Raw genomic sequence first — 54,749 nt, 5'->3', positions numbered from 1 at the left:
CGGGTCAGCACGGAACGGCTTATACGCAACGGTCTGGTTCTTCACGTTCGACAGTGCGCCCGCGTAGGTGCGGATCAGCAGCGTCTTGAAGCCGTCCTGAATCTGCTGCTGCTGCTCGGGCGATGCCTGGTTCCAGAAGCGGCCCATGGCGATTTTCGTGGTGCGCTGGAAGTCGGCGCGCGGCACGATCTTCTGGTCGACCAGTTGGTAAACCTTCGTCATATTGCCGCCGTGCAGGTCCGGGTCACCCTTGATGGTGGTCAGCACATCGTCCACCGCGGTCTTGACAGTGGTTTGTGCGTCGGATTCCTGAGCGTGGACAGGGGCGGCAGCCACGGCAGCAGTCAGCGCCAGGCCGGTGAACAGGGAGCGGAGGAGGTTCTTCAACATATCGCGTCCTTCTAGTGTGATTTATGTGTCGCTTGCAGCTCTCTGGCCACAATCTTATTGGCGATTAGAACAGACCATCGGCGGGCGAGTTCGCCCGAGCCGGCCAGTTTTACGCCTTGTCACCTTTGAGGCGATGCTGTTACGTGTGATGAATCAGCGACGGAACACCGGCCAGTTGGGCGTAAAGCGCTGATAGGGCGACACGGTTGCATCACCGGTATCGGACGACTTATCCGACGATTTCTTGTTGTCTTGATCTTCCGGCAGGTTGCCGTCGTAAATCAGGTAGCGGCGGCGCTGCAGGTACGCGTCGCGCATGAAGGTGTACTTGTCGACGGCGCCCTCTTCCAGCACGTTGCTGATGCCGAGCAGGTTGGCGCGCGCATCGACCACGCGCAGTGCGGCCAGCGAATACGTGATGGTGCTGTCGTGCCAGTACGTCAACGGATCCAGCTGCCAGTCGACCAGGAAGCCCGCGGTGTCACGCACGGTGCTTGGGCCAAGCAGGGGCCACACGAGGTATGGGCCCGCCGGCACGCCCCACACGCCGAGCGTCTGGCCGAAGTCTTCCTTATGTTTGGGCAGGCCGGCATCCGATGCGATGTCGATCAGGCCGCCCAGGCCCAGCACGGTGTTGATCGCCACGCGCATGGTGTCTTCCAGCGCGGCCGTGCCCTTCAACTGCAGCAGGTTGTTGACGGCTGAATAGACGTCACCCGCGTTGGAGAAGAAGTTCGACACCGCCGTGCGCGCCGGAGACGGCACCACGTCGACATACGTTTGCGCAACCGGCTTGAGCACGCCCTTGTCGAGGTCTTCGTTAATACGGAAGACTTCGCGGTTGAACGGCTCGATCGGGTCGGCCGGACTGGCGTTCGGGCCCGTGGCGCAGCCTGCGAGCAGCGAGACGCCTGCCACCAGGGCCAGCGTGAAACCGCGCAATGTGTGGATGGACGTTGTTGTTTTCATCGTTTATTTGCTCCCACTGCCCTCAGCCGGCTTGGCTCCGCCGGCGTTGCTACCGTTGCCACCGGCACCGGCATCTGCAGCCTTGCTGTACAGGAACTGGCTGATCAGGTTCTCCAGCACCACAGCCGACTGCGTCATCGTGATCTTGCTACCGCTGGCCAGCATGGCTGAGTCGCCGCCCGGCTCGAGGCCGATGTACTGCTCGCCCAGCAGGCCCGAGGTCAGGATCTTGGCCGAGCTGTCCTTCGGGAATTGGTAGCGCTGGTCCATGTCGAGCACAACGCTGGCCTGGTAGGTCTTGTCGTCAAACAGGATCTGCGACACACGGCCGACCACCACGCCCGCGCTCTTGACCGGCGCACGCACCTTGAGGCCGCCGATGTTGTCGAAGGCGGCCTTCACCTGGTAGGTCTTGGCAAAGGAGAACGCGCTCATATTGCCGGCCTTGAGCGCCAGGAACAGCAGCGCCACGATGCCCACCAGCACGAACAGTCCGACCCAGAAATCGAGGAGGCTCTTACGCATGATTCTTTCTCGTTGAATGTCCGACGTGTCAGCTGAACATCAGCGCCGTCAGCACAAAGTCCAGCGCCAGCACGGCCAGCGACGCAATCACCACGGTGCGGGTGGTCGCACGCGACACACCCTCGGGCGTCGCCTTGGCCTCGTAGCCTTGATACAGCGCGATGAAGGTCACGGCCACGCCGAACACGACACTCTTGATGACGCCGTTAACCACGTCGTCCATCACGTCCACACCGGCCTGCATTTGCGACCAGAACGCGCCAGGGTCAACGCCGATCAACCCGACACCCACAAAGTATCCACCCAGAATACCCACCGCGCTGAAGATCGCGGCCAGCAACGGCATGGCGATGAAACCTGCCCAGAAGCGCGGCGCCAGCACACGGGCCAACGGGTCGACAGCCATCATTTCCATGGCGATCAGTTGCTCGCCGGCCTTCATCAGGCCGATTTCAGCGGTGAGCGACGTACCAGCCCGGCCGGCAAACAGCAGCGCCGTCACCACCGGGCCCAGCTCACGCACCAGCGACAGCGCCACCAGCAGGCCCAGCGCCTGCTCGGAGCCATAGCGATTGAGCGTGTAGTACCCCTGCAAGCCGAGCACGAAGCCGACAAACAGGCCCGACACGGCGATGATGATGAACGAATCGTTGCCGATGAAGCGCAGTTGCTCGATCACCAGGCGCGGGCGGCGCAGCACGTCGCCCGAGGCGGCGAACAGCGTGAACAGCATGCGCACGGCATAACCAAGCCGGCTGATCAGCCCACGAACGAGGAAGCCGATGGTGGAGATCATCGCCCACCTCCTTTCTTACCCAGACTCGTGCCCAGGCCGAAGTCATCGGCCAGCGGCACACCTGGGTAGTGGAACGGCACGGGGCCGTCCGCCTCGCCGTGCACGAATTGGCGCACGAACGGGTCTGTCGACGCAGTCAACTGCGCCGGCGTGCCCTCGGCGGCAATGCCACCGTTGGCGATGAAGTACACGTAATCGGCAATGTGGAACGTCTCCTGCACATCGTGCGAGACGATGATGCTGGTCGCGCCCAGCGCGTCGTTCAGCTTGCGGATGAGCGAGGCGGTGAGGCCCAGCGAGATCGGATCCAGCCCGGCGAACGGCTCGTCGTAGAGGATCAGCGACGGGTCCAGCGCAATCGCACGGGCGAGCGCCACGCGCCGCGCCATGCCGCCGGAAATCTGCGAGGGCATCAGGTCACGCGCGCCGCGCAGGCCGACCGCATTGAGCTTCATCAGCACGAGATCGCGGATGAGCAGTTCGGGCAGTTCGGTGTGTTCGCGCAGCGGAAATGCCACATTGTCGAACACGGACATATCGGTAAACAGCGCGCCGAACTGGAACAGCATGCCCATCTGGCGGCGCGCGGCGTACAGCGCCGGCTTGTCCATGGCGCCGATGTCCTGACCGTGCACGCGCACGGCACCGGCAGCCGCTCCGACCTGCCCGCCAATCAGGCGCAGGATCGTCGTCTTGCCGCAGCCCGAGCCGCCCATGACGGCCACCACGCTGCCTTTGGGCACGCGCATGCAGAGGCCAGACAGGATGCTCCGCGCGCCTGGCTGGTAGGCGAAATCGACGTGATCAAGCTCGACAACGGCGTTGGAGGACTGGGTAGACACGGTGGAGTTCGGTGCTGAGGGCTCGGCTGGTTTGGCGGCCCTGGGTGACGCCTGAGGCGGGCCGCATCTTGTTATGTTCGCTAGCCGTACCGGCTCGATACGGCCCGCCATTATAGGTGGAAACCCGTGCAGCCCGTCAGTCACTCCATGCTTACCTACAGTTTGTGTGGCTTGAGCGCCGCGCTGCTGGCGCGTGGTCTTGCCGGCCGCTGAAAGTGGTGCGCTAGGCGTGGCGCTCTATCAATCACTCACCGGTATCGACACGCAGATCCACCTGACGGATCAGCGACTGCCAGTGGCTGGCATCGCGGCGCGCAGCCTGGGCGAGGGTGTCGGCGGCATTCCACTCCGGCTCGAAGCCCCCTGCGCGCAATGTGGCGAGAACATCGCTTGATATCAGCGCGCGGCGGAATTCGGCTGCTGCGCGCATCGACAACGGCTTGGGCGTACGCGCCGGCATGAATGCCCCAACCCACGCGCTGTAGTCAAACCCGGCGAGCCCCGCCTCGCGCAAAGTCGGCGTGGCGAGCGCGAACGACGAGCGCGCCGATCCCGTCACACCAAGCAGCCGCAACTGGCCACTGGATACCCCCGTCGACAGGCTCGGATAGCAGGCGAAGCACGCAGCCATGCGTCCAGCCATCACCTGCTGCACGAGGCCCGCCTCCCCCCGGACTGCCACGTGCGGCGCGTGAAAAGCGTAGTCGCGCACAAACTGCTCAGCGACCAGGTGCGACCAGGTACCGATGATGTCCGAACCGCAATTGACGGAAACGGATTCCCCGCGTGCCTGGGCAATCAGCTCGCTCACCGAGGTGATGGGCAAGCGCGCATCGACCGCCAGGAACAGCGGCAGCGTGGCCACCATGGCCACCGCCTGGAAATCGCGCAGCGGATCGTAAGGCGCCGGCTCCAGCGCCGGCTGAACAACAAAGGTGGTTTGCTGGAGCAACAACGTATGGCCGTCGGACGGCGCACGCGCGACCAGATCACCGGCGGCCATGCCGTTGGCGGCTGGGCGATCGTCAACGTCGGCCAGGCGACCGATCTGCTGCTGTAGTTGCACCGCCAGCGCTCGGGCCACGGCGTCGAACGCGCTGCCCTCGGGGGCCGGCACGACCAGGCGCAGCGGCTGTGAGGGGTAGCCCAGCAGTTCCGCGCGCGCCGGCAGCGCCAATGCAGCCGGCAGCGCGCCCAGCCAGGCAATAGCCCGGCGTCGCCGCAAGTCGGTGGCGTCAGGCACTTCGGCGGGCAGGTTACGGGCGCGGGCTCGCATCGTGGCCTGGAGGTTGGGGGGCATTTCATTCTAGAAATCCGCCCCGCCGCGCTGAACCCCGGTAAACCATGTCGATGTAAACCATGAGACATAACGCCACCGTCACAATGGGCGCCGCGCCAAAAGAAAAAGCCCGCCAAGGCGAACCTTGGCGGGCCTGGGTCAGGCGGTCAGTCGCGTGGTCAGCGCGGCAGTTCCGTATGACCCATGAGGAACGCGTCCACCGACCGGGCAGCCTGGCGGCCTTCGCGGATGGCCCACACGACCAGCGACTGGCCGCGGCGCACGTCACCGGCGGCAAACACCTTCGGCACGTTGGTGGCGTAGGCGTTGTCGCCTTCGGTGGATGCACGCGCGTTGTTGCGCGCATCCTTGGTCACACCGAACGCATCCAGCACGCCGCCGACCGGATTGGTAAAGCCCATCGCCAGCAGCACGAGGTCGGCCTTGAGCGTGAACTCGCTGCCTGCGACTTCGGCCATCTTGCCGTCCTTCCATTCCAGGCGGACTGCCTTGAGGCCCGTCACGCGGCCGTTCTCGCCGATGAGTTCCTTGGTGGCGACCGACCAGTCGCGCTCGCAGCCTTCGTCATGCGACGACGACGTGCGCATCTTGATCGGCCAGTACGGCCACACCAGCGGCTTGTTCTCTTCTTCGGGCGGGCGCGGCAGCAGTTCGAATTGCGTGACCGATTCGGCGCCATGGCGGTTGGACGTACCCACGCAGTCCGAGCCCGTGTCGCCGCCACCAATCACGATGACGTGCTTGCCGTCCGCGCGGATCGGGTTGGGCGCGTCGCCGGCCACTTCCTTGTTCTGCGGGATCAGGAATTCGAGCGCGTAGTGCACGCCGTCCAGGTCACGGCCCGGCACGGGCAGATCGCGCGGCACTTCCGAACCGCCCGTCAGCACAACGGCATCGAACTGCTTGAGGATGTCATCCGCAGCGATGGTTTCGCGTGCGTCGTTGACGATGCCGGCGGGCACGGTCTTGTCACCGACCATCACGCCGGTGCGGAACGTCACGCCTTCGGCTTCCATCTGCTGCATGCGGCGGTCGATCTGCGCCTTCTCCAGCTTGAAGTCGGGGATGCCGTAGCGCAGCAGGCCGCCGATGCGATCGTTCTTCTCGAACAGCGTCACGTCATGGCCGGCGCGTGCCAGTTGCTGTGCAGCAGCCATACCAGCGGGGCCCGAGCCAACCACGGCCACGGTCTTGCCGGTCTTGTGCTTCGGCACTTGCGGCGCGACCCAGCCTTCTTCCCAGGCCTTGTCGATGATGGCGTGCTCGATCGACTTGATGCCGACCGGCAGCTCATTGATGCCCAGCGTGCAAGCCGCTTCGCACGGCGCCGGGCAGATGCGGCCCGTGAACTCGGGGAAGTTGTTGGTCGAGTGCAGCACCTCGATCGCGGTCTTCCAGTCCTGGCGATACACCAGGTCGTTGAAGTCCGGGATGATGTTGTTGACCGGGCAGCCGTTGTTGCAGAACGGAATGCCGCAGTCCATGCAGCGTGCGCCCTGGATCTTGGCTTCGTTGTCCGCCAGTGCGAACACGAATTCCTTGTAGTGCTTTACGCGCGCTTCGGGCGCTTCGTATCCCTCGTTCTGGCGGGGAAATTCGAGAAAACCGGTCGCCTTGCCCATGGTGTCCTTCCTGGCCCGATGCTGCCTGCACAGGCGCATCGAGCTGTCTTGTGTGGTTCGTTGTATTCGGTGCGGCGGGTGGCCGATCATTCAATCAGCCACCCGCCAAGTCGCTTGGAATCAGCTCAGGCCGCGATCTGTTCGCGGGCGGCTTCCTGTTCGCGCTCGTACATCTCGGTCAGCGCGCGCTTGTACTCGGTCGGGAAGACCTTGACGAAGCGGCGGCGTGCGTTACTCCAGTCGGCCAGCAGTTCCTTGGCGCGCTCGGAGCCGGTGTAGCGGAAGTGCTTTTCCACCAGCGCCTTGAGCAGTTGCTCGTCGAGCACGCGCTCGCCGTCCACCTTGTGCCAGGTCGATTGCGTGTGCGCCTTCTCCTGATCAGCCGACGACAGCACGGACTCCAGCGCGACCTGCGCGGTGTTGCAGCGCTTGTCGAACAGGCCGTCTTCGTCATAGACGTAGGCCACGCCGCCCGACATGCCTGCCGCAAAGTTGCGGCCGGTGGCGCCCAGCACGACGACGGTGCCGCCGGTCATGTATTCGCAGCCGTGGTCGCCGGTGCCTTCCACCACCGTGGTGGCGCCGGAGTTGCGCACCGCAAAACGCTCGCCGGCCACGCCGTTGAAGAACGCCTCACCGGCCAGCGCACCGTACAGTACGGTGTTGCCGACGATGATGTTGGACGTCGGCTCGCCACGGAACTCATGCGGCGGGCGCACGATCACGCGGCCGCCCGACAGGCCCTTGCCCACGTAGTCGTTGCCATCGCCCACCAAGTCCAGCGTCACGCCGTGCGCCAGGAACGCCGCGAACGACTGACCCGCCGTGCCTTGCATCTGCACGTGGATGGAATCATCCGGCAGACCCTCGTGGCCGTAGCGCTTGGCCACTTCGCCCGAGAGCATCGCGCCCACGGTCCGGTTGACGTTGCGCACCGGCTGGATGAACGAGACACGCTCGCCCTTCTCGATTGCCGCCTTGGCCTTCTCGATGAGCTGATGATCCAGCGCGCGGTCCAGACCGTGGTCTTGCACGTCGACCTGGTAGCACGGCTCGCCTTCCTTCTTGGCCGGCTGGTAGAAGATGCGCGCGAAGTCCAGACCGCGTGCCTTCCAGTGTTCGATGCCTGACTTCGTGTCGAGCAGATCTGCGCGGCCGATCAGCTCGTTGAACGAGCGGATGCCCAGTTGCGCCATGATCTCGCGCACTTCCTCAGCCACGAAGAAGAAGTAGTTCACCACGTGCTCGGGCTTGCCCGAGAACTTCTTGCGCAGCACCGGATCCTGCGTCGCCACGCCCACCGGGCAGGTGTTCAGGTGGCACTTGCGCATCATGATGCAGCCCTCGACCACCAGCGGTGCGGTCGCAAAGCCGAATTCATCCGCGCCCAGCAGCGCGCCGATCACAACGTCGCGGCCGGTCTTCATCTGACCGTCAGCCTGCACGCGGATGCGGTTGCGCAGACCGTTGAGCATCAGCGTCTGCTGCGTCTCGGCCAAGCCCAGTTCCCACGGCGTACCGGCGTGCTTGATCGACGACCACGGCGAAGCACCGGTACCGCCATCGTGACCAGCGATCACCACGTGATCGGCCTTGGCCTTGGCGACACCTGCAGCCACCGTGCCCACGCCCACTTCCGACACCAGCTTGACCGACACGTCCGATGCCGGGTTCACGTTCTTCAGATCGTGGATGAGCTGCGCCAGATCTTCGATCGAATAGATGTCGTGGTGCGGCGGCGGCGAGATCAGGCCCACGCCCGGCACGGCGTAACGCAGCTTGCCGATGTAGTCCGTGACCTTGTGGCCAGGCAGTTGACCGCCTTCGCCAGGCTTGGCGCCCTGGGCCATCTTGATCTGGATCTGATCGGCAGAGGCCAGGTATTCGGCCGTCACGCCAAAGCGGCCCGACGCCACCTGCTTGATCTTCGAGCGCAGTGAATCGCCCTCTTGCAGTTCCAGATCGCGCTCGACCACTTCGCGGCCGATCACGTCCGACAGCTTGGTGCCCTGCTTGATGGGAATGCCGCGCAGTTCGTTGCGATAACGGCGCTCGTCTTCACCGCCTTCACCCGTGTTCGACTTGCCGCCGATGCGGTTCATCGCCACAGCCAGCGTGGTGTGCGCTTCGGTCGAAATCGAACCCAGCGACATTGCACCGGTGGCGAAACGCTTGACGATCTCCTTGGCCGACTCCACTTCTTCCAGCGGAATCGCGCGCACCGGGTCGACCTTGAACTCGAACAGGCCGCGCAGCGTCATGTGGCGCTTGCTCTGGTCGTTGATCAGGTTGGCGTATTCCTTGTACGTCTGATACGAATTCGCGCGCGTGGCGTGCTGCAGCTTGGCGATCGAATCCGGGGTCCACATGTGCTCTTCGCCACGGACGCGGTAGGCATATTCGCCGCCGGCATCCAGCATGTTGGCCAGCACCGGCGCATCGCCAAAGGCGTCGCGGTGCAGACGCAGGGCTTCTTCCGCCACTTCGAAGATGCCGATGCCGCCCACGTTCGATGCGGTGCCGTGGAAGTACTTGTCCACCAGCTCGCGCGACAGGCCGATCGCTTCGAAGATCTGCGCGCCGGTGTACGACATGTACGTCGAGATGCCCATCTTGGACATCACCTTGTGCAGGCCCTTGCCGATCGCCTTGGTGAAGTTGTAGATCGCCTTCTCGGCGGTCAGGCCCAGACCCGGTGCCAGCTCGGCCAGCGTTTCCATCGCCAGGTACGGGTGCACGGCTTCTGCGCCGTAGCCCGCCAGCAGGGCGAAGTGGTGCACTTCACGTGCGGAACCGGTTTCGACCACCAGACCCGTGCTCGTGCGCAGGCCCTTCTCCACCAGGTGATGGTGGATGGCGGACGTGGCCAGCAGCGCCGGAATGGCGGCCTGCTTCTCGTCGACCGCGCGGTCCGACACGATCAGGATGTTGTAGCCCGACTTGACGGCATCCACGGCCTCGGCGCACAGCGAGGCCAGGCGCGCTTCAATACCTTCCTTGCCCCACGCCACCGGGTAGCAGATGTTCAGCTCGTAAGCCATGAACTTGCCGCCGGTGTAGTGCTCAATGTTGCGGATCTTCGCCATGTCCTTGAAGTCCAGCACAGGCTGGCTCACTTCAAGACGCATCGGCGGGTTGATGTTGTTCAGCTCCAGCAGGTTCGGCTTCGGCCCGATGAACGAGACGAGCGACATCACCACGTTTTCGCGGATCGGGTCGATCGGCGGGTTCGTGACCTGCGCGAACAACTGCTTGAAATAGTTGTAGAGCGTCTTGTTCTTGCTCGACAGGACAGCCAGCGGGCTGTCGTTGCCCATCGAACCGGCGGCTTCTTCGCCGTTCGCGGCCATCGGGGTCATCAGGAACTTGACGTCTTCCTGCGTGTAGGCGAAGGCCTGCTGGCGATCCAGCAGCTTGGCGGCCGGCTTCGTTTCAGCGGCCACGTCTTCCGGCTTGGCTTCGAGCTCGTCGAGCTTGATGCGCACGGCGTCGATCCAGCTCTTGTACGGCTTGGCGTTGGCCAGGTTGTCCTTGAGTTCCTTGTCGTCGATGATGCGGCCCTGCTCCATGTCGATCAGGAACATCTTGCCCGGCTGCAGGCGCCACTTCTTGACGATGCGCGACTCGGGGATCGGCAGCACGCCGGCTTCCGAGGCCATCACGACCATGTCGTCGTCGGTCACGTAGTAGCGTGCCGGACGCAGGCCGTTACGGTCGAGCGTTGCGCCGATCTGGCGGCCATCGGTAAAGCAGATGGCGGCGGGGCCGTCCCACGGCTCCATCATCGCGGCGTGGTATTCGTAGAAGGCGCGACGGTTGTCGTCCATCAGCGTGTGTTGCTCCCACGCTTCCGGAATCATCATCATCATCGCCTGGGCCAGCGGGTAGCCCGCCATCGTCAGCAGCTCGAGGCAGTTGTCGAACGATGCCGTATCCGATTGGCCCGGATAGATCAACGGCCAGAGCTTGGGCAGGTCGTCGCCCAGCACCGGCGACGAGATGCCGCCCGTACGGGCGTTGATCCAGTTGACGTTGCCCTTGACGGTGTTGATTTCGCCGTTGTGCGCCACCATGCGGTACGGGTGCGCCAGTTCCCAGGCCGGGAAGGTGTTGGTCGAGAAACGCTGGTGCACCAGCGCCAGCGCCGACACCGTGCGCGGGTCCGCCAAGTCTTGGTAATAGCGACCAACTTGCTCGCACAGCAGCAGGCCCTTGTAGACGATCGTGCGCGCCGACATCGACGGCACGAAGTATTCCTTGCCATGCTTGAGCTTGAGTGCCTGGATGGCGTGGCTGGCGGTCTTGCGGATCACGTACAGCTTCCGCTCCAGCGCGTCGGTGGTCATGATGTCGCGGCCGCGCCCGATGAAGATCTGGCGGATCACCGGCTCGGTCTTCTGCACCGTGGGCGACATCGGCATGGTCTTGTCGACCGGCACATCGCGCCAGCCCAGCACGACCTGGCCTTCCAGGCGCACGGTGCGCTCCAGTTCCTGTTCGCACGCCAGACGCGAAGCGTGTTCCTTCGGCAGGAAGATCATGCCGACGCCGTATTCGCCGGCCGGCGGCAGGTTCACGCCCTGGCGCGCCATCTCTTCACGATAGAACTGGTCGGGAATCTGCAGCAGGATGCCCGCGCCGTCGCCCATCAGCGGGTCAGCGCCGACGGCGCCCCGGTGGTCGAGGTTGTGCAGGATGCGCAGACCCTGCTGGACGATCTCGTGGCTCTTCTTGCCCTTGATGTGTGCGACGAAGCCGACGCCGCAAGCGTCGTGTTCGTTGGTCGGGTCGTACAGACCTTGGGACGACGGCACGCCGGTCGTCGATTCAGCGCTCTGGGGCGCGGTGGGGAAGGAATGTTGTTCCACGGCGATCTTCCGATGTTGTCGGTACAGCACGCCGTAGAAGGCCCTCGCGGTGGGTGCGGATGCGGTGGGCAAACAAGCAATGACGCGCCGCACCATGTATGCGGGTGGAACGAATATAAAAGAGCGGTCCGTAACAGGCAAAAGTTTTTAAATGGGGTCGGAGTAAATTAATAAATGCACGTCATCGGTGCGGGTTTATAAATGGGGACAGATTAAATTGGTGCAGATGAATGCACCTGCGAACGATCGCTTCCACGTTCGACTATTCTGCGGTCGCGGTGCCCTCTGCCCCCACTTCTGCGGTTTTGCGTGGTGGTCGCCCTTTAGGTAGCGGCGCGACCCGACGGCCGCCGGCACGCGCCAGCGTGGCCAGGAAAGCCTCCCCGCCAAGCGGCCAGCCGCTGTGCACATGTTGCCGGATCTGCGTGAGTTGATCGGAGCCAAGCCCCTCGTGCCAAAGCGTCCGATAGCGAGATTGGCGCTCAAATGGCGTGTTTCCAAGCCGCCAATAGCAATAGTGATCACTCACCCACGGAATCGACTGGATACCGACGTGGTGGCGATACGTGCTCCATCGATCATCGTCCGGTGTCGTGACGAGACCGCCTCGAACGGCATTGGACTCGACGTACAGCAACATCGGCAGCACCCATTCAGCCGGATCCAGCACGGTCGAACGAAAGCGCCCCTCCCATAGCGTGCCGCTGCGATCAGCGGCGCCATTGAAGTAGCGCGTATAGCGCCGCCCTACGGCCTGTAGCGTGCGTGACAGGCTGTCTGCCACCTTGGGCGTACCCACCAGATGCACGTGATTGGGCATCAACGAGAAGGCATGGATGGCGAAATCATGCTCGCGCGCCGCCATGCGCAGCGTGTCGAGGTAGAAGGCGTAGTCCTCGTCCGTGCGAAACACGGCCTGGCGGTTGTTGCCGCGCTGCAACACGTGCACAGGAACATCGGTGGGGCTGAGGCGAGGCAGGCGTGCCATGGCGAAAAGTCGGCGGAGAAAGCGCCCATCGTAGCGTGATGGCGCCGAATCTGTCCCCAATTTTTTCGCAGCAAACGGTTGCGCCTCGGCTGTCGCCCAAGTGCAACGAGAATCGGCCACATTCGCGGTCGGATTTGCCCGATGTCAAACCGCAGGGCGCCCGGGGCTTCAGCCCGCCTCCCGAATTGATCCCGCGCAAATCGGCCGGCCCGCATTGCCGCGAGACTGGCTCCCGTCACATTCACAAGACGATATCGAGAGGGAGCGTTTCATGGCTTTTGCACGCCTCGCCACTGCTGCGGCAATCACCGGTGCCCTTGCTGGCATCTTCAGCCCGTCCGCCTTTGCCCAGAGCACGGACCTGCCGCCGGCTACCGGCAACTGGATGGTGCGTCTGCGCGCCGTCAACCTGACGGCTGCCAACAAATCTGATCCGGTTGGCGCGCTGGCCATACCGTCCGACGCCATCCAGATCAACAACAAGGCGTTTCCCGAGCTGGACGTTTCGTACTTCTTCACGCCGCATATCGCGGCCGAGTTGATCCTGACCTACCCGCAGCAGCAGGACGTCACGGTCATGAAGAGTGCGCTGGGCGGCCCGACCAAGATTGGCGACTTCCGCCACCTGCCGCCGATCCTGACGCTGCAATACCACTTCACGCCGGAATCGCGCTTCAAGCCGTACGTGGGCGCCGGCATCAACTACACGCGCATCTCGGATGTGAACCTGCAGGTGCCGGGCATCGGCCCGCTGGACCTCTCCAAGAACAGCTTCGGCCCCGCGCTGCAGGTCGGCTTCGACTACCGCCTGACCGACCGCGTGTACTTCAACATGGACCTGAAAAAGACCTGGATCAGCGCCGACGTGAAGATGGCGGGCCAGACCATCAGCAAGGTCAAGGTCGACCCGTGGCTGCTGGGTATCGGTCTGGGCTACCGCTTTTAACTTTTAGGGAGACGATCAGCGAACAGACGGTCTTCTGATCGACTTTTCCGACGTGCCGCAGGGGTCGTCGACGGCGGGGGCGCTCGTCGACGATGGTTGGCGCGTTCGGCCCGGCATGCGTTGGGGCGGCCGGGCATTTTTTTTGGGCGCTTACTTCTTGGGCGCCGCTGGATCGAACTGGGTAACGACACGTCCCTCCAGCGGCTGGGGCTGGCGGAAGTTGTCAGCATAGAAGCTGCGCAGCGCATCGAGCTGCGCGGGCGATGCCGTGATCGGCTGCTTGAGCACATACCACTCAACATTCTCGGTCAGCGGCGGCGTGGTCAGCGAGCCGAGGTAGTGGTAATAGGCGTCACTCTTGGGCAGCAAGTCCGCCGGGCGGATGGCGGGCACTTCGTGCGCCTCGCCCTTGCGCGCAGCCTTGAGTACGGCGTCAAGCGCGGGGTTGGCAGCGCCCTCTTCCAGCATCACGCCAATCACCGCCATACGGCCATCCTTCGCCACGTGCACGAGATGCACCTCGGCCGGGAACAACTTGGCGTCAATCGTGTGCTCGCTGTGTGCGTGGAAGTGGAACTGGCGCAGTACGAATCGGCGGCCTCGGATCTTCGCATCGCCGCCAGGCACATTCACCTGCAAAGCGTGGCCCGTATCGACAACCATGCCGGCAAGCATCCCGTAGTGCGGCTGAACGGCATCGGGTTCGTCTTCGTCGACGGCAACCGCATCGGCGGTATGAATGTCGATGGGCGATTGGAACGCGTCATGCACTGCATGCCATTCGGACTGATGCTGATAGTCGAAATGATCGGCCGGGCTGGCGGCGTGCGCGCTGAATGTCGAAGCGACAAGCAATGCAAAAACGAGACGTGACATGAAAATTGACCTTGCGATGGAAACACGCCCATCGTAGGCACCACGCATGGCCCCGTCACTCAGATTAATCCGATAACCGACTCACACCATGTCGACCGCGAAGATGCGGCGATGCTCCTTGATGGCGTACCGATCCGTCATGCCGGCAATGTAGTGCGCGATCCAGCGCGGCTGCTCCTCGGGATTGGCCGTGGCCTGGTACTGCGGCGGCAGCAGACGCGGATCGTCGAGGAATGCGCCGAACAGGTCATCGATGATGCGGCGCGCCTTGGCAGCCATGCGCATCACGAGGTAGTGGCGGTAGAGGTTGTCGAACAGGAAGCGTTTGAGCACGCGTGCCTCTTCGCGCATCGGCTCAGAGAACGCCACCAGCGCAGGCGCTGCACGCACGTCGTCGATACTCTGCGGCGCAACCTCGGCGATGCCCGCGCGCGTGGTGGCAATCAGATCGACAATCAGCGCATTGATGATGCGGCGGATCGTCTCGTTGATCAGGCGCCGGCCACCCACCTCAGGGAACGCGGCCTCCGCCTCACGGCGGTGGATCGCCCACAGCGGCACGTCTTCCAACTGCTCCAACGTGATCAGGCCGGAGCGCAAACCGTCGTCGATATCGTGATTGTTGTACGCAACCTCATCCGCCAAGTTGGCGAGCTGCGCTTCCAGCGACGGCTGCTGCCCTTCGAGAAAGCGCCGCCCCAGATCACCCAGTGTGGCCGCGTTGTTGCGAGAGCAATGCTTGAGGATGCCCTCGCGCGTCTCGAACGTGAGGTTCAAACCGTCAAAGCCGCCGTAGCGCTCTTCCAGCCGATCGACCACCAGCAGGCTCTGCAGGTTGTGCTCGAAGCCGCCATACGGCTTCATGCAATCGTTGAGCGCATCCTGCCCGGCGTGGCCAAACGGCGTGTGACCCAGGTCGTGTGCGAGTGAAATCGCTTCGACCAGGTCTTCGTTCAACCGCAGGCTGCGCGCGATCGAGCGGGCGATCTGCGCGACTTCCAGGCTGTGCGTAAGACGCGTGCGGAACAGGTCGCCCTCGTGGTTCACGAAGACCTGCGTCTTGTACTCGAGTCGTCGGAACGCCGTGCTGTGGATGATGCGGTCACGGTCGCGCTGGAACTCGGTGCGCGAGGTGGATGGCGGCTCGGCGTGCACGCGGCCGCGCGTCTGCGCCGCATGCGCGGCGTAGGGAGCGAGATGGCCTTCGAGATCGAACGGCGCGGGTGGCAAATCGAGTCGATCGTTCATCAGGCCATCTCTTCCGGCGTCAGGCGACGGGCGCCTCGGTGGGTGGGCGCAGCACGGCGTGCTGCAGGGTGGTGCGCAAATCGGCGTCGGGCACAGCGGTCACGAAGGCCTGGCCCAGCTTGCGCAGCAGCACGAACTTGATCTCACCGGCCTCGGCCTTCTTGTCGACGCGCATGAGCTCGATGAAACGCTCCAGCCCCAGGTCCGGCGCCACGGTCGGCAGGTTGGCTGCGCGCGTGAGTGCGGTGATGCGGTTGCGCGTATCGATGTCGATAAAGCCCAGGCGATGCGACAGATCGGCCGCCATCACCATGCCGCAGCCGACGGCCTCGCCATGCAGCCATTCACCATAACCCAGGCCAGCCTCGATGGCATGGCCGAAGGTATGGCCGAAATTGAGCGTGGCACGCAGGCCGGTTTCTCGCTCGTCCTGCGCCACCACAGATGCCTTGATGCGCACCGAACCGCGTACGGCTTCGGTCATCAGATCGGCATCGCAGTTGTTCAGGCCGTCGATGTTCTGCTCGATCCAGGCGAAGTAATCGGCATCGGCAATTGCGCCGTGCTTGATGACCTCGGCCATGCCGGCAGCCAGTTCGCGCGCGGGCAGCGTGCGCAGCGTGTCGATATCAGCCAGCACCGCCTGCGGCTGATGGAACGCGCCGATCATGTTCTTGCCCAGCGGGTGATTGATGCCTGTCTTGCCACCCACGGAGGAATCCACCTGCGAGAGCAGCGTCGTCGGCACCTGGATGAATGGCACCCCGCGCATATAGCAGGCGGCAGCAAAGCCGGTCATATCACCGATCACGCCGCCACCCAGGGCGATGAGCGTGGTCTTGCGGTCCGCACCCGCCGTCAGCAGCGCATCAAAAATGCGGTTGAGCGTGTCCCACTTCTTGAACGATTCGCCATCAGGCAGCACAACCGTGTCGACGACCTTGCCGAGCGAACGGACGGCCGCCTCAACCTTGGCGGCATACAGCGGCGCAACGGTCTCGTTGGTGACGATCACGGCACGCGCGCCGCGGATGTGAGGAGCAAACAGTGCTGCCTGGGAGATCAGCCCCGACCCGATATGAATCGGATAGGTGCGCTCGCCGAGGTCGACATCGACGGTAATCATGACTGGGGGGAGACTTGCGAGGAGGTGGAGGGGTCTGCGGGCGGTGCCACGATGCCAGCCACCTCAAGTTGCATCAGCACCATATTAACAAGCTGGGCGACGGTGGGCTTGCCGGTCTCGATGACAAAGTGTGCCACCTCGCGGTACAGCGGATCGCGAATCGCGTGCAGTTCTTCGAGCCTGGCGCGCGGGTTTTCCGTTTGCAACAGCGGCCGATTCTTGTCGTGCCGCGTACGCAGATACAGGTCGTGCGGATTGGCGCGCAGGTAGATGACGGTGCCGCGCGCACGCAGGAAGGCGCGATTCTCGGGCCGCAACACGGCACCACCGCCCGTCGCGACGACCACGCCGCTGCGTGCGGTCAATTCGTCGATCATGTGGGTTTCGCGGTCGCGAAAGCCCATCTCACCCTCGTGCTCGAAGATGATGGGCACGCGTACGCCGCAACGCGCTTCGATCTCGTGGTCGGAGTCGAAGAACGGCAGATCAAGCCGGCGTGCAACCGCCCGGCCGACCGTGGTCTTGCCCGCGCCCATCAGGCCGACGAAAAAAACGTTGGAAACAGACAAAATCGCGTGAAATCAGAAATTTGAGCCTGATTGTAGTGGCATTTGCCCATCATCCAGCGCAAACCCAGTTGCAGAACACAAAAAAGCCCGGCGCTCCGTGAGGAGGCCGGGCTTCGCAGAGAACGACTCCGGGCTGCCGATTACTTCAGTGACAGTTGGTCCGACACCACACGAGGCGTCAGGAACACCAGCAGCTCGGTGCGGTTGTTGATCTTGCCAGTGGTCTTGAACAGGTTGCCCACCACCGGGATATCGCCCAGCAGCGGTACCTTGCTCACGCTGTTGGACTCGTTCTGCGTATAAATGCCACCGATCACGACCGTGCCGCCGTTCTCGATCAGCACTTGCGTCTGCACATGCTTGGTGTCGATGGCAATCCCGCCGGGGGTCGAGAGGCTGGTGTTCGGGCTGTCCTTGGTGACATCGACATCCATGAAGATATTGCCATCCGGCGTAATCTTCGGCGTGACCTCCAGCTTCAGATTGGCCTTCTTGAACGACACCGAAGTCGCCCCGGAAGACGTCGCCGACTGATAGGGGATCTCGGTACCCTGCTCGATCAGCGCCTTGATGTTGTCGGCGGTCACAATGCGCGGACTGGAGATGATCTTGCCTTGGCCATCGGCCTCCAGCGCCGAGAGCTCCAACGCCAAGAAACGGCCAGCACCCGCGTTAAACAGGCTGACAGCCAGGCTGGCAGCGTTCGCGCCGTTAATAGGGGCGGCAGGAAAGCTGATCGCCGGGGTGTTGTCGACCGTGCCGCCCGTGATCGGTGCCGTTACATTGCCATAAGTGTTGCTGACCGAAGCCCCGTTGTTCTTGGCGGTAAAGCCCAGCTTGGCACCCAGGTTACGGCTAAACGAGTCCGTCGCCTCAACAATGCGCGCCTCGATCACCACTTGGCGAACCGGGATATCGATCTTCTGCAGGAATGCCTGAACCTCCTCCAGTTTGCTCGGAATGTCCGACACAAACAGCTGATTGGTACGTCCATCCGAAGTCAGCGAGCCCCGCTTGGAGAGAATCCGAGATGTCGTACCGCCCACCGCGCCAGCACCAGCCCCGGTACCCATCAGCATGTTGCGCACATCATCCGCACGCTGATAGTTCAGGCGGAATACTTGGCTACGCAGCGGCTCCAATTCAGTCACCTGTTGCTGCGACTCCAGTTCAGCCTTTTCCTTCGTTGCCAGCTCACCACGCGGCGCGACCCACAGCACGTTGCCGTTGCGACGCGAGGCCAGGCCCTTGGAATCCAGCACGATCTGTAGCGCCTGATCCCAGGGCACATCCTTCAGACGCAGCGACAGGGTACCCGTCACGCTGTCGCTGGTGACGATGTTCAGGTTGGTGAAGTCCGCAAAGACCTGCAGCAGCGAGCGCACGTCGATGTTCTGGAAGTTCAGCGACAGGCGCTCACCACGGTAGCCGGGGCCGGAAATCAGCTTGTTCGGATCTTCCTTGGTCGGGCGCACCTCCACCACGAACTGCGTGTCGGTCTGGTACGAACTGTACTGCCAGTTGCCGCGCGGCTCGATGATCAGGCGCGCGCCAGTACCGTTATCAGTGGCGCGCATCGCCTGCACCGGCGTACCGAAGTCGCTCACGTCATAGCGACGACGCAGCGATTGCGGCAGCGTCGCGCCCACAAAGTCGACCACCAGGTTCTGGCCTTGCTGGGCAATGTTGATCGCGGAGTTGGCCGTCGACAGGTCCACCACCACGCGACCGGCGAGGTCATCACCGCGGCGGAAATCGACGTTGCGCACCGCGGGGCGCTGGGCGCCCGCGACGGGTGCCGGCGCGGAGAACGTCGGCGCCGCCACGGCAGCAGCAACCGGCGCTGCTTCCAGCGTCAGCACGTACTGGTTGCCACGCACTTCCGACTTGTATTGCGTCTGGCGCGCCAAGTCGAGCACGACACGGGTACGGTCGCCGATCTGCACGACGTTGGCCGAACGCAGCAGCTTGCCGCCATATTGATAATTGACGCGCCCCTGAGCGAAGCTTGCGCCAAAGAAATCGATCGCAATGCGCGCAGGCTGCTGCGTGCTGAACTCCACCGGCTTCTGGGCGGGTGCATCTTTCAAGGTGACGGTCACAACAGTGGACTCACCGGCCGTGGCCTGCTCCACCTTCTCGATAGCGTTGCCGGCGACGGCGGCCTGCTGCGCGAGCGCCTGACCCGCCACCATGAACATGCACAGCGAAAGCCATGCAGCTGCGCCCCCCCGGGCCACTCGAGCAGCCTGCGCCAGGCCGCCCTTCACGAGACGCATCGTCATTGCGCGCCCTCCTGAACTTTCAGGGTAGTCATTTTTTCTTTCCATTCGGTCGTGCCTTCGCGCACCAGCTCACGCAGGGTGAGTTCCTGATCGCCGATGCGGACGATACGACCATAGTTTTGTCCGATGTACTGCCCCACATGCACGTGTTGCGTCTTGTCCCCGACAGACACGACGCCTTCCGTCTCGCCGTTGCGCTTCATCGTCCCAAGCAGCTTGAAGGCTTCCAGCGGATAGTCTTCCAGCGGCTCGCGACGGCGGTTCGGTTCCGGCGATTCGTTCTGCGCACGCGAAAGCTCCGCCACCTTCTGCACACTGAACGGATCGGTCTGCTTGGTGGTCGTGTATTCGCGCGGCGCGTAAGGTTTCGGTTCCGGCAACGGTGCCAGTCTGGTGCTGACGTTGTTGCGCGCCTGCTGCATCCACTGATCCAGTTCGTCATCCGCGTTCGCACCGCACGCGGTCAGCACGACGGCCAGGCATAGCGGCGCAACGCACACGAGCGGAGACATCCGGGCGCGGCTCAAGGTCTGGCCCTTCATTTAGCGCCTCCCTTGCCGGCAGCATTCGCTTTGCGCTGCGCCGCCTGCTCATCCGGGTCGAGCGCACGGTAGGCTTCTGCGCGCGCTTCCATCACCATGCTGCCGTCTTTGTTGCCGGTCAGCGCGATGTTCTGCAGCGTGACGATCCGCGACAGCGCAGCCACGTCAGCAGCGAACAGCGCCATGTCGTGATAGCGGCCGTTTACCTTCACGGCGACAGGAATCTCGGCGTAGTACGGCTTGATCACAGCGGCAGACGGGCGGAACAGATCGAACGTCAGCCCACGCGCGATACCGGCGTGGTTAACGTCAGCCAGCAACGCATCCATCTCGGTCTTGTTGGGCAGTTGCAGTTCGAGCTTGGCGACGCGCTGCTCCACCTCGACCTTCTGCTTACGCAGCGCCTCGAGGTTCACCACCTGGGCAAGCTTGCTCTGATAAGCGGATTTCAACTGCTCTTGCTCGTTGCGCTTGGCGTCACGCTCATCGAACTTGCCACTCCAGTAGAACTGCCAGCCCAGCACGAGCACGAGCACGGCAGCGAGGATCATGAACAGGATGCGTGGAGCGATTGGCCAAGTTTCCGGCTCATTCAGGTTCAGTCCACGGAACTGGCTGACCAGGTCTTCCAGCGAGATATCGGTCGAGAGAGCCATGGTTATTTCCCCGCCACTGCGCTGGCCGCACCAGGCTTGGCCGGCGCTGCTTGCTCGGCCTTCCACTGGAAACGGACGGTGAAATTGAACAGGCGGCGCTGTTCCTTCAGGTTATTCGTCATGGTGGTGGCAACAGACTCACCCAGCTCGGCGTGATCCAGCCAGGGCACTGCGCCCAGGTTGCGTAGCAGGTCAGACACGCGCTCATTCGACTGCGCCACACCGGAAATCGTGAACTTGTCACCATCCTGCTTGAACGAGGTCAGGTAGACGCCTTCCGGCACTTGGCGCACCAGCTCCTCCAGCAACTGCACCGGGCGATTGCGCTCGTTCTGCAGACTCTCGACCGCCTGCTGGCGCTGCAGCAGGTCTTCGATGTCTTTCTTGAGTGTATTCACCTCAACGATCTGTTTGTCCATCGCCGCGTTCTTCTGCGTGAGGATGTCGTTGATGCGCTGCGCCTCTTCGGTCTGGTGATCGATCACCATGCCGCCCAGGAACACCACCAGGGCGCCCGCGACGGCCGCGCCGCCCAGGCCCATGAAGACTTTCTTGCGCTTGTCCGCACGCCGCTCGGCGTGGTACGGCAGCAGGTTGACGCTCGGGAGCGCGTTGACGCTTTCGTTGGCCATCGCCCCTCCTTATTGCAGCCCGCGCAGGGCCAGGCCCGCGCTGACGATGTACGCCGGCAGATCGCGCTGCAGATAACGCGCGTTGACGTTCTTGGCCGCGCCCATGTTGGCAAACGGGTTGGCCAGCGTCGTGTTGATCTGCGTTTGCTGCTGAATGGCGGTCTGCACGCCCAGCAACGATGCGTGGCCGCCCGAGAGCACGATCTCGTCGACCCGGCCGACGCTCGAGGTCGACATGAAGTTCTGGATGGCCTGGCTGATTTCCATCGCCAGCGTTTCCAGCGACGGCTTGAGCAACTGGCTGCGGTATTCGTCGGGCAGCGTGTTCTTACGCTTCTTCACCTCGGCCTTGAGCAGGTCGAGCGAGAACAGGCGCGAGATGCTCTGCGTGAGCTGGTCGCCCGAGCCCGAGAGCGGCTGCTCGTACAGCTCTTTCCAGCCTTGGTAGAACAGGGCGTGCGAGCGGGCGCCGCCCAGATGGAACATCGCCACCACAGGCATGTCGCGCATCTCGGTTTCGGAGGCGTCCTGCTTGACCGCCAGCATGTGCGTCATGGCGCGCTGGATGGCGTTCTCCTCGACGTCCATGACGATCGGCTTCAGACCGGCCATCTCAGCGGCGGTCACGCGTTCGGTCACGCGTTCCGACACGGTGGCCGTCACGCGTACGCCGACCCCGCCCTCGGTTTCGGACGGACCGATCACGACATAGTCGAAATTGACGTTCTGCGAGGGCGGAAACAGCCGGTTGGCCTCGCTCTCGACCTGCACGAAGAGCTCGTCCTCGGTCAGGTTGTCAGGCAGGCTGACAGTTTGCGATTCCGTCAGGCTGGAAGGAATGGCCAGTACGGCATCCTTGCTGCGAATGCCAGCCTTGGCGATGGCGCGCTTGAGCGCGCTGCCCACCGCATCGATGTTGACCAGATTGCCGTCAGCCACGGCACTGCGTTCAATCAGCTCGCTGGCGCATTTCTCGAGACGGAAATCTCCCTGCTTGCCATTGGCGGATAGCTCCACCACTTTGACGCTGGAAGACCCGATATCAATCCCGACGATATTGCGGCGCAGCAGGCCGGACAACAAACCCCGTCGCACAGAGACACCCCACCGTTTATATATTTTTGAACCCTGGCGCCCGCTCCACGTCCAACGTGCGCCATAGCCTGCATGGATTTGCTGCTGGATTCTCACAAAATCCTTTAGAACAGGCAAACGCTCCAGCGGGCCGCGATGCATTTCGCTGGCGCCGATTCGCAAAGCGTTGTCAAAACCCCACGGTCGGGGGATACCCCTTTCGTCTGACTTGCTTTCCGCTTCGTCTACTTCTAACGGCGGATTCTTCACGGCCTTGAATCAGGCTAGTGCGAGCGCACAATTCTCGCGCACGCAGTGCTGGGTACGCCGCACAAGTGCAGCGCGCGCCGCCGGCGTGACAGTCGTTACGCGCTGTTACGCCCTCACCGGCCGGACCCTATCGGTCCCGAAGATATAATCGCCGCCACGCTGACAGACACCCCTTGTAATGGCTACTGCCCAAACCACCCCAGCCTCGCCCAAGCCGCCCAAAGCCCGCCGCCCGCTGTGGGCGCGCCTGCTTCTCTGGATGCTCGGCCTGTTCGTTGCCATGGGGGTCGTCGGGGCGCTGCTGCTGGGCTATGCCCTGCTGGTGGCCGCGCCCAACCTGCCGTCGCTCGACGCCATCACCGATTACCGCCCGAAGATTCCGCTGCGCGTCTATACCGCCGACAACGTCCTCATCGGTGAATTCGGTGAAGAACGCCGCAGCTTCGTGCCGATCACGCAGATGCCCGACGTGATGAAGCGCGCGGTGCTCGCCATTGAAGATGACCGCTTCTACGAGCACGGCGGCGTGGATTTCGTCGGCGTATTGCGCGCAGGCCTGGCCAACCTGCACGGCGGCCTGTCGCAGGGCGCGTCGACCATCACCATGCAGGTGGCGCGCAACTTCTTCCTCTCGAGCGAGAAGACGTATACGCGCAAGCTGTACGAGATGCTGCTGTCGTACAAGATCGAGGCCAGCCTGACGAAGGACCAGATTCTTGAGCTGTACATGAACCAGATCTACCTCGGCCAGCGCGCGTACGGCTTTGCCAGCGCCGAGCAGATCTACTTCGGCAAGAACATCAAGGACATCACCCTGGCCGAGGCCGCCATGCTGGCCGGTCTGCCGAAGGCGCCGTCTGCGTACAACCCGGTGGTGAACCCCAAGCGCGCCAAGGTGCGCCAGGAGTACATCCTGCAGCGCATGCGCGACCTGCACTACATCACGCCGGAGCAATACACCCAAGCCATCAACGAGCAACTGCCGGTGCGCAGCGAGGGCCATGAGTTCGACGTGCACGCCGAGTACGTGGCGGAAATGGTGCGCCAGCTCATGTACGCGCAGTACCGTGAAGAGACCTACACGCGTGGCCTGACCGTCTACACCACGCTGCGCAAGGGCGACCAGGACGTCGCGTATCAATCCGTGCGCCGCGGCATTCTTGATTACGAGCGCCGCCACGGTTACCGCGGCCCCGAGGCCTTCATCGATCTGCCAGCCGACGCGGACGACCGCGAACAGGCCATCGACGACGCCCTGCTGGAACACCCGAGCAGCGACGACCTGCAATCGGCCGTGGTGGTGAGCGTGGCGCCCAAGCTGGTGCGCGCGACCATGCTGTCAGGCGAGACGATCGATCTGGCGGGCGACGGCCTGCGGTTCGCACAGGCCGCGCTGTCGGCCAACGCGCAGCCGAAGATCAAGCTGCGTCCGGGCGCGGTCATTCGCGTGATCCAGGATGCCAAGACGCAGAAGTGGTCGATCACGCAGTTGCCGGAAGTGGCGTCGGGCTTTGTCTCGCTGGACCCGCAAACGGGCGCGATCTATTCGATGGTCGGCGGCTTCGACTTCAACCGCAGCAAGTTCAACCATGTCACGCAGGCGTGGCGCCAGCCGGGTTCGAGCTTCAAGCCGTTCATCTATTCGGCAGCGGTGGACAAGGGCTTTTCGCCGTCCACGGTGATCAACGATGCGCCGCTGTCGATCCCGACCGGCGACACCGGCGGCCAGGTGTGGGAGCCGAAGAACTACGGCGGCGGCTACGACGGCCCGATGACGATGCGCCGCGCGCTGCAGAAGTCGAAGAACCTCGTGTCCGTGCGGATCCTGCGCACCATCGGTACGCAGTACGCGCAGCAATACATCACGCGCTTCGGCTTTGAGGCGGACAAGCACCCCGCCTATCTGCCGATGGCACTGGGCGCGGGCTCGGTGACGATCCTGCAGATGGCCGGCGCGTATTCGGTGTTCGCCAACGGCGGCTACCGCGTCAACCCGTACATCATCGATCGCGTGGTCGATGCGCGCGGCACAGTCATCCAGCAGACGCACCCGATGACGGCCTCCAAGGACGCCGTGCGCGTGATCGATCCGCGCAACGACTTCATCATGGACTCGCTGCTGCGCAGCGTGGTGGCGAACGGCACGGGCTATCAGGCCAAGGTCAAGCTCGGCCGCAACGACATGGCCGGCAAGACGGGTACCACCAACGACTCGTTCGACGCGTGGTTCTGCGGCTACACGCCCAAGCTGGTCGGCGTGGCCTGGATGGGCTACGACAACCCGCGCAGCCTGGGCGACCGCGAAACCGGTGGTGGCCTGGCCCTGCCGATCTGGATCAACTACATGGGCTACGCCCTCAAGGGCGAACCGCAAACGGAACGCCAGCCGCCCGAAGGTGTGGTGCAGATGGCCGGCGACTGGGCGTATGAGGAATACGCCAACGGCCAGGGCATTGCCTCGGTGGGCCTGGGCGATGCAATGCCGGGGGCGTCGGGGCCGGCCTCGGCGCCGGGCGGCGATCAGCCGCAACCAGGCATCAATCTGGCGCCGACGCCGGAACAGGAGAAGCAGAAGATTCTCGACATGTTCCGCGGCAACTAAGCGCCGTCGCCAACAAGAAAGCCGCCCTTCGGGGCGGCTTTTCTTTGGTGCGGCGGATGATGCGTGGCGTCAGTTGGCAGCCAGCGTCACATCCACTTCACACTGCTGGCTGACGTAGCGCGACAGGGCAACGTACAGCTCTTCGCTGCTACGCGTGTCGGTCCAGCGGCCGTCGTTGTGGCGGAAGTGGAAACCGCCGGCACGTGCCGCCACCCACAGTTCCTGCATCGGCGCCTGGCTGTTGATGATGATCTTGGAGCCGTCGTCGAATTCGAGCGTCAGCACGTTGCCGACGCGGCTGACTTCGATGTCGGCATCCACCTCAATGGCAGCCGCCTCGACAATGCTTTCGATGCAGGAAAGCTCCTTGTCGGCCAGGGCCAGGAACTCCGATTCGGTCAGGGGGGGCATGCTACACTCCAAAATCTTGCGCGGGCGCGGCACACCGGCCTTTTTCGACCGTTTTAGCGCCTCGCCCCATGTGACTCTGATTGCCGCAAGGTTGCACCCTTGGGGCTCTTTTCCGCACCACCATCCGATGATACGAATCGCCGCCATTGTAGCCACTGTCGGCCTGACCCTGACGGCCTTGGCCCTCTCCGGCTGCGGGATTCGCGGGCCGCTTTACATGCCGAAGGTGCCGCCGGCTCCGACCGCGCCTGAAGCCACCGACCCTGGCATCGCCGGCCCGAACGCCGTGCCACAGCCGCCGGTGCCGGGCGCCAAACCCGCGGCGAACCCCGCCAGCGCGGTGCCTGCCAACCGCTGATCCGCTTCTCCTCTCAACCGGCGCTGCCTGCCCTACCCACGGCAGCGCCATGATCGCCCCTCACTCATGTCCGAGTCCCTGATCCGCCAGGACGGCGCCCTGATGATCGAAGGCGTCGCGCTCGACGCGATTGCCGCGCAGTTCGGCACGCCCACCTACGTGTATTCGCGCGCTGCGCTCACAGCCAACTATCGCGCCTACGCCGCTGCGTGCGAGGGCCGCAATGCGCACGTGCAGTACGCCGTCAAAGCCAACTCAAACATCGCCGTCCTGCAGGTGTTCGCGCAGTTGGGCGCGGGCTTCGACATCGTCTCGGCCGGGGAACTCAAGCGCGTGCTGGCTGCCGGTGCACCGGCCTCGAAGGTGGTGTTCTCGGGCGTGGGCAAGAGCGCAGATGAAATGCGCTTCGCACTGGAAGTCGGCGTGGCGTGCTTCAACGTGGAGTCGATTCCCGAGCTGCACCGACTGAACGACGTGGCCGCATCGATGGGCAAGACCGCACCGGTGTCGCTGCGCGTCAACCCGGACGTGGACGCCAAGACGCACCCGTATATCTCGACGGGCCTGAAGGGCAACAAGTTCGGCGTGGCCTTCGACGAGGTGCTGCCGACCTATCGCGCCGCTGCCGCGATGCCCAACCTGCGCGTGGTCGGCATCGACTGCCATATCGGCTCGCAGATCACCGAGGTGTCGCCGTACCTGGATGCGCTGGACAAGGTGCTGGATGTGGTGACCAAGCTCGATGCCGAGGGCATCCGCCTGTCGCACATCGACGTGGGTGGCGGCCTGGGCATCACCTACACCGACGAGACGCCGCCGGACATCACCGCCTTCGCGCGCACGCTGCTGGACCGCGTGGAGCAGCGCGGCTTTGGCGATCGCACCGTGCTGTTCGAGCCGGGCCGCTCGCTGGTGGGCAACGCCGGTCTGCTGCTCACGCGCGTCGAATACCTCAAGCCGGGTGCCAGCAAGAACTTCTGCATCGTCGATGCGGCAATGAATGACCTGGCCCGTCCGGCCATGTACGAGGCCTATCACCACATCGTTGCGGTGCGCGAAGGCGAAAGCGCGCCGGTCGTCTACGACGTGGTCGGCCCGGTGTGCGAATCGGGCGACTGGCTCGGCCGTGATCGTTCGCTGGCCGTGCAAGCCGGTGACCTGCTGGCGATCCTGTCGGCCGGTGCGTACGGCTTCACGATGAGCTCGAACTACAACACGCGCAACCGTGCGGCCGAGGTCATCGTTGACGGCGGCAAGGTCCACCTGGCGCGTGAGCGCGAGTGCTTTGAAGACCAGATCCGCGGCGAGCACCTGTTCCCTGCTTAAGCGCGCATCACCGCAAAGAAAAAGCCGACGTTCATACGTCGGCTTTTTTCATGGGCGTGATCGGTGTCAATCGCGCACCGGCACCGGGCCACCGGCCAATGCGCCCTGCCGCGCACCGCGCCACGCCCACCACACGCGCAGCCCCAGCAGCACGGCCATCACCGCTGCATAGATCGACACCTCGGCAAAGTCGTGCTTGCCGGCCTTGTGCCACCAGTAGTGCAGGATGCCGAGCACGCCCGTGACGTACACGAGGCGGTGCAGCCACTGCCAGCGCTTGCCGCCCAGCCTGCGCACCATCGCGTTGGTCGACGTGGCCGCCAGCGGAATCATCAGCACGAAGGCCGCAAAGCCCACGGTGATGAAAGGCCGCTTGACGATGTCCTTCAACATCGATGCCGGATCGAGCCCGCGATCGACCAACAGCCAGATCAGGAAGTGGATCGTGCCGTAAAAGAATGTGTACAGCCCCAGCATGCGGCGGATGCGGATCAGCCAGTTCATGCCCGTGAGCCGACGCAGCGGCGTGACGGCCAGCGTGCAGCACAGCAGCACCAGCGTCCACGTACCGGTCGAGCGCGTAACGAACTCCAGCGGATTCGGCCCGAACTGGTCGGTCGCGCCCAGAACGACGATGCGCAGGAACGGCACGAGCGCCACCAGCCACACCGCGATCTTCAGCACGCGCAGTTGTTTGGGCGACAGCATGGGCGGCAGCAGTTTCATGTCGTCGCGCCCTCAGAAGTTCTTGCGCAGATCCATGCCCGCATACAGCGGCGCGACCTGATCGTAGCCATTGAACATCAACGTCTTGCGCTTGGGCGCGAACAGGCCGCCAAAGCCGCCCTTGTCCTCGCCGATGCGGCGCTCGGTGGCCTGGCTCCAGCGCGGGTGATCCACGGTCGGGTTCACGTTGGAGTAGAAGCCGTATTCGTTGGACGCGGCGATATTCCAGCTCGTCGGCGGTTGCTTGTCGACAAAGCGGATCTTGACGATGGACTTGGCGCTCTTGAAGCCGTACTTCCACGGCAGGACCACGCGCACCGGCGCGCCGTTCTGGTTCGGCAGCACTTGGCCGTAGAGGCCAAACGTCAACAGCGCGAGCGGATGCATCGCTTCGTCCAGGCGCAGGCCCTCGCTATACGGCCACTCCAGCACGGGGCTGGAGACGCCGGGCATCTGCCGCTTATCAGCCAACGAGATGAACTGGATGTACTTGGCGCTGCCCTGCGGTTCCACCCGCTTGATCAGCTCGGCCAGCGGAAAGCCCACCCACGGAATCACCATCGACCAGCCCTCGACGCAGCGCAGGCGGTAGATGCGCTCTTCCATCGGGGCGAGCTTCATCAGGTCGTCCAGGTCGTAGGTCTTGGGCGATTTCACCAGCCCTTCCACGCTGACTTGCCAGGGGTGCGGGCGCAGCGTGCCGGCGTAGCGCGCGGGGTCGGACTTATCGGTGCCGAACTCGTAGAAGTTGTTGTACGTGGTGACCTGATCGTACGGCGTGGCTTTCTCGACAATCGTGTACGCGGGATTGGGCTTGGCGGCCAGTTTGGCCAGTGGCGCATTGGCGGCAAAAGCTTCGCGCGATGCCCACGGTGCCAGCGTCGCACCTGCAGCACCCATGGCAGCGGCAGCAAGGAAGCGGCGGCGCTGCTCAAAGATGTGCTGCGGCGTGATCTCGCCAGCGGGGATGTCTTCGCCGCGCAGCCAGCGGTCGGTCTTGATCAGCATGATCGGTGGTCCTCGTTGTGCGGGAGTCTCGCTCCCATGTGTCTTGGTCGCACCGGCGCCGCCGACCTGACAGCGCACGGCGAAAAAATTTCTGCGGCGCTATTCCTTCTTCCGCGGCGCCCCGGCGGCTTCGGTGAATTCGCTGTACTGCCGGAACACGGTCTGCGCCACTTCCAGCAACTGCGTCCGTGCCAGCGGCCCCGATACAGCAAACCCGAGCCCGTGATCGGCCCAGTAGAACGCCATCGGCTGCGGGTGATCGACCGCCGGATGAATCGCTTGCAGCACCCGGTTGTCTGGCGTCAGCGTTTCCAGGCGGAAGCCGGTGTCGCGGTTGTTCGGCATGCGCCGCAACTGCACGGAGATGCGCGTGCCGTCCGGTCCCTCGTACATCAGCATGGCAGTGGGTGCATCGGCCACCACGGTCTGGCGCCCGCCAATGAGCCGGTAGCCGAGCGGCGTCAGATCAGGGACGTGCAGTTGCGCATCCAGCCGCCGCGACAGCCATGTGACGAGATGGGCCTCTTCGTTGGCCGGCACCTCCACCATATGCTTCGACTCGGGTGAGAAGACGACGTGCGACACGAGTGCGTCGTTGGCAAAGCGCTGCATCGGCACAGTGCCCTCCACGGCACCCCGGCTGAGCCAGCCCGCACCGGCACCGATGGCCAGACATGCCACACCCAGTGCCAGTGCGCTCCAGCCACGCATCGCGCCAAAGCCGCGCGCAGGTTGCGGTTGCTGCGCGGCAGCCAGGACGGCCGCCGGAATGCGTCGCGGCGGCACCGGCTCGTTGAGCAGCGGATCGAGCACGCGATGGAGCTGCGCATCGGTCTTGCGCCAGCCGGCCACCTCAGCGGCCGCACCGGGGTGCGCGGCAAGGTACGCCTCCACGGCAGCGCGGCGCGCGGCGGCCAGGCGGCCATCGGCATAGGCGTGAAGTTCGTCGATGTGGATGGCGGCGTGGGAAAAATCGGCAGACATGGTCGGCCTCACTTCACTCGGTGCAGCGCGGTGCTGCCATCGCCGGAAGATCCCGGCGCGGTGGATGTCCCTTCCAGCGCCGCTCGCATCCGCTCGCGCGCCCGCGACAGGCGTGACATCACCGTGCCCAGTGGCACACCGAGCACGTCGGCGGCTTCCTTGTAGGCGAGCTGCTCCAGCCCGACAAGCAGCAGCACGGCGCGTTGATCCTCCGGCAGCGTGGCCAGCGCACGCAGCAAATCGCGGCGCAGGCCGGGGTCTTCGTCGACAGGGATGTCGGGCGGCGTATCGGTCAACTCAATCCGATCCGGCCGGCGCACGGCGTTCAGGTGCAGACGGTGCATGATGGTCAGCAGCCACGCGAACAGCCCGTCGCTCTCGCCCCTCGCGGCGCCAAATCTCGGGCGCAGTTGGAAACGCCAGCGGAAGCGCCAGGCGCGTTCCAGCGTGTCCTGTACGAGATCATCAGCGCGGGCGGCGTCACCCACCAGGCCGCGGGCGTGACGGCGCAGACGTGGCGTCAGCGCGATCAGGCGGCCGGCGAGATCGGTCATGGGCACGCGAGGGTGACAGGTCGTGCGCTTACGGCTTGGCGACGTGCCACATGTTCAGGAAACCATCGCCGGTCTGGTCGCCGGGCATCTTGTCCTTGCTGAACAGGTAAAGCGGCTTGCCGCGATAGGCCCACTGCTTCTTGCCATCGTCGCGGATGATGATGGCGTAGTCGCCGGAAGCCTTGTCGGCGTCATTGGCTGCCAGCGGCGGCCAGACGTTCGGGCAGTTGCCGTTGCAGGCACTCTTGCCCGCGGTGGTATCGCGATCGAACATGTACAGCGACATGCCGTGCTGATCCGTGAGCGCGCCGTTCGCAACCTTGACAGCCGACGGCGTGGACGACATCCCCATGCCCATGCTGCTGCAACCCGCCAAACCGAGTGCAGCAAGCGCCACGGCACCGGCGAGCGCCAGGCGGGCATTGGACAACAGGGGGGAAGCTGCGGACTGGCTCATCTTGTTCTCCTTGGATGGAGGGGCGCCGAAGAGGGAAAAACGGGCGCCCACACAGAGCAGTAAACACGCTAGGCGCGTCTTTATTCCAGTCCGCTGAGGATTTTTTGTGACTTACAGTTCGCCGTAGCTGTGCAGGCCCGACAGGAACATGTTCACGCCCAGGAAGGCGAAGGTCGTCACCAGCAGGCCGATCAGCGCCCACCACGCGGCCATGCGCCCGCGCAGGCCCTTCATGAGGCGCATGTGCAGCCACGCGGCATAGTTGAGCCAGACGATCAGCGCCCAGGTCTCTTTCGGGTCCCAGCTCCAGTAGCCGCCCCAGGCATCCGCCGCCCACAGCGCACCCAGAATCGTGGCGATGGTGAAGAACGCAAAGCCAACGGTGATGGCCTTGTACATCACGTCGTCCAGCACTTCGAGCGACGGCAGGCGGTCAGCCAGAACGCCATGCTCCTTGAGCAGGTAGGCCGCGCCCACCATCGCAGCCAGCGCGAACGTGCCGTAGCCAATGAAGTTGGCCGGCACGTGAATCTTCATCCACCAGCTCTGCAGCGCCGGCACCAGCGGCTGGATCTCCTGCGCACCGCGCGACACCGTGTACCACAGCAGGAAGCCCACCGCCGCCGACACCACCAGCATCACGAACGGCCCCAGCGCGCGCGTCTTATAGCGCTGCTCGTAGTACAGGTAGAACAGCGACGTGATCAGCGTGAAAAGGATGAAGACTTCGTAGAGGTTCGAGATGGGGATGTGGCCGATGTCCGCACCCACCAAGTACGACTCGTACCAGCGCACCAGCATGCCGGTCAGGCCTAGCACCGCCGCCGCCCAGCACAGCTTGCTGCCAATCGAGCTGCCCGCCTCCCAGCGCAACGCCAGCCCCGCCCAGAAGAACAGCGTGGACAGGAAGATCAGCGCGCTCATCCACAGGATGGCCGACTGGCTGGCAAGGAAGTACTTGAGGAAGAAGGCGTGCTCGGCGCGGGCGAGTTCGGGGCCGTTCGCGCCGCTGTATTGCGAGATGCCGAACAGCGACAGCACGGCAATGCCGATCATCAACACCCGCACGGGCTTCCACGTCCAGCCCAGCCAGGCAAAGGCCGGTACGGCCGCGACGAGGATGCCGCGCTCGTAGCCGTCCATGTAGGCGCCGTAGCGTGAGAAGGCGAAACCAGCGCCAGCCGCCAGCAGCACGGCAAACAGCCAGTCGAACCAGCCCAGGCGGCGGAAGTACGACGGGCGCTGCAGCGCACCCAGATCAGCACTCGCCACGGACGTTTGGGGAGGATTGGTCGCTTCCATCACCTGCTCACTTCATTGGTTTGGGGTCAGCGTCCGCTGCACTGGCGGCGCTGGGTGCGCCCGTCACGGCGCGGATATCGTGCTTGAGGCGCTCGAACTCGCGGTCGAAGTCGAGCGTGCGGCGCATGGTCGACATGGCGGTCAGCACATGTGTGCCGGAGGCGCTTTCGTTGGTCTGACCGGATTGCGGTCGAATCCACAGCCACCAGCGGCGCTCCCGCACATAGAACATCGAGAACACGCCCAGCACCAGCAGCAACGATCCAAGATACACGATGTTCTTGCCCGGCGCACGCGTGAGCTGGAACACGCTGGCTTGCACCTGCTGGAAGTCGGCAAGCTGCAGATACACGGGGGCGCCGTAGAAAGCATTGTCCGACAGCGAGTTGATGGCGATCTGCAGCCACTGGCTGCTGGCGGCATCCACAGTGGGCGCGGGCAGGCCATCCTGCGCGCGGGCCAGCTGCCACAGCTCCCACATCGCGCTGTTGATGATCTTCATCAGCACATCGGCGGCCTTCTCGCGCTCGCCGTCGGGCACCGATTTCTGCAGGAAGGTGGCGATGGCCGCGAAGCCACCCTGCGCTTCGGAAGGGGCGTCCTTCAAATCAGCCGCGGCGCCGGCAAACAGGTCGAGCGCGCGACGGGCGCTGTCGGTCAATTGGCTGCGCAGTGCTGCACGATCAGCGCCAGGCATCGAGAGCAGCGCAAAGCGGCGTGCCGCCTCCGCACGCATCGCCGGATTCTGCAGCGCGGCGCGCAGGCGCATCCAGTCGTTCACCGTGCCTTGCGCATCTGCCGGGATACGCAGATAGCGGAACGGCTCGTCCGGCTGCGTACGCATACCGGCCAGGAACACCGATTGCCCATCAAGCGTGACCGGCAGCATGTAGTTGCTGAACTCGCGCGCCTGGCCATTCGCGTCGCGCAGCTTGTACTGCACCGACGGGCCAACGTTGCGCAGGTCGCGGTCGTGGGTCATCTTGGTGACGTTGCCCAACTCCGCGCGCAAGCCGCTCGCATCGCCGCCCTTCTTGCCGACACCGCGTGCGTCGGGCTTGCCGGAGGCGTCCGTCACCGTCTCAATGTTCATCAGGCGGAAATCGGTAAACTCGACCGTGTAGTCAGCGCCATGGCCGGTCAGCTTGGTGTCCTGGCCAACCACGCCGGACAGCGAGAACGTCTTGGCATCGCCCCCCGCCATCGGGAAACCGGTCAGCTTGAGCTTGGAGCCGCCGTCTTCGAAGCTCGACTGGTAGATCGCCACGCCGTCATACACGAACGGCTTGTTCACCTCGACACGCGCATCGACCTGCTTGCCGGTGCGGCGGTCAGTCACCACGATATCGCTGGCGAACAGCTTGGGCATGCCGGTCGAGTAATGCTCAACGGTGAACTTCTTGAGCGTGATCATGAACGGCAGGTCCTGGATCAACGCGCCATCGGCGATGTTCAGGATCGCCGTGCTGACGCTCGAACCCTCGGGCACAAACGCATTGCCTCGGAAGCCCGGGTTGGCGGTGGTCAACCGATGCTCCGGTCCGATCTCGCTGATGACCGCATTGCCCTTGATCGGCGACTTACCGCCAAACCACATCTGCGCGCGGATCATCATGTCGCCATCGAGCAGCCCGCCAATGCAGATGATGACGATGGCCGCGTGCGCCAGGATGTAGCCGATCCGGTTGCCCGCACCGGCCTTGGCCGTGATGAGCGTGGCACCGCCGTCGCGCGAAAAAGCCTTGATGCGAAAGCCTCGGTTCTGCGCCAGCGCAGCCAGGCGCGCCGTGACGGTGGCCATATCGGCCGGCGTGTCGAACTCGTCCTTGTGATGGAACGCGCGCAGGCTGCCCTCGCGCACGTTCTCGCGCCAGGCGCGCATGTCGGCCAGCATCTTGGGCGCATTGCGCACGATGCACAGCGAGGTCGACACCACCAGGAACGCCAGGATCAGCAGGAACCACCACGCGCTATATACCGTGGGCAGCGTCAGCGAGCGGAACACCTCCGCCCAGAACGGCCCGAACTGGTTCACGTAATTCGGGTACGGCTCGTTCTGCTTGAGCACCGTGCCGATCACGCTGGCGATGGCGATGACCGTCAGCAGACTGATCGCAAAGCGCATCGACGAAAGCAGCTCGACCGCCTCGCGCAGTGCACGGCGGCGGGAGCGGATCTGGACGCCGGAAGTGGAAACCGAAGACATGCGAAGAGAAAGCCTGTTCAGAAACGAAAACAGGGCGGCGATGCCAGGCGCATTGCCACCCTGTTCTTCTTATTGATTGTGCGACCGTCCGCCTGACGGTCAGGTGCGGCAGATTAACGCAGGCCGGCGACGTAGTCGGCCACAGCCTTGATCTGCTCGGTCGTCATACGGTTGGCCAGATCGTGCATCTGCACGCTGTTCTTGCGCGTGCCGTTCTGGAACGCCACCAGTTGTGCCTCGGTGTATTCAGAGAACTGACCTGCAATACGCGGATACTGCGCCGGAATGCCGGCACCGGTCGGGCCGTGGCAGCCTGCGCATGCCGCAATGCCGCGCTTGGCGTCACCGCCGCGATACAGCTTCTGACCCAGCTCGATGGTGTCCTTGCTCTTGGCCGAACCCGGCTTCCAGGCGGCTTGCTTGCCCAGGTACGCGCCGACGTCCTTCATGTCCTGATCGGACAGCGCGCCCGCGTACAGCGACATGACCGCGTGGTTACGCTCGGTCTTGGCCTTGAAATCCTTGAGTTGCTTCTCGATGTATTCAGCGTGCTGACCCGCCAGCTTCGGGTTGACGTTCATTGCGCTGTTGCCACCGGCACCGTGGCAGCTCGTACAGGCCGGCACGCCGTTGGCGGGGACGCCGGTGTTGAAGAGCGTTTCGCCGCGCGCAGCATCGGCTTTGGCAACCTTTTGTTCTTCAGCGTGGGCTACGGAAAAAGCCGATGCCAGGGACAGCGCTGCGACAGCAAAAACGTTCGCGATGCGGTTCATTCGCACACCTTGTTTAGATTGTTTTCGAATGCTGCGTGCGCCGCCCAATGCCGGACCCTGCGGCGCCGGGCATCCCCTTCTCCTCGTACCGGTTCCGTGCATGAAAACGGACCGGCCCGGGCCTCGGGGCGGTCCTGCGACGGATCTGGTGGGGACGTCCGTAAACCGGCGTATTGTACAATAACACCTCTGCAATGCGACCTCGCGGCGCAGCAACCACGCAGTTCTGAACTGCAGTCTACAGGTACTGCCGCGCATGTCGCTCCTGCATCAAGCCCGTTTCTTCATCACCGTCAATCATTTGCGTGATTTACCGGCGACCGCCGTGCCGGAAGTCGCGTTTGCGGGCCGCTCCAACGCAGGCAAATCCACCGCGATCAATATCCTGTGCAACCAGAAACGACTGGCCTTCTCCAGTAAGACGCCCGGCCGCACGCAGCACATCAACTATTTCTCGGTGATGCCGGCCAAGGCGGAAGATCCGCTCGGCTTCCTGGTCGACCTGCCCGGCTACGGCTATGCCGAAGCGCCCGGCGAGACCAAGTCGCACTGGGTCCACCTGCTGGGTGATTACGTCAAAGCGCGCCAGCAGCTGGCCGGCCTGGTCATCATGATGGATGCCCGCCGCCCCTTCACCGACCTCGATTGCCAGATGGTCGAGTGGTTCCTGCCGACGGGCAAGCCGATCCACGTGCTGCTCACCAAGGCCGACAAGCTGACCAACAACGACGCGTCGCGTGCGTTGATGGCGGCACGCAAGGTGCTGGCCGACTACCGCGCGCAGATCGAAGGTGACGTGTCACTCACGGTGCAGTTGTTCTCCAGCCTGAAGCGTCGCGGCATCGAAGAGGCGCAGCGAATTGTCGCAGGCTGGCTGCGCCTGCCCGAAGCCTTGGAGCCATCGCCCCAATCCGCAAAACCCGCCGAGCAGGCAAAAAAAACCCCGTCGCCAAACGCGCAACGGGGGTAACGACCCCATCGAGCCATCGATGGGAACCCGCGTCAGGGAGGAGCCGCGGGGGACGCTGCACCAGCGTCGCGGGCGCATTGTCCGTGCATAGGATGGATAATCGCCACGAAAGTTTTCAAACTTCACAGTGTGTTCTTAGAGTCTGCTGACATGACCGCAAGCTTCCCCGACCATCGCCCGCGCCGCATGCGCCGCGACGACTTCTCCCGCCGCATGATGCGCGAGTCGCGCCTGACGACCGATGACCTGATCTACCCCGTTTTCATTCTGGAAGGCACCAACGTGCGCCAGGCCGTGCCGTCGATGCCCGGCGTCGAGCGCGTCTCGGTCGACGTGCTGCTGGGCGTGGCCGAGCAGTGCGTGCAACTGGGCATTCCGGTACTGGCGCTGTTCCCCGTCATCGAGCCGTCGCTCAAGACGCCGGACGGTATGGAGGCGACCAACCCCGAGGGTCTGATCCCGCGCGCAGTAAAGGCGCTCAAGGCACGCTTCCCCGAACTGGGCATCCTGACGGATGTGGCGCTTGATCCGTACACAAGCCACGGCCAGGACGGCGTGCTCGATGAGAACGGCTACGTGCTCAACGAACAGACAGTGGAAATCCTGACGCAGCAGGCGCTGGTGCAGGCCGCTGCTGGCGTGGATATCGTCGCCCCGTCGGACATGATGGACGGCCGCATCGGCGCGATCCGCCTAGCGCTGGAGAACGACGACCACATCTACACACGCATCATGGCCTACGCGGCCAAGTACGCGTCGGCGTTCTACGGCCCGTTCCGTGACGCTGTGGGCTCGGCGGCCAACCTGGGCAAGAGCAACAAGATGACTTACCAGATGGACCCGGCCAACTCGGATGAAGCGCTGCGAGAAGTCGCGCTCGACATCGCCGAGGGCGCCGACATGGTGATGGTCAAGCCAGGCATGCCGTACCTCGACATCGTGCGTCGCGTGAAGGATGAGTTCCGCTTTCCGACCTACGTCTACCAGGTCAGCGGTGAGTACGCGATGCTCAAGGCAGCCGCGCAGAACGGCTGGCTGGATCACGACAAGGTCGTGCTGGAATCGCTGCTGGCGTTCAAGCGCGCGGGTGCAAATGGCATCCTGACGTACTTCGCACTGGACGCCGCCCGCTTGCTGCGCGGTTGATCAGGTGGAAGTCTTCGCCGTCTGTGCTGCGCCCAATGCGCGGCGCAGGCTGGCGAGGAACGTGTCGGCGCGTTCGAAGCCAACCACACGGGCCTGCACCTCGCGGCCCTGCGTATCAAAGAAGATCGTGCCCGGTGGGCCGAACAAGCCGAAGCGCTTGAGCAGCGCCTGGTCATCAGCGTTATTGGCCGTCACATCGGCCTGCAGCAGCACCACATCCGCAAGCGCCGCGCGCACCCGCGCATCCGTGAAAGTCAGGCGCTCCATTTCCTTGCAGCTCACGCACCAGTCGGCATAGAAGTCGAGCATCACTGCGCGGCCCGACGCGCTGGCGTTACGGACTTCGGCGTCGAGTTCGGCGATGCTCTTCACGCGCTTGAACGTCACGCCGTGGGCTTCGGCTTGCGCGGAGGCACCCGTCGATGCCCGCAGCACGCCGGCCAACGGCTGCAGCGGGTCGCGCCCACCAGCCGCCACGCCCACCAGTTGCGCCGCGCCCGCCAGCGCCAGCACCACACCCACGACCTTGCCCAGGCGTTGCACACTGCCGGCGCCGTCCGGCAGCGAATCGAACGTCCGCAGAAAGACAGCCGCACCGATCAGCAGTGCACCCCACGCCACCATCGCAGCCCACGAGGGCAGCACCGGTTGGATGATGTACAGGGCCACGGCCAACAGGATGAAGCCGAAGATCGCCTTGGTGACAATCAGCCAATGCCCCGCTCGCGGCAGCAGGTTGCCTGCGCCCACGCCCACCAGCACCAGCGGCACGCCCATGCCGATCGACATGGCAAACAGCGCCATACCGCCGATCGCGGCGTTGCCGGTTTGGGCGATATACGCCAGCGCACCCGCCAGCGCCGGCGTCACGCACGGCGAGACGATCAATGCTGAGAGCGCGCCCATCACGGCCGCCCCAATGATCTGGCCGCTACCCTGGTTGTTCGAAACCTGAGTCAACCGATGATGCCAAGATGCCGGCAACTGCAGTTCATACAGCCCGAACATCGATAGCGACAGCACAACCATCAACACAGCAAACGCACCGAGCACCCAGGCGTTCTGCAACGCGGCCTGCAGCCCCTGCCCAGCCAGCCCCGCCGCCACGCCCACCAGCGTGTAGACGACAGCCATGCCGAGCACGTAAGCGACCGACACGACTGCCGCGCGCGAGCGCGTCGCATGCTCACCGACGACGATGGCCGACAAAATCGGCAACATCGGCAAGACGCAAGGCGTGAACGTCAGCAGCAGCCCAAGCCCGAAGAACAGCGCAGCAATCGCCCCGAGATTGCCGCTGCCGAGCGTGCTGGCGATGCGGCCCAGCGCATCGCCCGAAGACGGCTCAGCGCCGTTCACTGCCCCAGCATTCGGCGCAGCTGACGCGGAAGCCGGCTCTACCTGGAAGCGGCTCTTCATCGGCGGATAGCACAGGCCCTGATCGGCACAGCCTTGCGAGGTGACGATCAGCGTGAACGGCGCAGAGGCGTTCTGTGCCTTCACATGGAAGACGAGTTCATGACGATAGGTCTCGACCTCTTTGTTGAAGTTCTCATCGTGCTTGATCTTGCCTGCAGGCAACTCGAGCGGCGCGAACGTGGCCGTTGCGGGATCGGCTGCTACCGCTATACGCTCGCGGTACATGTAGTAGCCGTCGGCGATGCCGAACTTGACCTCGACAGTCTGCCCGTCGACCTGCGTGGCCGAGAAGCGGAACGCCTGCTCGGGCGGCAGGAAATCGTCGGCGGCGTGCGCCGGCGCGCGCAGCATTGCAGCAGCGACCAGCAGCATCAACAACTGCAACACACGCCGCATCGGCAGGAACGAGGAGAAGGTCATATCAACGGCAATCAAACTTCAAACAGAAGGTGGGCGCGTTTCATCCGCCACCCACGCAAGATACGCCGGCAAGCCCGCGATCACCGGCACGGCGATGATTTCAGGCACTTCGTACGGATGCGCCTTGCGCAACGCCGCCTCAAGCGCGGGATACGCCGCTCGCGTGGTCTTGATCAACAGCGGAATCTCGGCCGCCTGTTCAATGGCGCCATTCCACCAATACGTCGACGCACACGCCGGTAAGCGATTGACGCACGCCGCAACCTTAGATTCCAACACGACTTTGGTCACGCGGTCTGCGCTGTCGGCATCCGGCAGATTGGTCAGCACGAGCAGTACATCGGTTCCGGCAGACATGGAAACTCCACAGACGCGCTCAAACAGCTAGATGGCCGAGCGCAGACAACAAAAAAGCCAGGATGCGAATCCTGGCTTCATTGTAATGCGCGCTCGAAAGAGGCATTCGGCGCACTTTCGGCTTGCTCGGCGCGACGACGTGTCGCACCGGCAAACCTCGGCTGACCTTATTCGGCAGCGCCTTCGGCGTCCACTGCCTCAGCAACTTCCGGACGGTCCAGCAGCTCGACCAGTGCCATCGGCGCATTGTCGCCCTGGCGGAAGCCGAACTTCAGGATACGGGTGTAGCCGCCCGGACGGGTCGCGAAACGCGGGCCCAGTTCGGTGAACAGCTTGGTGACCATGTCGCGGTCGCGCAGGCGGGCAAATGCCAGACGGCGGTTGGCAACGGTGTCCTTCTTGGCCAGCGTGATCAGCGGCTCAACAACCTTGCGCAGTTCCTTGGCCTTCGGCAGGGTGGTCTTGATCAGCTCGTGCTGCAGCAGCGAGTTGGACATGTTGCGCAGCATCGCGAGACGGTGCGACGAGGTGCGGTTCAGTTTCCGCAAACCATGACGGTGACGCATGATGATTCCTTCTTAAGAGTGTTTGACCAGCTCTTCTATCGCCGTGCTTCTACAACATTCAGCGGCGCGGGCCGGTAGCTTCAACAATAAGCCGCCCAGACAGCAACGGCGGGAAAACCGGCCGATGCACATGCACCGGCCGACAACTGCAAATTACTTCTCGAGACCTGCGGGCGGCCAGTTCTCGAGCTTCATGCCGAGCGTCAGGCCACGCGAAGCGAGGACTTCCTTGATCTCGTTGAGCGACTTGCGACCCAGGTTCGGGGTCTTGAGCAGTTCGTTCTCGGTGCGCTGGATCAGGTCGCCGATGTAGTAGATGTTTTCGGCCTTCAGGCAGTTGGCCGAACGCACCGTCAGCTCCAGGTCGTCGACCGGGCGCAGCAGGATCGGATCGATCTGCGGTGCGCGAGCGGCGGCGGCCTCAGCGGCGCTCTCGGTGCCTTCCAGGGCAGCGAACACCGACAGCTGATCAACCAGAATGCGAGCCGACTGGCGGATCGCTTCTTCCGGCGAGATCACGCCGTTGGTCTCGATGTTCATCACCAGCTTGTCGAGGTCGGTACGCTGTTCCACACGAGCGGACTCGACTGCGTATGACACGCGGCGCACCGGTGCGAACGAGGCGTCCAGCACGATGCGGCCGATGACCTTGCTCGACTCATCCCCGAACTTACGGACGTTACCCGGCACATAGCCGCGGCCTTGCTCGACCTTCAGTTGCAGATCCAGCTTGCCACCCGCCGACAGGTTGGCGATGACGTGACCCGGGTTGATGATCTCGACATCGTGCGGCAGCTCGATATCGGCAGCGGTCACCACACCTTCGCCTTCCTTGCGCAGCGACACCGTGACTTCATCACGGTTGTGCAGCTTGAACACCACGCCCTTCAGGTTCAGCAGCAGGTTGACGACGTCTTCCTGCACGCCATCAATGGTGGAATACTCGTGGACGACCCCAGCGATCGTGACTTCGGTCGGGGCATAGCCGACCATCGACGACAGCAGCACGCGGCGCAGCGCGTTACCGAGCGTGTGGCCATAGCCGCGCTCGAACGGTTCCATGACGACCTTCGCGTGATGATCGCCAAGCGGCTCAACCGCAATAATTTTGGGCTTCAGGAGTGCTGTTTGCATGTAGGTTGTCCTATTTCAATACCCTCGGCTCGTTACACCGATAAGGCTGACGGATTGGACTGGAAAGATTCCGCCGCGTCTACCGCGGCGGAAGACGCGCGTGCCGCAATCGCGTTGCGGCACGTAACGATCCGGATTGGTGCGGCGCCAAGATACTGACGGCGCGCGAACACAATGTCGTTGACGATGAGCGTCCCCAGAAAGCGCACGAAGCCCGCACTTCGCAGTGCGGGCACCGCTATTAACGCGAATACAATTCGACGATCAGGCTTTCGTTGATATCGCCGGCGATGTCCGCGCGATCCGGGGCTTGCTTGAAGGTACCTTCCATCTTCTTGGCGTCCACGGCAACCCAGGTCGGGAAGCCCGATTGCTCGGCCAGCGTCAGCGATTCAGCAATACGCACTTGCTTCTTCGACTTCTCGCGGATGGCAACCACGTCGCCCGACTTGATCTGGGCCGACGGCACGTTCAGTGCCACGCCATTGACCAGAATCGCTTTGTGCGACACCAGCTGACGCGCTTCAGCGCGCGTCGAGCCGAAGCCCATGCGGTAGACGACGTTGTCCAGGCGCGATTCCAGCAGTTGCAGCAGGGTCTCACCCGTGTTGCCCTTGCGGCGATCAGCTTCAGCGAAATAGCGGCGGAATTGACGTTCCAGCACGCCGTAGATGCGCTTGACCTTCTGCTTTTCACGCAGTTGGTTGCCGTAGTCGGAGGTGCGGGCGCCGGAAGTGCGACCATGCTGGCCAGGCTTGCTGTCCAGCTTGCACTTGTCGGCGAGCGAGCGACGTGCGCTCTTCAGGAAAAGGTCAGTACCTTCACGGCGAGACAGTTTCGCCTTGGGGCCGGTATAGCGTGCCACGTTGCGTTCCTTCGTTATCTGTCATCCGAAGCACTGAGCCTCGGATGGTCCGCCTGGTCAGCCCCAGCAACGGGACCGCGGCGAACGGTGGGCTTATGAAAAGACGAAACCCGCCTTCCGGGAAACCCGGAAGACAGGCAAGCGGGTAAGTATAGCACCCGCAGACCAACCCCGCCAGCAACTGGCGCGGCCGGTCAAATCACTTAGATGCGACGACGCTTCGGCGGACGGCAGCCGTTATGCGGCACCGGCGTCACGTCTTCGATCACGGCGATCTTGATACCCAGATTGTTCAGAGCACGCACGGCCGACTCACGACCCGGGCCCGGGCCCTTGATACGCACTTCCAGGTTCTTGATGCCTTGGTCCTGCGCCACGCGGCCAGCACTCTCAGCAGCCACCTGAGCGGCGAACGGCGTCGACTTACGCGAGCCCTTGAAGCCCTGGCCGCCCGATGTTGCCCACGACAGGGCGTTGCCCTGACGGTCGGTGATCGTGATGATCGTGTTGTTGAACGACGCGTGAACGTGCGCGATGCCGTCGGCGACGTTCTTGCGAACCTTCTTACGCGCGCGCTGGGCGGCGGTATTCGCTGCTTTTGCCATAGTTCCTATCCTTTAACCGACGGATTACTTCTTGAGCGCGACGCCGGCCTTACGCGGACCCTTGCGGGTGCGGGCGTTCGTGCGGGTACGCTGACCGCGCATCGGCAGGCCCTTGCGATGGCGCACGCCACGGTAGCAGCCCAGATCCATCAGGCGCTTGATGTTCATCGTCGTTTCACGGCGCAGATCGCCTTCGACGGTGAACTTGTTGACTTCGTCACGCAGCTTCTCGAGGTCAGCGTCCGTCAGGTCCTTGACCTTCTTGTTGGTCGGGACACCGGTGGCTTCGCAAATCTTCTGAGCGCGCGAGCGGCCGATACCGTACACAGCCGTCAGGCCGATCACGGTATGTTGGTGATTGGGGATGTTGACCCCTGCGATACGTGCCATTCGTCAATCCTCTTTGCGAAATTAGCCTTGGCGCTGCTTATGACGCGGGTCCGACGAGCAGATCACACGCACCACGCCCTTGCGCTTGATGATTTTGCAGTTGCGGCAAATGCGCTTAACAGAAGCCAGCACTTTCATGATTTTCCTCTTCCTTCAATTCCAGTCCGCTCACTTCGCCCGGAATACGATGCGCGCGCGGGACAGATCATACGGGGTCAATTCGACCGTCACCTTGTCCCCGGGCAGGATGCGGATGTAATGCATCCGCATCTTGCCGGAAATATGGCCTAACACTACGTGGCCGTTCTCTAGCCTGACGCGAAACGTTGCGTTGGGGAGGTTTTCCAGCACCTCTCCCTGCATCTGAATCACGTCGTCTTTAGCCATGTCGCTTCAGATTCGTGCGATCGCTCTTTAACGGAGCGTCAGGTTGCCCTTGAAATTCGCCTTCTTCATCAAAGACTCGTACTGCTGAGACATCACGTAGGACTGCACTTGCGCCATGAAGTCCATCGTGACCACCACGATGATCAACAGCGACGTCCCACCAAAGTAGAACGGCACATTCCAGCGCAGCACCAAGAACTCCGGCAACAGACACACCAGCGTGATGTAAATCGCACCCGCCAGGGTCAAACGCACCAGAATCTTGTCGATGTACCGCGTGGTTTGCTCACCCGGACGAATACCCGGAATGAACGCCCCACTCTTCTTCAGGTTATCTGCCACTTCGCGGCTGTTGTAGACCAGCGCCGTGTAGAAGAAACAGAAGAAGATGATCGCTGCCGCATACAGCAGGATGTACACCGGCTGACCTGGCGACAACGTTGCTGCCAGATCCTTGACGAACCGGGTAACCGGATTCGTCGAGTTGCCGGCTGTAAACCAGCCCGCGATCGTAGCCGGGAACAGAATGATCGACGATGCGAAGATCGGCGGAATCACCCCGGCCATGTTCAACTTCAGCGGCAAATGCGACGACTGACCGCCATAAATCTTGTTACCAACCTGCCGCTTGGCGTAGTTGACGAGGATCTTGCGTTGGCCACGTTCAATGAACACCACCACGAACGTCACCGCGCCAATGATCGCCACCACCAGGATCGCGGAGAAAATCCCCATCGAACCCGTACGCACCAGCTCGAACAGCCCGCCGATGGCGTTGGGCAGACCTGCTGCAATCCCGCCAAAAATGATGATCGAGATGCCGTTGCCCAGACCACGCTCGGTGATCTGCTCACCCAGCCACATCAGGAACATCGTGCCAGTGACCAGCGTGATCACCGCAGACGCCCGGAACATCAGACCTGGGTCCAGAACCAGACCCGGCTGCGCCTCGAGCGCCACTGCAATCCCCAGCGCCTGGAACGTCGCCAGAACGACCGTACCGTAGCGCGTGTACTGCGTAATCTTGCGCTGGCCGGCTTGGCCTTCCTTCTTGAGCGATTCCAGCTGCGGCAGCACGATCGTCAGCAGTTGCATGATGATCGACGCCGAGATGTACGGCATGATCCCCAGCGCAAACACCGTGAACCGCGACAGCGCGCCACCGGAGAACAGGTTGAACATCCCGAGGATGCCGCCCGACTGCCGTTGGAAAAGCTGCGCCAGTTGATCCGGATCGATACCAGGCACAGGAATGTGCGCGCCGATCCGGTACACCAGCAGTGCCAGGACCAAGAACACCAGCCGACGGCGAAGATCGCCGTACTTGGCCGTGTTCTTGGCCTGGGCCATCACATTAGGTTTCGCCGTGGCCAAACGGATGCTCCGTCAGTGTGAAACAGCAGGCTATTAGGCCAGCGAGCCACCAGCCGCTTCGATTGCGGCCTTCGCCCCAGCCGTTGCGCCCAGGCCCTTCAGAACCACTTTCTTGTCGATTTCGCCCGACAGGATCACCTTGGCGCTCTTAACCATCTCGCCCACCAGACCGGCTTGCTTCAGGGACAGCAGATCGATTTCTTCGATCGGCAGGCCCGCCAGGTCGCCCAGGCGCACTTCCGCGGTGAATTCCTTGGTCAGCGAGGTGAAACCACGCTTGGGCAGACGACGATGCAGGGGCATCTGGCCGCCTTCGAAGCCGACCTTGTGGAAACCACCCGAACGCGACTTCTGACCCTTGTGACCACGACCAGCTGTCTTACCCAGGCCCGAGCCAATACCGCGACCAACGCGGCGCTTGGCGTGCTTGGAGCCGGCTGCCGGCTTCAGGTTATTCAGTTGCATGCTCTTCTCCGTCTTGCCTTAGCCGATGACCTTGACCAGGTAGGACACCTTGTTGATCATGCCGCGCACTGCCGGCGTGTCCTGCAATTCGGACACCGAGTTCATGCGGCGCAGGCCCAGACCACGTACCGTGGCGCGGTGGTCTTCGCGCGTACCGATCAGGCTACGCACGAGTTGGACTTTCACGGTTTTCTGCGACATATCGTTCACCTATCCCTTCGGCTTAGCCGAGGATCTCTTCGACCGACTTGCCACGCTTGGCAGCAATCTCAGCCGGGGTGCTCATCTTGCGCAGGCCGTCGAGCGTTGCGCGCACCATGTTGTAAGGATTGGTCGAACCGTGCGACTTGGTCACGATGTTCGTCACGCCCATCACTTCGAAGATGGCGCGCATCGGGCCGCCGGCGATCACGCCAGTACCGTCTTTCGCGGGCATCATTTGCACCTTGGCGGCGCCATGCTTGCCAACCACTTCGTGTTGCAGCGTACCGTTCTTCAGCGGGACCTTGACCATCTTGCGACGGGCTTCGTCCATTGCCTTCTGCACGGCCACGGGCACTTCCTTCGCCTTGCCCTTGCCCATGCCGATACGGCCGTCGCCGTCGCCGACCACGGTCAGAGCAGCGAAACCGAGAATCCGGCCGCCCTTGACCACCTTGGTCACGCGGTTGACCGCGATCATCTTCTCGCGAAGACCGTCGTCGCGTTCGTCCCCTTGGACCTTAGGTTGAATTTTTGCCATGACGATATCCTCTATGCCGGCTTAGAACTTCAGGCCAGCTTCGCGAGCCGCGTCGGCCAGTGCCTTAACGCGACCGTGATAACGGAAACCCGAGCGATCGAACGCCACGGCTTCGATGCCGGCAGCCTTCGCCTTCTCAGCGATACGCTTACCCACCAGGGTGGCGGCTGCGGTGTTACCACCGTTGCCGTTCAGTTCCTTGCGGACTTCGACTTCAGCCGACGAGGCCGAGGCCAGCACCTTGGTGCCGTCTTCCGAGAAGACCTGCGCGTAGATGTGCAGGTTGGTACGGTGCACAGCCAGGCGAGCAACGTTCAGCTCCGCAATCTTCAGGCGGGTCTGACGTGCACGGCGCAAACGAGAGTCATTCTTGTTCATGATGTGCACCCTTACTTCTTCTTGGTTTCCTTCAGGATCACGCGCTCATCGGCGTAACGCACACCCTTGCCCTTGTAGGGCTCAGGCGGACGATATGCACGCACTTCAGCGGCGACCTGACCAACTTTCTGCTTGTCCGAACCCTTGATGATGATTTCGGTTTGCGTCGGCGTTTCCGCCTTCACGCCTTCCGGCATCTCATGGATCACGTCGTGCGAGAAACCGAGTTGCAACTTCAGGGCGGAGCCTTGAAGCGACGCACGGTAACCCACGCCGACCAGGTTCAGCTTGCGCTCAAAGCCCGTCGTCACACCCTTGACCATGTTGGCCGTCAGGGCGCGCATCGTACCTTGCAGCGCATTGGCTTCACGCGACTCATCTGCCGGCGCGAACGTGATCGTGCCGTTGTCGGTGTTGACCTTGACCAGCTCGTGAATCGGCTGCGTCAGCGTGCCCAGCGGGCCCTTGACGGTCAGCAGACCACCAGCAAAATTGACTTCGGCGCCCTTGGGCAGCGCGATGGGAGCCTTACCTACGCGAGACATGGTTCCCCTCCCTTAGGCAACGTAGCAAATGACTTCGCCACCGACACCGGTTGCGCGCGCACGGCGGTCCGTCATCAGACCCTGCGGGGTCGAGATGATGGCGACGCCCAGGCCGTTCATCACTTGCGGGATTTCGTTACGGCCCTTGTACACACGCAGACCAGGCTTCGAGACGCGCTCCAGGCGCTCGATGACCGGACGGCCAGCGTAGTACTTCAGACCAATCGTCAGCGTGGACTTGCCACCCTGCTCGGTCACGGCGAATTCGTCGATGTAGCCTTCGTCCTTCAGGACTTTGGCGATTGCCACCTTCAGCTTCGACGACGGCATGACCACCGACGCTTTTTCCACCGCTTGCGCGTTGCGGATACGCGTCAGCATATCGGCGATCGGATCGCTCATGCTCATACTGTTTCTCCTGTAGCCTGTGCGTGATTACCAGCTGGCTTTCGTCAGACCCGGGATTTCGCCCTTGAAGGCGATTTCACGGAGCTTATTACGCGCCAGGCCGAACTTACGGAACGTACCGCGGGGGCGACCGGTGATCGAGCAGCGGTTACGCTGACGAGTCGGATTCGCGTTGCGCGGCAGCGCCTGCAGCTTCAGACGCGCTTCGTAACGCTCTTCTTCCGACTTGCTTTGGTCGGCCACGATGGCTTCGAGAGCGGCGCGCTTCTCAGCGTACTTAGCCACCAGCTTGGCACGCTTCTTCTCGCGTTCGATCAGAGACAATTTAGCCACGGTAACCCCTTAATTACGGAACGGGAACTTGAATGCGTTGAGGAGCGCCTTCGCTTCCTCATCGTTCTTCGCAGTCGTCGTGATGCTGATGTTCAGGCCACGGAGTGCGTCGATCTTGTCGTATTCGATTTCGGGGAAAATGATCTGCTCTTTCACACCGATGTTGTAGTTACCACGACCGTCGAAAGCCTTACCCGACACACCACGGAAGTCGCGCACACGCGGCAGCGACACGGTGATGAAGCGGTCCAGGAATTCGTACATGCGTTGGCCACGCAGCGTGACCATCGTGCCGATCGGGTAACCCTGGCGAATCTTGAAGCCGGCGATAGCCTTGCGGGCCTTCGTCACGATGGGCTTCTGGCCAGCGATCTTGATCAGGTCGCCGGTGGCGTGCTCGATGACCTTCTTGTCATTGATGGCTTCGCCAAGACCCATGTTCAGGGTGATCTTGGTGATGCGCGGCACTTCCATCACGGACTTGTAGCCGAACTGCTTGATCAGCTCGGGCACAACCTTCTCTTTGTAAAACTCTTGCAGACGTGCAGTCATGCTCAACTCCTCTCTATTGCCCAGAATCAAGCGCCGACGGCAGCACCGGTGGTCTTCAGCACGCGCGTCTTCACGCCGCCTTCAACCTTGATGCCGACGCGCGACGGCTTGCCATTGGCATCCACGAGCGCAACGTTCGAAATATGGATGGGCATGACCTTGTCGACCACACCACCCGTGGTACCCAGCATCGGGTTCGGGCGCACGTGCTTCTTGGCAACGTTCACACCTTCCACCGTCACGTGCTCAGCGAGCACTGCCAGCACGGTACCTTGCTTACCCTTGTCCTTGCCGGTGCGGACGATGACGCGATCGCCCTTGCGAATCTTGTTCATGCGGCCTCCGATTACAGCACTTCCGGCGCGAGCGACACGATCTTCATGAAGCGCTCGGTACGGAGTTCGCGAGTGACCGGCCCGAAGATACGGGTGCCGATCGGCTCAAGCTTGGTGTTCAGCAGCACGGCGGCATTGCCGTCGAACTTGATGAGCGAGCCGTCAGGACGGCGCACGCCCTTGGCGGTACGCACCACCACGGCGTTGTAGATATCGCCCTTCTTGACGCGACCACGCGGAGCAGCATCCTTGACGCTGACCTTGATGATGTCGCCGACGCTGGCGTAGCGGCGCTTCGAACCACCCAGCACCTTGATGCACATGACTTCACGCGCACCCGTGTTATCGGCCACTTCGAGCCGGCTTTCTGTCTGAATCATGGTGTTCTCGTCCCAACTTAATTCGCCTTTACGCACAATGCGCAGAAGCGATCAGTCTTGGTCCCGCCAGCCGCTGGCATTGCGCCAACTGCGATTGGGTTGATCAACTTGAAGTCGGTAGCTGCCTGGCAGCGAGTGCCACCAGACCCATTCGTTTTTCTCTTTGCCTGCGCCGCCAACCGAACAGCCAGCAACTCTCACAAAGGGAAAGACCGAGACTATAACACATAATCTCGGTCTTGCAACAGCAAACTGCTACGCTGTTGTTTTAGATCACGCGTGCTGCTTCCAGCAGGCGCGAAACCACCCACGACTTGGTGCGGGAGATCGGACGCGATTCCGTGATTTCAACCTTGTCGCCTTCCTTGTACTGGTTGGCTTCGTCGTGCGCGTGGTACTTCTTCGAGCGCACAACGTACTTGCCGTACAGCGGATGCTTGACGCGGTTTTCGATCAGGACCGTCACGGTCTTGTCCATCTTGTCGCTGACAACGCGACCGACGAGCGTGCGCTTCAGGGACGTTGCTGCTTCAGTCATTTCTGGCTCCCTTTCTCGCCCATCACGGTGCGAACACGCGCGATGTCACGACGCACCTTCTTCAGCTGGCTGGTGTTCTGCAGCTGTTGCGTCGCCTTTTGCATGCGCAGGCCAAATTGGGCCTTCAGCAGCTCGGAGAGCTCCTGGTTCAGGCCGGCGGCATCTTTGCCGCGCAGTTCGGTTGCTTTCATGGTGTGTGCTCCTTACGTTCCGACCTGACGCACCACGAAGCTGGTCGCGATCGGCAGCTTGGCAGCGGCCAGGCGGAATGCCTCGCGTGCCAGTTCTTCGCCAACGCCGTCCATTTCGTACAGCATCTTGCCCGGCTGAATTTCAGCCACGTAGTATTCCGGGTTGCCCTTACCGTTACCCATACGGACTTCGGCAGGCTTCTTCGAGATCGGCTTGTCCGGGAAAATCCGGATCCAGATGCGGCCGCCACGCTTGATGTGACGGGTCATCGCACGACGGGCGGACTCGATCTGACGTGCCGTCAGACGACCACGGCCCATTGCCTTCAGGCCGAATTCGCCGAACGAAACCGCGTTACCGCGCGTTGCGATACCGGTGTTGCGGCCCTTCTGCTCCTTGCGGTACTTCCTGCGCTTAGGTTGCAGCATGCTTATTCTCCAGTCTTGGCGTCGGCGCCACGACGGGCACCTGCACCAGCACCGCGGCGCGGACCAGCCGGGCGATCGCCTTCACGGCGACGGCCTTCCGGGCGACCCGGACGACGGCGGCGCTCATCTTCCTTCGGCTCTTCCACAACGGGTGCATCGTTGCGACCCAGGTGGTCGCCCTTGTACACCCACACCTTGACACCGATGATGCCGTAGGTGGTTTCTGCTTCGGAGAAGCCGTAGTCGATATCGGCGCGCAGCGTGTGCAGGGGCACACGGCCTTCGCGGTACCACTCGGTACGGGCGATTTCGATGCCGTTCAGACGGCCCGAGCTCATGATCTTGATGCCCTGAGCACCCAGACGCATTGCGTTCTGCATCGCGCGCTTCATGGCGCGGCGGAACATGATGCGGCGCTCGAGCTGCTGCGTGATCGAATCTGCGATCAGCTGCGCATCGACTTCCGGCTTGCGGATTTCTTCGATGTTCACGTGCACGGGCACGCCCATGCGACGCTGCAGCTCAGCCTTCAGCAGTTCGATGTCCTCGCCCTTCTTGCCGATCACCACGCCCGGACGCGAGCTGTAAATGGTGATACGTGCATTCTTGGCCGGACGCTCGATGACCACGCGGCCCACCGAAGCGTTCTTCAGCTTCTTCTTCAGAAACTCGCGAACTTCGATGTCTTCCTTGAGCATGCCCGCAAACTGGGTGTTGTTCGCGTACCAACGCGAAGCCCAGTTACGGCTGACAGCCAGACGGAAGCCAGTCGGATGAATCTTCTGTCCCATCGTGACCCCTTAGTTGCCCAGCGTCACAGTGATGTGACAGGTTTGTTTCTCGATGCGGTTGCCACGGCCCTTCGCACGCGCGGTGAAGCGCTTGAGCGAGGTGGCCTTGTCGATGTAGATCGACTTGACCTTCAGCTCGTCGATGTCGGCGCCTTCGTTGTGCTCGGCGTTCGCGATGGCGGACTCAACCACCTTCTTCACGATGCCAGCCGCCTTCTTCGGGCTGAACGTCAGCACGTTGAGCGCACGCTCGATCGACAGACCGCGGATCTGGTCAGCAACCAGACGCGTCTTCTGTGCGGAGATACGGGCGCCGCGATGAATCGCTTTTACTTCCATGATTGCCCCTTATCGCTTCGCTTTCTTGTCGGCAGCGTGGCCCTTGAACGTACGCGTGAGCGCAAATTCGCCGAGCTTGTGGCCAACCATGTTTTCCGTGACGTACACGGGGACGTGCTGACGGCCGTTGTGAACGGCGATCGTCAGGCCAATGAAGTCCGGCAGAATGGTCGAACGACGCGACCAGGTCTTGATGGGCTTCTTGTCCTTCGTCTGCACTGCCGCCTCAACCTTCTTCAGCAGGTGGGCGTCAATGAAAGGACCCTTTTTTACGGAACGAGTCATATCTAAGCTCCTACCTACCGATTAACGCTTGTGACGGCGCTGAACGATCATGCTGTCCGTGCGCTTGTTACGACGGGTGCGGTAACCCTTAGTCGGGGTACCCCACGGCGACACCGGATCGCGGCCAGCAGCGGTCTTACCTTCACCACCACCGTGCGGGTGATCCACCGGGTTCATCACCACACCGCGAACGGTCGGGCGAATACCGCGCCAACGGGTTGCACCGGCCTTGCCGATCTGGCGCAGGCTGTGCTCTTCGTTGCCGACTTCACCGATGGTCGCGCGGCACTCGATGTGCACGCGGCGCACTTCACCCGAGCGCAGACGCACTTGAGCGTAGATACCTTCGCGAGCCAGCAGCACGGCGGACGTACCAGCCGAACGGGCAACTTGAGCGCCCTTGCCCGGCAGGATTTCCACACAGTGGATCGTCGTACCGACCGGAATGTTGCGGATCGGCAGGTTGTTACCAGCCTTGATCGGCGCTTCCGAGCCGTTGGCGATGGCTTGGCCAACCACAGCGCCCTTCGGGGCGATGATGTAGCGGCGCTCACCGTCAGCGAACAGCACGAGCGCGATGTTGGCGCTACGGTTCGGGTCGTATTCCAGGCGTTCGATCTTGGCCGGGATACCGTCCTTATCGTTGCGCTTGAAGTCGACGATGCGATAGTGATGCTTGTGACCACCGCCCTTATGGCGCGTGGTGATGTGGCCGTTGTTGTTACGACCCGACTTCTGGAATTGCTTTTCCAGCAGCGGAGCGTGCGGCGCACCCTTGTGAAGGTCGGGGTTAACGACCTTCACCATCGAGCGGCGGCCCGGCGATGTCGGCTTGGTTTTGACGAGTGCCATGATTACTTGGCCTCCGCTTCAAAATTGATTTCCTGGCCCGGCTTCAGCGAAACGTAGGCCATCTTCACGTGGTTACGACGACCCATGAAGCGACCGAAGCGCTTTTGCTTGCCCTTGCGGTTCAGGATCTGGACGGAAGCGACTTCCACCTTGAACAGCAGTTCAACGGCAGCCTTCACCTCGATCTTGTTGGCGTCGGGAGCCACTTCGAACACGACCTGTTCGTTCTTCTCGGCCACCAGGGTTGCCTTTTCAGACACCACAGGCGCCAGCAGCACCTGCATCAGGCGATGGTCGTTCTTGGCAACTTGCGTCATTTCAGCAACTCCTCGATCTGCGCGACGGCACCCTTCGTCACGAGCACCTTCTTGTAGTGCACGAGCGACAGGGGGTCAGCGTGACGCGGCTCAACCACGAGCACGTGCGCCAGGTTGCGCGATGCCAGGAAGAGGTTTTCGTCCAGGTTATCGGTAATCACGAGCACCGAGTCCAGGCCCATGGCGCGGAACTTGTCGGCCAGCAGCTTGGTCTTCGGCGCTTCGATCGACAGGCTGTCAACGATGTTGATGCGACCTTCACGGGCAAGCTGCGAATAAATCGAGCGCATGCCGGCGCGGTACATCTTCTTGTTGACCTTCTGCGAGAAGTTTTCTTCCGGGCTGTTCGGGAAAATACGACCACCCCCGCGCCACAGCGGGGAGGAGCTCATACCTGCACGGGCGCGGCCCGTACCCTTTTGGCGCCACGGCTTCTTGGTCGTGTGCTTGACCTCTTCACGATCCTTCTGCTTGCGGTTACCGCTGCGAGCGTTGGCCTGGTAAGCGACGACGATCTGGTGAACGAGGGCTTCGTTATAGTCACGGCCGAACACTTCCGGCGAGGCAGCAACGCCAGCGCCGAGTTGACCGTTGTCCTGGAGCAGCTTCAGTTCCATGCGTTTGCTCCTTATGCCTTCTTGGCGCGGGCCTTGACGGCCGGCGTGACGATGACTTGACCGTTCTTGGCGCCCGGGATCGCACCCTTGACCAGCAGCAGCTTGCGCTCCGTGTCGATCTTGGCGATTTCCAGGTTCTGGACGGTACGGGTGACGTCACCCATGTGGCCGGTCATGCGCTTACCCGGGAACACACGGCCCGGATCCTGCGCCATACCGATCGAGCCCGGCACGTTGTGCGAACGCGAGTTACCGTGCGTGGCGCGGCCCGACGAGAAGTTGTAACGCTTGATGGTACCGGCGTAGCCCTTACCAATCGTCACACCCTGGACGTCGATCTTTTGACCGACTTCGAACAGGTCGACGCTGATGTTCGCGCCCGGCTGGAATTCAGCGGCACGAGCGGCATCCACTCGGAATTCTTTGATGACTTCGCCCGCTTCCACGCCGGCTTTGGCGAGATGACCCGCCAGCGGCTTGGTGACGCGGCTGGCGCGTCGGGTGCCGAAGGTGACTTGAACCGCGGTATAACCGTCGGTCTCGTCCGTCTTGATTTGCGTCACGCGGTTGTCGCCGACCTCGAGCACGGTAACGGGAATCGAATCGCCGTCGTCCGTGAAAATACGGGTCATGCCAACCTTGCGACCTACAAGGCCAAGGCTCATGGTTTGCTCCATTCCCAGCTGCGATTGGCCGGGGCTGATTGATACTACGAATCTTGAACTGGACTGCGCCTAAAGAGACGGCGCGAGGCCAAAATGGCCAGCCCACTCCCCTGACTAAAGGGGTAGCCCTACAATATATCCCGGTTACCAACAATATGCAAGTGCGATTGCCGGATAGGCGCCTGGGTATCGTGCGCAACGCAACAGCCTGCGCCAGAAAGCAAAACGGCGAGCACTTGGCTCGCCGTTTGCCCGTTACCGGAGTGATCCGGCAGCGTTGTCTTGCTTATTGCAGCTTGATCTCGACGTCCACGCCAGCCGGCAGGTCCAGCTTCATCAGCGCGTCAACGGTCTTGTCCGTCGGATCGACGATGTCCATCAGGCGTTGGTGCGTGCGGATTTCGAACTGATCGCGGCTGGTCTTGTTGACGTGCGGCGAACGCAGAACGTCAAAACGCTGGATGCGGGTCGGCAGGGGCACCGGGCCCTTGACGATTGCACCGGTGCGCTTGGCGGTCTCGACGATTTCAGCGGCCGACTGGTCGATCAGGCGATAGTCGAAAGCCTTCAGGCGGATACGGATCTTCTGGTTTTGCATGATGTTTCCTTAAAGAGCGTGGCGGCCGGGCCGCCGATAGATTGAAAGAGCGATGCAACAGGCGATGCGCCACCCCGTTACCGGGAGCAGCGCATCGGTCCGCCTTTACTTGATGATCTTGGCAA

General features: G+C 62.9%; 64 protein-coding genes (1 of these 64 running past the window's edge). 6 read left to right on the top strand and 58 right to left on the bottom strand.

Annotated features, from left to right (window positions below; translation table 11 throughout):
• The 9 genes from PI87_RS16170 to PI87_RS16130 all read right to left on the bottom strand — a co-directional run.
• Positions 1-390, bottom strand: partial view of an MlaC/ttg2D family ABC transporter substrate-binding protein gene (locus PI87_RS16170; RefSeq protein WP_039598744.1) — the 5' portion only. It extends 246 nt beyond the left edge of the window; 390 of the gene's 636 nt are visible here — the first part of the coding sequence; the start codon lies at positions 388-390; its stop codon lies off the left edge, out of view.
• 153 nt (positions 391-543) lie between these two features.
• Complete coding sequence (locus PI87_RS16165) at positions 544-1,359, bottom strand: MlaA family lipoprotein (protein ID WP_039598743.1); 816 nt, start codon at positions 1,357-1,359, stop codon at positions 544-546.
• Between the two features lie 3 nt (positions 1,360-1,362).
• Positions 1,363-1,884, bottom strand: a complete 522-nt coding sequence (gene mlaD / locus PI87_RS16160) for an outer membrane lipid asymmetry maintenance protein MlaD (RefSeq protein WP_039598742.1) — start codon at positions 1,882-1,884, stop codon at positions 1,363-1,365.
• A 28-nt stretch (positions 1,885-1,912) separates the two neighbouring features.
• Positions 1,913-2,680 carry a lipid asymmetry maintenance ABC transporter permease subunit MlaE gene (gene mlaE / locus PI87_RS16155; RefSeq protein ID WP_039598741.1) on the bottom strand — a complete coding sequence of 256 codons (768 nt, stop codon included), beginning with the start codon at positions 2,678-2,680 and terminating at the stop codon, positions 1,913-1,915.
• A complete protein-coding gene (locus PI87_RS16150; RefSeq protein WP_039598740.1) occupies positions 2,677-3,522 on the bottom strand; it encodes an ABC transporter ATP-binding protein in 846 nt (281 codons plus the stop codon). Before PI87_RS16150 ends, mlaE begins: the two co-directional genes overlap by 4 nt.
• Positions 3,523-3,766: 244 nt before the next feature.
• Positions 3,767-4,798, bottom strand: a complete 1,032-nt coding sequence (locus PI87_RS16145) for a tripartite tricarboxylate transporter substrate binding protein (RefSeq protein ID WP_039598739.1) — start codon at positions 4,796-4,798, stop codon at positions 3,767-3,769.
• A 182-nt stretch (positions 4,799-4,980) separates the two neighbouring features.
• Positions 4,981-6,444: a glutamate synthase subunit beta gene (locus PI87_RS16140; RefSeq protein WP_039598738.1), complete on the bottom strand. Its 1,464-nt coding sequence runs from the start codon at positions 6,442-6,444 to the stop codon at positions 4,981-4,983.
• Between the two features lie 125 nt (positions 6,445-6,569).
• Complete coding sequence (locus tag PI87_RS16135) at positions 6,570-11,312, bottom strand: glutamate synthase-related protein (protein WP_039598876.1); 4,743 nt, start codon at positions 11,310-11,312, stop codon at positions 6,570-6,572.
• A gap of 262 nt (positions 11,313-11,574) precedes the next feature.
• Positions 11,575-12,300: a transposase gene (locus tag PI87_RS16130; RefSeq protein ID WP_039598737.1), complete on the bottom strand. Its 726-nt coding sequence runs from the start codon at positions 12,298-12,300 to the stop codon at positions 11,575-11,577.
• Positions 12,301-12,571: 271 nt separating this feature from the next.
• On the opposite strand from PI87_RS16130, the gene PI87_RS16125 reads away from it, so the two are divergent.
• On the top strand, positions 12,572-13,246 hold the full coding sequence (locus PI87_RS16125; RefSeq protein ID WP_039598736.1) for an OmpW/AlkL family protein: 675 nt from the start codon (positions 12,572-12,574) through the stop codon (positions 13,244-13,246).
• A gap of 150 nt (positions 13,247-13,396) precedes the next feature.
• Here the strand turns inward: PI87_RS16125 and PI87_RS16120 are convergent, their stop codons facing one another.
• From PI87_RS16120 to pilM, 9 genes are all read right to left on the bottom strand, one after another.
• Complete coding sequence (locus PI87_RS16120) at positions 13,397-14,122, bottom strand: carbonic anhydrase (protein ID WP_039598735.1); 726 nt, start codon at positions 14,120-14,122, stop codon at positions 13,397-13,399.
• Positions 14,123-14,203: 81 nt separating this feature from the next.
• Positions 14,204-15,370, bottom strand: a complete 1,167-nt coding sequence (locus PI87_RS16115; protein WP_039598734.1) for a deoxyguanosinetriphosphate triphosphohydrolase — start codon at positions 15,368-15,370, stop codon at positions 14,204-14,206.
• Between the two features lie 19 nt (positions 15,371-15,389).
• Positions 15,390-16,496 carry a 3-dehydroquinate synthase gene (gene aroB / locus PI87_RS16110; RefSeq protein WP_039598733.1) on the bottom strand — a complete coding sequence of 369 codons (1,107 nt, stop codon included), beginning with the start codon at positions 16,494-16,496 and terminating at the stop codon, positions 15,390-15,392.
• Positions 16,493-17,065, bottom strand: coding sequence for a shikimate kinase (locus PI87_RS16105; protein ID WP_198139572.1), 573 nt, complete (start codon positions 17,063-17,065; stop codon positions 16,493-16,495). The genes aroB and PI87_RS16105 overlap by 4 nt, the downstream gene beginning before the upstream one ends.
• Before the next feature lie 140 nt (positions 17,066-17,205).
• Positions 17,206-19,344, bottom strand: a complete 2,139-nt coding sequence (gene pilQ / locus PI87_RS16100; RefSeq protein WP_332308703.1) for a temperature dependent type IV pilus secretin PilQ — start codon at positions 19,342-19,344, stop codon at positions 17,206-17,208.
• Positions 19,345-19,346: 2 nt separating this feature from the next.
• Complete coding sequence (locus PI87_RS16095; RefSeq protein WP_039598730.1) at positions 19,347-19,892, bottom strand: pilus assembly protein PilP; 546 nt, start codon at positions 19,890-19,892, stop codon at positions 19,347-19,349.
• On the bottom strand, positions 19,889-20,548 hold the full coding sequence (locus PI87_RS16090) for a type 4a pilus biogenesis protein PilO (RefSeq protein WP_039598729.1): 660 nt from the start codon (positions 20,546-20,548) through the stop codon (positions 19,889-19,891). Before PI87_RS16090 ends, PI87_RS16095 begins: the two co-directional genes overlap by 4 nt.
• Before the next feature lie 2 nt (positions 20,549-20,550).
• A complete protein-coding gene (locus PI87_RS16085) occupies positions 20,551-21,180 on the bottom strand; it encodes a PilN domain-containing protein (RefSeq protein WP_039598728.1) in 630 nt (209 codons plus the stop codon).
• Between the two features lie 9 nt (positions 21,181-21,189).
• Positions 21,190-22,260 (bottom strand): type IV pilus biogenesis protein PilM, encoded by a 1,071-nt coding sequence (pilM, locus tag PI87_RS16080; RefSeq protein ID WP_198139571.1) that lies wholly within the window; start codon positions 22,258-22,260, stop codon positions 21,190-21,192.
• Between the two features lie 442 nt (positions 22,261-22,702).
• Here pilM and PI87_RS16075 point away from each other — a divergent pair, with 442 nt between their 5' ends.
• The gene (locus tag PI87_RS16075; protein WP_039598726.1) at positions 22,703-25,126 is read left to right on the top strand and encodes a penicillin-binding protein 1A; all 2,424 of its coding nucleotides are present in this window, start codon (positions 22,703-22,705) and stop codon (positions 25,124-25,126) included.
• 69 nt (positions 25,127-25,195) lie between these two features.
• Here PI87_RS16075 and cyaY read toward each other — a convergent pair whose 3' ends face one another.
• On the bottom strand, positions 25,196-25,537 hold the full coding sequence (gene cyaY, locus PI87_RS16070) for an iron donor protein CyaY (protein ID WP_039598725.1): 342 nt from the start codon (positions 25,535-25,537) through the stop codon (positions 25,196-25,198).
• A gap of 127 nt (positions 25,538-25,664) precedes the next feature.
• Between cyaY and lptM the strand changes: the two genes are divergently transcribed.
• Positions 25,665-25,895 carry an LPS translocon maturation chaperone LptM gene (gene lptM / locus PI87_RS16065; protein ID WP_039598724.1) on the top strand — a complete coding sequence of 77 codons (231 nt, stop codon included), beginning with the start codon at positions 25,665-25,667 and terminating at the stop codon, positions 25,893-25,895.
• A 66-nt stretch (positions 25,896-25,961) separates the two neighbouring features.
• On the top strand, positions 25,962-27,221 hold the full coding sequence (gene lysA / locus PI87_RS16060) for a diaminopimelate decarboxylase (protein ID WP_039598723.1): 1,260 nt from the start codon (positions 25,962-25,964) through the stop codon (positions 27,219-27,221).
• 66 nt (positions 27,222-27,287) lie between these two features.
• Here the strand turns inward: lysA and msrQ are convergent, their stop codons facing one another.
• The 8 genes from msrQ to PI87_RS16020 all read right to left on the bottom strand — a co-directional run bounded on the left by msrQ (position 27,288) and on the right by PI87_RS16020 (position 35,231).
• Positions 27,288-27,947 carry a protein-methionine-sulfoxide reductase heme-binding subunit MsrQ gene (gene msrQ / locus PI87_RS16055; protein ID WP_039598722.1) on the bottom strand — a complete coding sequence of 220 codons (660 nt, stop codon included), beginning with the start codon at positions 27,945-27,947 and terminating at the stop codon, positions 27,288-27,290.
• Positions 27,948-27,959: 12 nt separating this feature from the next.
• Complete coding sequence (gene msrP / locus PI87_RS16050; protein ID WP_039598721.1) at positions 27,960-28,955, bottom strand: protein-methionine-sulfoxide reductase catalytic subunit MsrP; 996 nt, start codon at positions 28,953-28,955, stop codon at positions 27,960-27,962.
• Between the two features lie 99 nt (positions 28,956-29,054).
• Positions 29,055-29,939, bottom strand: a complete 885-nt coding sequence (locus PI87_RS16045) for an anti-sigma factor family protein (RefSeq protein ID WP_039598720.1) — start codon at positions 29,937-29,939, stop codon at positions 29,055-29,057.
• Between the two features lie 8 nt (positions 29,940-29,947).
• Entirely contained in the window at positions 29,948-30,493 is a 546-nt protein-coding gene (locus PI87_RS16040) for an RNA polymerase sigma factor (protein ID WP_039598719.1), read from the bottom strand.
• 28 nt (positions 30,494-30,521) lie between these two features.
• Positions 30,522-30,950, bottom strand: a complete 429-nt coding sequence (locus tag PI87_RS16035; RefSeq protein WP_039598718.1) for a COG4315 family predicted lipoprotein — start codon at positions 30,948-30,950, stop codon at positions 30,522-30,524.
• Between the two features lie 111 nt (positions 30,951-31,061).
• Positions 31,062-32,252: a c-type cytochrome biogenesis protein CcsB gene (gene ccsB / locus PI87_RS16030; protein ID WP_039598717.1), complete on the bottom strand. Its 1,191-nt coding sequence runs from the start codon at positions 32,250-32,252 to the stop codon at positions 31,062-31,064.
• 7 nt (positions 32,253-32,259) lie between these two features.
• Entirely contained in the window at positions 32,260-34,458 is a 2,199-nt protein-coding gene (locus tag PI87_RS16025) for a cytochrome c biogenesis protein ResB (RefSeq protein WP_039598716.1), read from the bottom strand.
• 113 nt (positions 34,459-34,571) lie between these two features.
• A complete protein-coding gene (locus PI87_RS16020; protein ID WP_039598715.1) occupies positions 34,572-35,231 on the bottom strand; it encodes a c-type cytochrome in 660 nt (219 codons plus the stop codon).
• Positions 35,232-35,487: 256 nt separating this feature from the next.
• Here PI87_RS16020 and yihA point away from each other — a divergent pair, with 256 nt between their 5' ends.
• Both yihA and hemB read left to right on the top strand, forming a co-directional pair.
• Positions 35,488-36,201 (top strand): ribosome biogenesis GTP-binding protein YihA/YsxC, encoded by a 714-nt coding sequence (gene yihA / locus PI87_RS16015; RefSeq protein ID WP_039598714.1) that lies wholly within the window; start codon positions 35,488-35,490, stop codon positions 36,199-36,201.
• 150 nt (positions 36,202-36,351) lie between these two features.
• The gene (gene hemB, locus PI87_RS16010) at positions 36,352-37,347 is read left to right on the top strand and encodes a porphobilinogen synthase (RefSeq protein WP_039598713.1); all 996 of its coding nucleotides are present in this window, start codon (positions 36,352-36,354) and stop codon (positions 37,345-37,347) included.
• Here hemB and dsbD read toward each other — a convergent pair whose 3' ends face one another.
• The 31 genes from dsbD to rpsJ all read right to left on the bottom strand — a co-directional run bounded on the left by dsbD (position 37,348) and on the right by rpsJ (position 54,624).
• Positions 37,348-39,186: a protein-disulfide reductase DsbD gene (gene dsbD / locus PI87_RS16005; RefSeq protein ID WP_039598875.1), complete on the bottom strand. Its 1,839-nt coding sequence runs from the start codon at positions 39,184-39,186 to the stop codon at positions 37,348-37,350. It abuts the gene before it with no gap.
• Between the two features lie 18 nt (positions 39,187-39,204).
• On the bottom strand, positions 39,205-39,543 hold the full coding sequence (gene cutA, locus PI87_RS16000) for a divalent-cation tolerance protein CutA (protein ID WP_039598712.1): 339 nt from the start codon (positions 39,541-39,543) through the stop codon (positions 39,205-39,207).
• A 167-nt stretch (positions 39,544-39,710) separates the two neighbouring features.
• Positions 39,711-40,109: a 50S ribosomal protein L17 gene (gene rplQ / locus PI87_RS15995; RefSeq protein ID WP_039598711.1), complete on the bottom strand. Its 399-nt coding sequence runs from the start codon at positions 40,107-40,109 to the stop codon at positions 39,711-39,713.
• A 153-nt stretch (positions 40,110-40,262) separates the two neighbouring features.
• A complete protein-coding gene (locus tag PI87_RS15990; RefSeq protein ID WP_004634508.1) occupies positions 40,263-41,243 on the bottom strand; it encodes a DNA-directed RNA polymerase subunit alpha in 981 nt (326 codons plus the stop codon).
• A 241-nt stretch (positions 41,244-41,484) separates the two neighbouring features.
• On the bottom strand, positions 41,485-42,108 hold the full coding sequence (gene rpsD, locus PI87_RS15985) for a 30S ribosomal protein S4 (RefSeq protein ID WP_039598710.1): 624 nt from the start codon (positions 42,106-42,108) through the stop codon (positions 41,485-41,487).
• Between the two features lie 203 nt (positions 42,109-42,311).
• Positions 42,312-42,713 (bottom strand): 30S ribosomal protein S11, encoded by a 402-nt coding sequence (rpsK, locus tag PI87_RS15980; protein ID WP_021197571.1) that lies wholly within the window; start codon positions 42,711-42,713, stop codon positions 42,312-42,314.
• A gap of 24 nt (positions 42,714-42,737) precedes the next feature.
• Positions 42,738-43,103 (bottom strand): 30S ribosomal protein S13, encoded by a 366-nt coding sequence (gene rpsM / locus PI87_RS15975; protein WP_039598709.1) that lies wholly within the window; start codon positions 43,101-43,103, stop codon positions 42,738-42,740.
• A 21-nt stretch (positions 43,104-43,124) separates the two neighbouring features.
• Positions 43,125-43,241, bottom strand: a complete 117-nt coding sequence (rpmJ, locus tag PI87_RS15970) for a 50S ribosomal protein L36 (RefSeq protein ID WP_003264141.1) — start codon at positions 43,239-43,241, stop codon at positions 43,125-43,127.
• A gap of 30 nt (positions 43,242-43,271) precedes the next feature.
• A complete protein-coding gene (gene infA / locus PI87_RS15965) occupies positions 43,272-43,490 on the bottom strand; it encodes a translation initiation factor IF-1 (protein ID WP_039598708.1) in 219 nt (72 codons plus the stop codon).
• A 27-nt stretch (positions 43,491-43,517) separates the two neighbouring features.
• Positions 43,518-44,840, bottom strand: a complete 1,323-nt coding sequence (gene secY, locus PI87_RS15960) for a preprotein translocase subunit SecY (protein WP_039598707.1) — start codon at positions 44,838-44,840, stop codon at positions 43,518-43,520.
• A 57-nt stretch (positions 44,841-44,897) separates the two neighbouring features.
• Complete coding sequence (rplO, locus tag PI87_RS15955; protein ID WP_039598706.1) at positions 44,898-45,329, bottom strand: 50S ribosomal protein L15; 432 nt, start codon at positions 45,327-45,329, stop codon at positions 44,898-44,900.
• Between the two features lie 18 nt (positions 45,330-45,347).
• Positions 45,348-45,530, bottom strand: a complete 183-nt coding sequence (gene rpmD / locus PI87_RS15950; RefSeq protein WP_003264137.1) for a 50S ribosomal protein L30 — start codon at positions 45,528-45,530, stop codon at positions 45,348-45,350.
• Between the two features lie 22 nt (positions 45,531-45,552).
• Positions 45,553-46,071: a 30S ribosomal protein S5 gene (gene rpsE, locus PI87_RS15945; protein WP_013211230.1), complete on the bottom strand. Its 519-nt coding sequence runs from the start codon at positions 46,069-46,071 to the stop codon at positions 45,553-45,555.
• A gap of 21 nt (positions 46,072-46,092) precedes the next feature.
• A complete protein-coding gene (rplR, locus tag PI87_RS15940) occupies positions 46,093-46,449 on the bottom strand; it encodes a 50S ribosomal protein L18 (RefSeq protein ID WP_039598874.1) in 357 nt (118 codons plus the stop codon).
• A gap of 11 nt (positions 46,450-46,460) precedes the next feature.
• The gene (gene rplF, locus PI87_RS15935; RefSeq protein ID WP_039598705.1) at positions 46,461-46,994 is read right to left on the bottom strand and encodes a 50S ribosomal protein L6; all 534 of its coding nucleotides are present in this window, start codon (positions 46,992-46,994) and stop codon (positions 46,461-46,463) included.
• Between the two features lie 12 nt (positions 46,995-47,006).
• Entirely contained in the window at positions 47,007-47,402 is a 396-nt protein-coding gene (rpsH, locus tag PI87_RS15930; RefSeq protein ID WP_004634489.1) for a 30S ribosomal protein S8, read from the bottom strand.
• A 27-nt stretch (positions 47,403-47,429) separates the two neighbouring features.
• Complete coding sequence (rpsN, locus tag PI87_RS15925) at positions 47,430-47,735, bottom strand: 30S ribosomal protein S14 (protein WP_004634486.1); 306 nt, start codon at positions 47,733-47,735, stop codon at positions 47,430-47,432.
• A gap of 9 nt (positions 47,736-47,744) precedes the next feature.
• A complete protein-coding gene (gene rplE, locus PI87_RS15920) occupies positions 47,745-48,287 on the bottom strand; it encodes a 50S ribosomal protein L5 (RefSeq protein ID WP_009241894.1) in 543 nt (180 codons plus the stop codon).
• A gap of 26 nt (positions 48,288-48,313) precedes the next feature.
• Positions 48,314-48,622: a 50S ribosomal protein L24 gene (gene rplX, locus PI87_RS15915; protein ID WP_009241893.1), complete on the bottom strand. Its 309-nt coding sequence runs from the start codon at positions 48,620-48,622 to the stop codon at positions 48,314-48,316.
• Positions 48,623-48,633: 11 nt separating this feature from the next.
• Positions 48,634-49,002, bottom strand: a complete 369-nt coding sequence (gene rplN, locus PI87_RS15910; RefSeq protein WP_003264129.1) for a 50S ribosomal protein L14 — start codon at positions 49,000-49,002, stop codon at positions 48,634-48,636.
• Positions 49,003-49,270: 268 nt separating this feature from the next.
• Positions 49,271-49,540 (bottom strand): 30S ribosomal protein S17, encoded by a 270-nt coding sequence (gene rpsQ, locus PI87_RS15905; RefSeq protein ID WP_039598704.1) that lies wholly within the window; start codon positions 49,538-49,540, stop codon positions 49,271-49,273.
• Positions 49,537-49,731 (bottom strand): 50S ribosomal protein L29, encoded by a 195-nt coding sequence (gene rpmC, locus PI87_RS15900; RefSeq protein ID WP_039598703.1) that lies wholly within the window; start codon positions 49,729-49,731, stop codon positions 49,537-49,539. Before rpmC ends, rpsQ begins: the two co-directional genes overlap by 4 nt.
• Positions 49,732-49,743: 12 nt before the next feature.
• Positions 49,744-50,160, bottom strand: coding sequence for a 50S ribosomal protein L16 (gene rplP, locus PI87_RS15895; protein ID WP_003264123.1), 417 nt, complete (start codon positions 50,158-50,160; stop codon positions 49,744-49,746).
• A 2-nt stretch (positions 50,161-50,162) separates the two neighbouring features.
• Positions 50,163-50,951: a 30S ribosomal protein S3 gene (gene rpsC / locus PI87_RS15890; RefSeq protein ID WP_039598702.1), complete on the bottom strand. Its 789-nt coding sequence runs from the start codon at positions 50,949-50,951 to the stop codon at positions 50,163-50,165.
• Positions 50,952-50,960: 9 nt separating this feature from the next.
• A complete protein-coding gene (gene rplV, locus PI87_RS15885) occupies positions 50,961-51,290 on the bottom strand; it encodes a 50S ribosomal protein L22 (RefSeq protein WP_004634479.1) in 330 nt (109 codons plus the stop codon).
• A gap of 9 nt (positions 51,291-51,299) precedes the next feature.
• Positions 51,300-51,575, bottom strand: coding sequence for a 30S ribosomal protein S19 (rpsS, locus tag PI87_RS15880; RefSeq protein WP_004634478.1), 276 nt, complete (start codon positions 51,573-51,575; stop codon positions 51,300-51,302).
• A gap of 21 nt (positions 51,576-51,596) precedes the next feature.
• Complete coding sequence (rplB, locus tag PI87_RS15875) at positions 51,597-52,427, bottom strand: 50S ribosomal protein L2 (protein WP_021197582.1); 831 nt, start codon at positions 52,425-52,427, stop codon at positions 51,597-51,599.
• A gap of 2 nt (positions 52,428-52,429) precedes the next feature.
• Positions 52,430-52,744, bottom strand: a complete 315-nt coding sequence (gene rplW, locus PI87_RS15870) for a 50S ribosomal protein L23 (RefSeq protein WP_039598701.1) — start codon at positions 52,742-52,744, stop codon at positions 52,430-52,432.
• Positions 52,741-53,361 (bottom strand): 50S ribosomal protein L4, encoded by a 621-nt coding sequence (gene rplD / locus PI87_RS15865; protein ID WP_039598700.1) that lies wholly within the window; start codon positions 53,359-53,361, stop codon positions 52,741-52,743. The genes rplW and rplD overlap by 4 nt, the downstream gene beginning before the upstream one ends.
• Positions 53,362-53,372: 11 nt before the next feature.
• A complete protein-coding gene (gene rplC / locus PI87_RS15860) occupies positions 53,373-54,026 on the bottom strand; it encodes a 50S ribosomal protein L3 (protein ID WP_039598699.1) in 654 nt (217 codons plus the stop codon).
• Positions 54,027-54,312: 286 nt separating this feature from the next.
• A complete protein-coding gene (gene rpsJ / locus PI87_RS15855; protein ID WP_004634473.1) occupies positions 54,313-54,624 on the bottom strand; it encodes a 30S ribosomal protein S10 in 312 nt (103 codons plus the stop codon).
• Positions 54,625-54,749: the final 125 nt, after the last annotated feature.

It is taken from the genome of Ralstonia sp. A12 (genome assembly GCF_000801955.1).
Classification (GTDB): domain Bacteria; phylum Pseudomonadota; class Gammaproteobacteria; order Burkholderiales; family Burkholderiaceae; genus Ralstonia.
The sequence above is the reverse complement of the archived record's forward strand: the minus strand, read 5'-3'. Positions and strand labels throughout refer to the sequence as shown.

Bases quoted from the DNA above. Each gene is read 5' to 3' on its own strand.
- pilQ (WP_332308703.1), bottom strand. From the start codon at position 19,344: ATGCGTCTCGTGAAGGGCGGCCTGGCGCAGGCTGCTCGAGTGGCCCGG.
- PI87_RS16045 (WP_039598720.1), bottom strand. From the start codon at position 29,939: ATGTCTGCCGATTTTTCCCACGCCGCCATCCACATCGACGAACTTCAC.
- infA (WP_039598708.1), bottom strand. From the start codon at position 43,490: ATGGCTAAAGACGACGTGATTCAGATGCAGGGAGAGGTGCTGGAAAAC.
- rpmD (WP_003264137.1), bottom strand. From the start codon at position 45,530: ATGTCGCAGAAAACCGTGAAAGTCCAACTCGTGCGTAGCCTGATCGGT.
- PI87_RS16125 (WP_039598736.1), top strand. From the start codon at position 12,572: ATGGCTTTTGCACGCCTCGCCACTGCTGCGGCAATCACCGGTGCCCTT.
- rplN (WP_003264129.1), bottom strand. From the start codon at position 49,002: ATGATTCAGACAGAAAGCCGGCTCGAAGTGGCCGATAACACGGGTGCG.
- rplO (WP_039598706.1), bottom strand. From the start codon at position 45,329: ATGCAACTGAATAACCTGAAGCCGGCAGCCGGCTCCAAGCACGCCAAG.
- rplW (WP_039598701.1), bottom strand. From the start codon at position 52,744: ATGACGCAAGTTGCCAAGAACGACCATCGCCTGATGCAGGTGCTGCTG.
- PI87_RS16095 (WP_039598730.1), bottom strand. From the start codon at position 19,892: ATGAAGGGCCAGACCTTGAGCCGCGCCCGGATGTCTCCGCTCGTGTGC.
- rplE (WP_009241894.1), bottom strand. From the start codon at position 48,287: ATGACTGCACGTCTGCAAGAGTTTTACAAAGAGAAGGTTGTGCCCGAG.
- PI87_RS16140 (WP_039598738.1), bottom strand. From the start codon at position 6,444: ATGGGCAAGGCGACCGGTTTTCTCGAATTTCCCCGCCAGAACGAGGGA.
- rpsH (WP_004634489.1), bottom strand. From the start codon at position 47,402: ATGAGCATGAGCGATCCGATCGCCGATATGCTGACGCGTATCCGCAAC.
- secY (WP_039598707.1), bottom strand. From the start codon at position 44,840: ATGGCCCAGGCCAAGAACACGGCCAAGTACGGCGATCTTCGCCGTCGG.
- msrQ (WP_039598722.1), bottom strand. From the start codon at position 27,947: ATGAAACTGCTGCCGCCCATGCTGTCGCCCAAACAACTGCGCGTGCTG.
- mlaE (WP_039598741.1), bottom strand. From the start codon at position 2,680: ATGATCTCCACCATCGGCTTCCTCGTTCGTGGGCTGATCAGCCGGCTT.
- PI87_RS16085 (WP_039598728.1), bottom strand. From the start codon at position 21,180: ATGGCCAACGAAAGCGTCAACGCGCTCCCGAGCGTCAACCTGCTGCCG.
- rpsS (WP_004634478.1), bottom strand. From the start codon at position 51,575: ATGACTCGTTCCGTAAAAAAGGGTCCTTTCATTGACGCCCACCTGCTG.
- PI87_RS16145 (WP_039598739.1), bottom strand. From the start codon at position 4,798: ATGCGAGCCCGCGCCCGTAACCTGCCCGCCGAAGTGCCTGACGCCACC.
- PI87_RS16115 (WP_039598734.1), bottom strand. From the start codon at position 15,370: ATGAACGATCGACTCGATTTGCCACCCGCGCCGTTCGATCTCGAAGGC.
- PI87_RS16130 (WP_039598737.1), bottom strand. From the start codon at position 12,300: ATGGCACGCCTGCCTCGCCTCAGCCCCACCGATGTTCCTGTGCACGTG.
- PI87_RS15990 (WP_004634508.1), bottom strand. From the start codon at position 41,243: ATGCAAACAGCACTCCTGAAGCCCAAAATTATTGCGGTTGAGCCGCTT.
- rplQ (WP_039598711.1), bottom strand. From the start codon at position 40,109: ATGCGTCACCGTCATGGTTTGCGGAAACTGAACCGCACCTCGTCGCAC.
- PI87_RS16090 (WP_039598729.1), bottom strand. From the start codon at position 20,548: ATGGCTCTCTCGACCGATATCTCGCTGGAAGACCTGGTCAGCCAGTTC.
- rpmC (WP_039598703.1), bottom strand. From the start codon at position 49,731: ATGAAAGCAACCGAACTGCGCGGCAAAGATGCCGCCGGCCTGAACCAG.
- rpsJ (WP_004634473.1), bottom strand. From the start codon at position 54,624: ATGCAAAACCAGAAGATCCGTATCCGCCTGAAGGCTTTCGACTATCGC.
- rplF (WP_039598705.1), bottom strand. From the start codon at position 46,994: ATGTCTCGCGTAGGTAAGGCTCCCATCGCGCTGCCCAAGGGCGCCGAA.
- hemB (WP_039598713.1), top strand. From the start codon at position 36,352: ATGACCGCAAGCTTCCCCGACCATCGCCCGCGCCGCATGCGCCGCGAC.
- rplC (WP_039598699.1), bottom strand. From the start codon at position 54,026: ATGAGCCTTGGCCTTGTAGGTCGCAAGGTTGGCATGACCCGTATTTTC.
- rplB (WP_021197582.1), bottom strand. From the start codon at position 52,427: ATGGCACTCGTCAAAACCAAGCCGACATCGCCGGGCCGCCGCTCGATG.
- aroB (WP_039598733.1), bottom strand. From the start codon at position 16,496: ATGATTACCGTCGATGTCGACCTCGGCGAGCGCACCTATCCGATTCAT.
- lysA (WP_039598723.1), top strand. From the start codon at position 25,962: ATGTCCGAGTCCCTGATCCGCCAGGACGGCGCCCTGATGATCGAAGGC.
- yihA (WP_039598714.1), top strand. From the start codon at position 35,488: ATGTCGCTCCTGCATCAAGCCCGTTTCTTCATCACCGTCAATCATTTG.
- rpsM (WP_039598709.1), bottom strand. From the start codon at position 43,103: ATGGCACGTATCGCAGGGGTCAACATCCCCAATCACCAACATACCGTG.
- PI87_RS16025 (WP_039598716.1), bottom strand. From the start codon at position 34,458: ATGTCTTCGGTTTCCACTTCCGGCGTCCAGATCCGCTCCCGCCGCCGT.
- rpsQ (WP_039598704.1), bottom strand. From the start codon at position 49,540: ATGACTGAAGCAGCAACGTCCCTGAAGCGCACGCTCGTCGGTCGCGTT.
- rplP (WP_003264123.1), bottom strand. From the start codon at position 50,160: ATGCTGCAACCTAAGCGCAGGAAGTACCGCAAGGAGCAGAAGGGCCGC.
- msrP (WP_039598721.1), bottom strand. From the start codon at position 28,955: ATGCTGATCAAGACCGACCGCTGGCTGCGCGGCGAAGACATCCCCGCT.
- rpmJ (WP_003264141.1), bottom strand. From the start codon at position 43,241: ATGAAAGTGCTGGCTTCTGTTAAGCGCATTTGCCGCAACTGCAAAATC.
- PI87_RS16020 (WP_039598715.1), bottom strand. From the start codon at position 35,231: ATGAACCGCATCGCGAACGTTTTTGCTGTCGCAGCGCTGTCCCTGGCA.
- rplX (WP_009241893.1), bottom strand. From the start codon at position 48,622: ATGAACAAGATTCGCAAGGGCGATCGCGTCATCGTCCGCACCGGCAAG.
- rpsC (WP_039598702.1), bottom strand. From the start codon at position 50,951: ATGGGACAGAAGATTCATCCGACTGGCTTCCGTCTGGCTGTCAGCCGT.
- PI87_RS16040 (WP_039598719.1), bottom strand. From the start codon at position 30,493: ATGACCGATCTCGCCGGCCGCCTGATCGCGCTGACGCCACGTCTGCGC.
- PI87_RS16165 (WP_039598743.1), bottom strand. From the start codon at position 1,359: ATGAAAACAACAACGTCCATCCACACATTGCGCGGTTTCACGCTGGCC.
- rplV (WP_004634479.1), bottom strand. From the start codon at position 51,290: ATGGAAGTAAAAGCGATTCATCGCGGCGCCCGTATCTCCGCACAGAAG.
- PI87_RS16120 (WP_039598735.1), bottom strand. From the start codon at position 14,122: ATGTCACGTCTCGTTTTTGCATTGCTTGTCGCTTCGACATTCAGCGCG.
- PI87_RS16075 (WP_039598726.1), top strand. From the start codon at position 22,703: ATGGCTACTGCCCAAACCACCCCAGCCTCGCCCAAGCCGCCCAAAGCC.
- dsbD (WP_039598875.1), bottom strand. From the start codon at position 39,186: ATGACCTTCTCCTCGTTCCTGCCGATGCGGCGTGTGTTGCAGTTGTTG.
- rplR (WP_039598874.1), bottom strand. From the start codon at position 46,449: ATGAACAAGAATGACTCTCGTTTGCGCCGTGCACGTCAGACCCGCCTG.
- ccsB (WP_039598717.1), bottom strand. From the start codon at position 32,252: ATGGAAGCGACCAATCCTCCCCAAACGTCCGTGGCGAGTGCTGATCTG.
- PI87_RS16035 (WP_039598718.1), bottom strand. From the start codon at position 30,950: ATGAGCCAGTCCGCAGCTTCCCCCCTGTTGTCCAATGCCCGCCTGGCG.
- cyaY (WP_039598725.1), bottom strand. From the start codon at position 25,537: ATGCCCCCCCTGACCGAATCGGAGTTCCTGGCCCTGGCCGACAAGGAG.
- rplD (WP_039598700.1), bottom strand. From the start codon at position 53,361: ATGGAACTGAAGCTGCTCCAGGACAACGGTCAACTCGGCGCTGGCGTT.
- cutA (WP_039598712.1), bottom strand. From the start codon at position 39,543: ATGTCTGCCGGAACCGATGTACTGCTCGTGCTGACCAATCTGCCGGAT.
- rpsE (WP_013211230.1), bottom strand. From the start codon at position 46,071: ATGGCAAAAATTCAACCTAAGGTCCAAGGGGACGAACGCGACGACGGT.
- lptM (WP_039598724.1), top strand. From the start codon at position 25,665: ATGATACGAATCGCCGCCATTGTAGCCACTGTCGGCCTGACCCTGACG.
- rpsK (WP_021197571.1), bottom strand. From the start codon at position 42,713: ATGGCAAAAGCAGCGAATACCGCCGCCCAGCGCGCGCGTAAGAAGGTT.
- mlaD (WP_039598742.1), bottom strand. From the start codon at position 1,884: ATGCGTAAGAGCCTCCTCGATTTCTGGGTCGGACTGTTCGTGCTGGTG.